The sequence below is a fragment of the Pseudomonas sp. GW823-FHT02F05 genome, from assembly GCF_058797315.1.
Map to the genome: position 1 here is coordinate 24,406 of NZ_JBXAJM010000019.1, position 57,671 is coordinate 82,076.

Below are 57,671 nucleotides of genomic sequence, written 5' to 3' on the forward strand. Positions count from 1 at the left end.
CCCGCAGGTGGTATTCCAGAAGGCGCCACCGGCACAGAACACCTCGCCGTTTGCGGGCTTTCAGTTTTTTGGTGAAGTGCAGATTGATGGGCAGACGGCGGAGTTGACGGTGACGCTGCGCGATCTCGATGGAATCTCGGTGTTCGAGCAAAAGCTGCAACCGGCCTGATCGTTCCCACGCTGTGTGGGAACGCATCCTGTGACGCTCCGCGTCACGCCGTCAAGAGCGGACGCGGAGCGTCCAGGGCGGCATTCCCACGCGGAGCGTGGGAACGATCAAATAACTGCTAGGGTTCCTGCATGAGCACAAGGTGCGCAACCACCTGTGGCTGACGGCCGATGTGCATTACTGTGCGGCGCATCACTATCACCCTGACGGCGCGGCGTTCCAGGATTTCGAGCCGTTCTGGGAGTTTGTGGCGGGGCCGTTGAATGCTGGGAGTTTCGGGCCCAACCCACTGGATAAAACCTTTGGCCCGCAGGTGGTATTCCAGAAGGCGCCACCGGCACAGAACACCTCGCCGTTTGCGGGCTTTCAGTTTTTTGGTGAAGTACAGATTGATGGGCAGACGGCGGAGTTGACGGTGATGCTGCGCGATCTCGATGGAGTCTCGGTGTTCGAGCAAAAGCTGCAACCGGCCTGATCGTTCCCACGCTCTGCGTGGGAACGCATCCTGTGACGCTCCGCGTCACGCCGTCAAGAGCGGACGCGGAGCGTCCAGGGCGGCATTCCTACGCGGAGCGTGGGAACGATCAAATATCAATAGACATCCCTGCGATAGCGACCCTGTTCGATCAGGCGCTCCAGCGCCTCATTGCCCAAGATGTCTTTCAGTGCCTGATCCACCCCCGTCGCCATCCCCTGCAAGCTGCCACACACATAAATCGCTGCGCCGTCCGCGAGCCATTTGCGCAGCACATCCGCTGACTCGCGCAGGCGATCCTGTACGTAGATCTTCTCCTCTTGATCGCGGGAAAATGCCAGGTCCAGCAGGGCCAGGTCTCCACTGGCGAGCCAGCCTTGCAGTTCGTCCTGGCACAGGTAGTCGTGGGCGATATTGCGCTCGCCGAACAGCAGCCAGTTTCGCTGCTGGCCGTCGGCAATGCGGGCTTTGAGCAAGCTGCGCAGGCCCGCAAGCCCGGTGCCGTTGCCCAGCAGAATCAGCGGCACAGGCGCGTCGGGCAAATGGAAGCCGCTGTTGCGCCGCAGACGCAGGCTGATGGCCGAGCCGAGGGCGGCGTGTTCAGTCAGCCAGCCGGAGCCAAGCCCCAGGCTGCCGTCGGGGTGGCGCTCCTGGCGCACAATCAGCTCCAGCACGCCGTCGCTGGCAATCGAGGCGATGGAGTATTCGCGCATGCCCAGGGGGACCAGCGCATCCACCAATGCCTGGGCGTGCAGGCCGACCAGGTGTGTGCGGTTTTCCGGCAGTTGGCGCGTGGCCAGGGCCTGATCAAGGGTGTGGGCGACGCCGTCGATCACCACACCGTCGCTGCCGACCAAGCCCAGGCCGGCCAGGAAGTGTTCGATGGCCCAGGGGCAATTGCGCGGCAGGACTTCCACCAGGTCGCCGGCCAGCCAGCTGTGCGCAGACGTGGATGTGAGGCCCAGCAGGTAGACGGGCGAGCCGACACTGTCGGGGTTGAGCAGGGTGCGTTGGCTCAGGGTCCAGTTTTCGTACTGGGCCGTCGGCCAGGCCGCTGCCGGCGCATGCCCGGTGAGCTGGCCCAGTTGCTGTTGCCAGGTCTGCAGCGCCAGTGTATCGCCGCTGTCGACTTCCACCGGGGCAAACAGCGGGGTGCCGCCCTGGTTGGTCAGCCAGAAATGCAGGCGCCGGGCAAAGCCGCAAAAATGTTCGTACTGCCGGTCACCCAGGGCCAGCACCGAGTAGTTCAAGCCTTTGAGGGATAGCGCCTGGCCGAGCACGCTACGCTCGAAACCTCGGGCGCTGTCGGGGGCTTCGCCGTCGCCAAAGGTACTGACCACGAACAGCGCGTTCTGCGATTGGCTGAGGTCGTCGCGGCTGACACTGCCCAGGGGCTGCACCTTCACCGCCAGGCCCGCAGCCTGCAGTTGCCCGGCCGTTTGCCAGGCCAGTTGTTCGGCAAAGCCGCTCTGGCTGGCGAAGCCGATCAGCCAGGCCGGGGCATCGCTGTGGTTATCTGTCAGGCCTTTGCGGGCATCGCGGACCTGGCGCTTTTTGCGGCGTCGGTCCAGGTACAGCAGCCAGCCCGTGATGAAAAACAGCGGCATAAGCAGTGAGCTGACGGTGAGGACGATGCGCCCGACCAGGCCGAAATAGCTGCCGGTGTGCAGCGCATACACACTGGTCAGCAACTGCGCCTTGAGGCTTTTGCTGGCGTAGCGCTCGTGGGATTTGACCTCGCCGGTGGCCGGGTCCAGGTTGATCTGGTTCAGCGCACGGTCATGGGGCGATGAAGTGAGCAGGTAATACACGGTGGCCGGTTGCCCGGCGACCGCGGGCATCCGAATGTTGTAGGCGCTCAAGTCGGGGCCGGCGTTGCTGTAGATGCTGCTCCAGATTGCGTCATAGTTGGCCACCGGAGCCGGGCCTGCGGGAGCCGGGCCGCGCTTGCGCATGCGTTCGTTCTGCGGCGCGTCGGACAGCAGTTTGGTCACGCCACGGTTGTACCAGTCGTAGGACCAATACAGCCCGGTCAACGCCGCCAAAAGATAAAACAACAGGCACCAGGTGCCGAATACCGAGTGCAGGTCCCAATTGAAGCTGCGGCCCTTTTTGCGCCAGTCCAGGGTCAGCCAGACGCGCCAGCTTTTCACCTGGCGCGGCCAGCGCAGGTACAGGCCGGAGAGGCAGAAGAACAGCAGGATCAGGGTGCAGGCGCCGGTGATGTTGCGCCCGGTGTCGCCGATGGCGAGGAAGCGGTGCAGTTGCAGGATAAAACCGAACAGGTCCTGGCCGACCGCGTCGCCCAGGTAGTCGCCGGTGTACGGGTCAAAGTAGCGCATCTGGCCACGGCGCTCGCCAGGCGGCGGGGTGAAGGACACGCGGCCGGCGTTGCCGCTCTCGCTTTCTACCCACAGCATGGCCACGGTCTTGCCTTCGGCCGCTTCCAATTTGCGTACCAGCTCGGCGGGCGGCAGTACACCGGCCTCGCGTTTCTGCACGCTCAACACGGTGGGGTTGAGCGCCCGCAGGATCTCGTCCTGGAACGAGTACGCGGCCCCGGTGACCCCCATCAAGGCCAGCACCAGCCCGGCCGTGATGCCGAAGAACCAATGCAACTGGAACAGGGTTTTCTTCAACACGTCGGAGCGCCTCGCTTAGCTGGATATCTGATCACGGCGCGCATTATGCCGTGAGTTGCCGGGAAACACGCAAAAGCCCCACGCATCCGATGTGTGGGGCTCCTGGCTGAACCTTGACCGCTGTTAGAAGTGGAAGCTGGTGGTCAACAATGCCGTACGACCGGCCGCCTGATTGGCGAAATGCGTGGAGAAGGCCTTGTCGTAGTAGGTCTTGTCGGTCAGGTTCTGCACGTTCAGTTGCAGGTCGACGTTCTTGGTCAGCTTGTAGCTGGCCATGGCGTCATAGCGGGTGTAGGAGGGTACATACACCGTGTTGCCGACATCACCGTAAACCTCATCGACGTAGAAGGCGCCGCCGCCGACGGTCAGCTTGGGCGTGATGTCGTAGGTGGTCCACAGGCTGAAGGAGTTCTTCGGCGTGTTGGGCATTTGGTTGCCTTTGTTGGAGCCGGCACTGACTACGCCGTTACGCCCGTTGAGGCCGGATTTGACCAGTTCGCTGTCCAGATAGCTGTATCCTGCAAACACCTGCCATTGTTCGGTAATTTTGCCGCTGGCGGACAATTCGATGCCGTCGACCTGAGATTCCCCGGCGTTCTGGTAGGTGAGCGCATCCACCAGGATGCGGGTGTTTTTCTTCTCGGTGCGGAACACGGCTGCGGTCAGGGACAGGCGGTCGTGGAACAGGTCCCACTTGGTGCCCAGTTCGTAGTTGACGGTTTCTTCTGGCTGCAAGTCGCTGGTGGCGGCACCGGCAGACAGCGGGTTGCCGTCGGATCCTTCGCCTACCAGGCCACCGGCTGGCGTGGCCGATGTGGCGTAAGAGGCGTAGATGCTGGCGTTCTCCACCGGCTTCCACACCAGGCCGGCCTGCCAGTTGAAGAACTGGCTGTCGTCCTTGATCTTGGTGCGCCCGGCGACGGCGTTGGTGTTGGCTTCGGTGTCAAAGGTGTCGTAGCGCAACCCCACGTTCAGCAGCCATTTAGGATCGAGCTCGATGGTGTCGAACACGTACGCGGCGCGGCTGGTGGCCTTGGTGTTGGTACCGTTGTAGTTGCGCGCGATGCTGCCGTTCCAGGCGTCGTCGGGGTTCGGGTTGCTCAGTGAGGTGCACTGGCCGCCCAGGCTGCCCTTGGCCGTTGTGCACACCGGGTTTGCGTTAGGGCTGACGGTGTAGCCGCTGACACGGGTTTCTTCGCCGGTAAATTCCAGGCCGGTGGAGTAAGTGTGCTTGAAGCCCAAGGCCTGAAAGCTGCCAAACAGATCGGTCTGGTTGGTGGTTGTGGTCGTGGTGGAGACACGGCTGTTGGCGCGACGCCAGACAGTGCCGTAGCGGTTGACGTTGAACTTGCTGTCATCCGGCTGAGTGAGCACATAGTCCTGGCCGGTGCTGCCGTGGCGCAGGGTGTTCTTGAGCGTCATGTTGTCGTTCAAGTCGTGTTCGATGGAGAACGTGCTGATGTCCGCACGGGTCTTGCGGAAGTCACGGCTTTTCAAACCGTAGAAGTTGTTGCTGTCGCCGCCGTCGTTGGGTTTGTCATGCACGTGGGCTGTGGCGGTCGACGAACCGTAGCCGTAGGGAATCCCCGAATCCGGCAGGTCATCACTTTCCATATGGTAGTAGCTGAGGTTGACACGGGTCGGTGTGCCCAAGCCAAAAGTCAGCGACGGCGCAACGCCCCAACGGTCGTAATTCACCGCGTCGCGGCCGGCCACGTTTTGTTCATGGCTCATCAGGTTCAGGCGGAATGCCGCGCTGTCGTCCAGGAACTGGCGGTTCACGTCGAGCACGTAGCGGCGGGTCTGGTCGGAGCCGTAGGTAAAGCCGCCGTTGGTGAAGTCCCGCGCTTGCGGGGTCTTGCTCACCAGGTTGAGGCTGCCACCGGCTGAGCCACGGCCGCCGAACGAAGAGTTCGGGCCTTTGCTGACTTCGATGGACTCGATGTCGAAGATCTCGCGGCTCTGGCCACCGGTATCGCGTACGCCATCGAGGTAGGTATCGCCCTGGGCGTCGAAACCACGGATGAACGGGCGGTCGCCCTGAGGGTTGCCACCTTCACCGGCGCCGAAGGTGATACCCGGTACGGTGCGCAAGGCGTCCTGCAGCGAGGTGGCGGCGGTGTCCTTGAGTACTTGTTGCGGCACCACAGTGACCGAGCGCGGCGTGTCCACCAGCGGCGCGGTGTACTTCTGCGACGAGGCTTTCTCCACCTGGTAGGAGGTGTTGTCCTGCTCCTGGCCGGTGATGTTGGTGGCGCCGAGGGAGATAGGGTTGCGCTCGCCTGTTGGCTCGGTATTTTCAGCGGCCTGTGCCAGGTGGGCGGCGGAGCCGGCACTCAGGGCAACGCCAATGGCGGAGGCCAGCATGCGTGGCGAACTGGCCGGTATTTTTAGAATAGTGCGCGACATGACGTGTCCCTTCCCCAAGGATGTGAGGCCGCGGAATATAGGGCCAACAAGACTTTGTATCAATTGCGAGATATTGCTATTCGCATCAAATTTACATTCTTTACACTTTTTTGTTACGGATTTTGCGCTCTCGTTCGTCCCTGTATTTTACAGAGAGGATAAGAATCAATACCATTGACACCTCTCTGATCGCAGGTATTGCCCCATGTTGCTGCACGTTCCCGGCCTGTTCTCTCGCGAGGAGGTGCTGCGCATTCGCCAGGCCCTGGAAGAGACCGAATGGGCTGACGGCAAAATCACCGCCGGTCACCAGTCGGCCAAGGCCAAGCACAACCTGCAATTGCCTGAAGGTCACCCGTTGGCCAAGGAAATTGGCGCAGCCATGCTGGAGCGGTTGTGGAGCAACCCGCTGTTCATGTCGGCCGCGCTGCCGCATAAAGTCTTCCCGCCACTGCTCAACTGCTACACCGCTGGCGGCAGTTTTGACTTTCATATCGACAATGCGGTGCGCCAGCCCAAAGGCAGCCACGAGCGCGTGCGCACCGACCTGTCGTCCACGCTGTTCTTCAGCGACCCCGACGACTATGACGGTGGGGAACTGGAGATTCAGGATACGTTCGGCCTGCAGCGGGTCAAGCTACCCGCCGGCGACATGGTGCTGTACCCCGGCTCCAGCCTGCACAAAGTCAACGCGGTGACCCGTGGCGCGCGTTATGCCTCGTTCTTCTGGACCCAAAGCCTGGTGCGCGAAGACAGCCAGCGCACCCTGCTGTTCGAGATGGACGGCGCGATCCAGCAACTGACCCGCGACGTCCCCGACCACCCTGCGCTGATCCAGCTCACCGGCACCTACCACAACCTGTTGCGCCGCTGGGTCGAGGTCTGAGCATGGGTTTTTTATTGCGCCGCGAAGAAGTGCTCAATGTCGAACAATTGCAGAGCATGCTCGATGACTCCCCGGTGCGCGCCGCCCAGGCCATCCTGATCGCCGCCAAGGCAGGTGTGGTCGAGGCCCAGGCCCTGCTCGGTCAAATCCTGCTGGAAGGGCGCGGCATTGCCCGCGATGAGGCCCTGGCGCTGCGCTGGTTCCAGATTGCCGCGCAGGGCGGGCACCTGATGGCGCGCAATATGATCGGGCGTTGCCGGGAGCATGGCTGGGGCTGCGCTGTCGATGAAGCCGCCGCAGCACGGGAATATCGCCTGGCGGCACACGCCGGGTTGGATTGGGGGCAGTACAACTACGCCAACCTCTTGGCTACCGGCCGTGGCGTTGTTGAAGACCAGGCGCAAGCACTGGCGCTGTATCGCCAGGCTGCCGAACAGGGCCATGCCAAGTCGATGAACCTGCTCGGGCGTTACCTGGAAGACGGGCAGCATTGCCCCAAGGATGTTGAGGCGGCCGTTGAGTGGTACCGCCGCTCAGCCGAGGCAGGTGATTTTCGTGGGCAGTTCAGCCATGCGGCGGTGCTGGCCGACAGCGGCCAGATCGACGCGGCGCTGGAATGGTTGCGCAAGGCGCTGGCAGGCGGGAATCTCAAGTTTCTGCAAACGGCACACAAGGCGCTGGCACGGGCGGATGACCCGCGAATTCGCGCCATGGCCAAGTTGTACCGGCAACGAGCTACGAGCTGATCGTACCCCCACGCTCCGCGTGGGAATGCCGCCCTGGACGCTCCGCGTCCGCACTTGAGCGCGTAACGCAGAGCGTCACAGGAGGCGTTCCCCCGCGGAGCGTGGGAACGAGCGGGGGAGGGGTTAAACGTAGAAGGATTTCAGCGGCGGAAACCCATTGAACTCAACCGCGCTGTAGCTGGTGGTGTAGGCACCGGTCGACAACCAGTACAGACGATCACCAATGGCCAGGTTCAATGGCAGGCCGTACTTGTAGTTTTCGTACATGATGTCGGCGCTGTCGCAGGTCGGGCCGGCGATGACCACTTCTTCCATCTCGCCTTTCTTCTCGGTCCAGATCGGGAACTTGATGGCTTCGTCCATGGTTTCGATCAGGCCGGAGAACTTGCCCACATCCGTGTACACCCAGCGCTCGACGGCGGTACGGGACTTGCGCGCCACCAGCACCACTTCGCTGACCAGGATACCGGCGTTGGCGATCAACGAACGGCCTGGTTCCAGGATGATTTCCGGCAGGTCGTCCCCGAAGTCTTCCTTGAGGAAGCGGATGATTTCTTCAGCGTAGGTTTCCAGGCTGTTGGTGCGGGTGATGTAGTTGGCCGGGAAGCCGCCGCCCATGTTGATCAGCTTCAGGTGGATGCCGTCTTCTTCTTTGAGGCGTTCGAAGATCACCTTGACCTTGGCGATGGCCGCGTCCCACACGCTGATGTCGCGCTGTTGCGAGCCGACGTGGAACGAGATGCCGTAAGGCACCAGGCCCAGGTCGCGGGCGAGGATGAGCAGGTCCATGGCCATGTCGGTCTGGCAGCCGAATTTGCGCGACAACGGCCAGTCAGCAGTGGTCGAGCCTTCGGTGAGGATACGCACATACACTTTCGAACCCGGCGCGGCCTTGGCGATGTTGCGCAGGTCGGCTTCGGAGTCGGTAGAGAACAGGCGCACGCCCTTCTCATAGAAGTAGCGGATGTCCTTGGATTTCTTGATGGTGTTGCCGTAGCTGATACGGTCGGCGCTGACGCCACGGTCCATGACCTTGTCCAGCTCGTAGATCGAAGCGATGTCGAAGCTCGAACCCTTGTCTTTCAACAGGTCGATGATCTCGACGGCCGGGTTGGCCTTGACCGCGTAATACACCTTGGCGAATTCGAAACCGGCGCGCAGGTCATCGTAGGCCTGGCTGATCATCGCGGTGTCGATCACCACGAACGGGGTTTCTTGCTTGTCGGCGAACGCCTTCATTTTGTCAAAAGTGGCGCGCGCGAAATAATCTTCGACGTTGATCGACATGCTGGGGACTCCTAGGGGCAAACAGTAGTAATCAATGGGTGCAAATGAACGTCCTCCGTATCCCCACTTTGGTTCGCCTACTTCCCAAGGCATGTCGCCGAAAGCAAAAAGGCCATGGGATCAACCGCTTCCCTTGGCCTTGCTGTCTCGTCGTCAGTACTTGAGCCGGATGGATCGTTTCCAGCATGGACGTTCGGCGCGAACTTTAGGGCTTGGCGGGCGTGGGATCAACTAAAAATGTCGCGTTTTTGCACGCGTTCGTCGCGCGGCCGCGTGCAGCTACTTATGTAACCGACCGGTGTGACGGATTGATGTTCCCCGGATGGGGCCAATCAGATGGATTTGCGGTGTATTCATCGCAGGCAAGCCAGCTCCCACAGGGGAATGCATTCCAACATAAGAATGCAGTTCAAATGTGGGAGCTGGCTTGCCTGCGATAGCGGCGGATCAGACCAGCGCGGTCTCGGCTGGAGACACGATACTGGTCTTGCCCCCACGCGATTTGCCAGAGCTCAGGTACTCGGCAATCGACTCCTGGGTCACTTCCCCGAGGAACACCCTCTCCGCATCCATCACCGGCAGCCACGAACGGTTGAACTCGTACATGCGCGACAGCAGGATGCGCAAATGCTCGTCATACGCTGCCGTGGCGTTGAACTCGCGCAGGTACTGGCCGCAGGTGCCGGCCTGGCGGTGCAGGTCGCGACGGCGTACGTAGCCCAGCGCCTTGTTCTCCGAACAGGTGACCACTACATAGCGGCGGTCGTGCTCGTCCATCAATTCCAGCGCATCGGCCACGGGTGTTTCCGGGCTCACCGACGGGGCGTTGTCCGCCGCGTCTTCGGCTTTTACCAGCAGCAGGCGCTTGAGGGTGCTGTCCTGGCCCACGAAATTGCTGACGAACTCGTCGGCCGGGTGCGCCAGCAGCGTGTCCGGGTGGTCGATCTGCAGCAGCTTGCCGGCGCGGAAGATGGCGATCTTGTCACCCAGCTTGATGGCTTCGTCGATGTCGTGGCTGACCATGATCACGGTCTTGTTCAGCGCGCGCTGCATCTCGAAGAATTCGTTCTGGATCATCTCGCGGTTGATCGGGTCGACCGCGCCGAACGGCTCGTCCATCAGTAGCAGCGGCGCATCCGCCGCCAGGGCGCGGATCACTCCGATGCGCTGTTGCTGACCACCCGACAATTCACGCGGATAGCGATGCAGGTACTGCTTGGGCTCCAGCTTGATCATGCTCATCAACTCGCGGGCGCGGTCGTGGCATTTCTGCTTGTCCCACCCGAGCAGCTTGGGCACCACCACGATGTTCTCTTCGATGGTCATGTTGGGGAACAGGCCGATCTGCTGGATCACGTAGCCGATGTTGCGACGCAGGGTCACCTCGTCGAGGTCGGTGGTGTCTTCGCCGTTGATCAAAATCTTGCCCGAGGAGGGCTTGATCAGTCGGTTGATCATTTTCAGCGTAGTGCTCTTACCGCAGCCCGAGGGCCCCAGGAACACGCAAATCTCGCCTTCGTTGACGGTCAGGCTCACATCGTTGACGGCGGTGACAGTCTTGCCGTTGCTTTGGAAAGTCTTGGACAGGTTTTGAAGTTCGATCATTTGAGCAATCCTTTTGGAGTCAGCGAGCGTTGCAGCCATTGCAGAAGCAGGTCGGCGAAGATGGCCAGGAGACTGACCAGCACGGCGCCGACGATCAGCATCGACATATCGCTGCGGCTGATGGAAGCCAGAATAAGTACACCCAGGCCACCGGCACCGATGGTGGCGGCGATGGTCATCACACCGATATTCATCACCACGGCGGTACGCACGCCAGCGAGAATCACCGGCACCGCAATCGGCAGTTCGACCATGCGCAGGCGCTGGCCGAAGGTCATGCCGATGCCGCGTGCGGCTTCGCGAATGCCTGGCTCAACGCCGGTGAGGGCCAGGTAGGTGTTACGCATGATTGGCAGCAGGGAGTAAAGGAACACGGCGGTGATCGCCGGCATTGGCCCCAGGCCCTGGCCGAACTTGGAGTAGAACGGCAGCAGCAGGCCGAACAGCGCGATGGATGGCACGGTCAGCAACACTGTGGCGCTGGCTTGCAACGGGCCGGCCAGGGTCGGGAAGCGCGTCATCAGAATGCCCAAGGGCACGCCGATGAAGATCGCGAGGATCACGGCGATGCCGACCAGGGTAATGTGCTGCCAGGTCAGGTGCAGGACCTGGGCCCAATCAAGATGGGAAAAGGCGTTCAAAAATTCCATGTCTTCTCCTTTTTAGTTGATTGGATGTTGGCGCAGGAAATCGGCGGCAACGGCGGACGGGCTTTCATGGTCGACGTCGACCCGTGCATTGAGCTGACGCATGGTTTCATCGTCGAACAGGTTGGCCAAAGGCTTGAGTTCGGCGGCCAGTTGCGGGTGTTTGTCGAGGTATTCCTGGCGGATCACCGGGGCTGCGGTGTAATCCGGGAAGTAGTGCTTGTCGTCTTCGAGCAGCTTCAACTTAAAGGCGTTGAGGCGCCCGTCGGTGGTGTAGACCAGTCCGGCAAACACCTGGCCATTACGCAGGGCGGTGTAGACCAGGCCCGCGTCCATCTGCCGGGTGTTTTTGCGCGTCAGGTTCATGTCGTACAGCTTGACCATGCCCGCCAGGCCGTCGGAGCGGTTGGCGAACTCGGTGTCCAGTGCGACCAGGCGGTGCTCTTTGGTGTCTTCGGCCATGGCTTTGGTGAGATCGCTGATGCTGTTGATCTCGGGATGTTCCTCGGCAACTTTCTCCGGCAGCGCCAGTGCGTAGGTGTTGCTGAAACGCGACGGCGACAGCCAGACCAAGCCTTTTTTCGCATCGAGTTCTTTGACCCGAGCGTAGGACTGTTCGCTGTCGAGTTTCTCGTCGATATGGTTGTAGGCCACCAGCGACACGCCGGTGTATTCCCAGATCAGGTCCAGTTGCCCGCTTTCCTGGGCACTGCGCGCCAGGTTGCTGCCCAGGCCGCCGGTCACACGGGCGTCGTAGCCCTTGGTGCGCAGGTACTGGGAGGTGATTTCGGCGAGCAGGGTCTGCTCGGTGAACACCCGGGCGCCAATGCGGATCACGGGTTTTTCAGCGGCTTGCGCAATACCTGCAAACAGCAGGGCGCAGCCTAATATCAAGCTCAGTTTTTTCATGTGATTTCCTTTACCGGGCCTTAAGACGGGCGCAACCCGCGTTCCAGCCAGAGGCGGCTGGCCATGGTCACCAGGCCATCAAGCAGCAATGCCAGCAGCGCGGTACACGCGGCGCCGAGCAACAGTTGCGGCTGGTTGTTCAGGGCGATGCCAGGGAAAATCAGGCTGCCCAGGCTGTTGGCGCCAATCAGGAACGCCAGCGGTGCGGTACCGACGTTGATCGCCAGGGCCACGCGTACACCGCCGATGATGATCGGCACGGCGTTGGGCAGCTCCACGCGAAACAGTACCTGGCGCGGGGTCATGCCGATGCCGGTGGCGGCTTCCTTGAGGGAGCCCTGAACGTTTTTCAGGCCTTCGTAGGTGTTGCGCACGATGGGCAGGAGCGAGGCAAGGAACAGCGCGAAGATGGCCGGGCCGCTGCCGATGCCGAGGACGCCGAGGGCGATGGCCAGTACGGCCAGGGGAGGGACGGTGTTGCCGATGTTGAAGATCTGCATGAAACGTTCTGCGCGCCCGACCATGTTGGGTCGGCTGAGCAGGATACCGGCGGGGATGCCCACAATCAGGGCCGCCAGCATGGAGACTAAAACCAGAATCAGATGAGCTTGCAGGTAAAACAACAAATCGTCGCGGTACAGTTCGATCGTGTTGATGCCGATCCAGTGGACCAGCAGGGCCAGGAGAGCGACGACAACCACTGCTCCTATCAGCCCTTTGCCATAGCGAATAGCCACAGGCGGACTCCTTTTTTTCTTTTGTCGGCGAACACATTTCCGAGCGGCAATGCCATTCCTGGCTGCCTCTGATGAGTTCGCGAAAAGCAGCTCGCCGATACTGGCTATGCAGTATGCGATCGAGCCATAAGCGCAGCCTCGTCAGGCTAACTTGCTGATTTTTCAGCCCCTGTTCCGAGTGCGGTAGCAGGGGAGTGGACGTCTCGACCTTTTAAAAGGTTCCACACTTGGGCGCATTTAGCCACCCCCAATGGGCTCAACGGTGGTCCGTACCCTCGCGTTTGCGCTATACTCGCCGCCCTTTTTTGACTCACCTGCCAGGCGATTTCCCATGACCCACCAGGCCGCCGAAGTCGCGAAACGCCGCACTTTCGCCATTATTTCCCACCCCGATGCCGGTAAAACCACCATCACCGAAAAGCTGTTGCTGATGGGCAAGGCGATCGCGGTAGCCGGCACGGTGAAATCGCGCAAATCCGACCGCCATGCCACCTCCGACTGGATGGAAATGGAAAAACAACGGGGTATTTCCATTACCACGTCGGTCATGCAGTTCCCCTATCGCGAGCACATGATCAACCTGCTCGACACCCCAGGGCACGAAGACTTCTCCGAAGACACCTACCGCACCCTCACCGCGGTGGACTCGGCGCTGATGGTCCTCGACGGCGGTAAAGGCGTCGAGCCACGTACCATCGCGCTGATGGACGTGTGCCGTCTGCGTGACACGCCGATTGTCAGTTTCATCAACAAACTCGACCGCGATATCCGCGACCCCATCGAGCTGCTGGATGAAATCGAAGCCGTCCTGAAGATCAAGGCCGCGCCGATTACCTGGCCGATTGGTTGCTATCGCGACTTCAAGGGCGTGTACCACCTGGCCGACGACTACATCATCGTCTACACCGCCGGCCACGGCCATGAACGCACCGAAACCAAGATCATTGAAAAGCTCGACTCGGACGAAGCCCGTGCCCACCTGGGCGACGAGTACGATCGTTTCGTCGACCAGCTGGAACTGGTGCAGGGCGCCTGCCATGAGTTCAACCAGCAAGAGTTCCTCGACGGCCAGTTGACCCCGGTGTTCTTCGGGACCGCCCTGGGCAACTTCGGCGTTGACCACGTACTGGACGCCGTCGTGGACTGGGCGCCGCGCCCGCTGGCCCGCGTCGCCAACGAGCGCACCGTGGAGCCGGTGGAAGAGAAGTTCACCGGCTTCGTGTTCAAGATCCAGGCGAACATGGACCCCAAGCACCGCGACCGTATCGCCTTCATGCGTATCTGCTCCGGCCGCTACGAAAAAGGCATGAAGATGCGCCATGTGCGCACCGGCAAGGACGTACGCATTGGCGATGCCCTGACGTTCTTCTCCTCCGAGCGTGAACAGCTCGAAGAAGCCTACGCCGGCGACATCATCGGTTTGCATAACCACGGCACCATCCAGATCGGCGACACCTTCACCGAAGGCGAAGCGCTGGGCTTCACCGGTATCCCGCACTTCGCCCCGGAACTGTTCCGCCGCGTGCGCCTGCGTGATCCGCTCAAATCCAAGCAACTGCGCCAGGGCTTGCAGCAATTGGCCGAAGAGGGCGCCACCCAGGTGTTCTTCCCCGAGCGCAGCAACGACATCATCCTCGGCGCCGTGGGTGTGCTGCAGTTCGACGTGGTCGCCAGCCGCTTGAAAGAGGAATACAAGGTGGAGTGCTCCTACGAGCCGATCACCGTGTATTCGGCGCGCTGGATTGATTGCAGCGATAAGAAGAAGTTGGAAGAGTTCTCCAACAAGGCCGTGGAAAACCTGGCGATCGACGGCGGTGGTCACCTGACCTACCTGGCCCCGACCCGGGTCAACCTGGCGCTGATGGAAGAGCGTTGGCCGGATGTGAAATTCCGCGCGACCCGCGAACACCACTAAGGTCTGGGCGGGTGAAAGAGGGGCGAAGCCGTGATGGCTTCGCCCCTTTTTATTGGCTTCAACTACCCTGGGTCTGGTCTCTATAAGGTTGGAAATTGGCGATAACCCTGCATTGGGTCTAGCTTTCACACAGTGACTGTGAAGGAGAGCACCGTGCGAAATGTTCGATTCGCCATCCATCTGGTGTTGCTGGCAAGCTTGGGAGCGACGACCTTTCCGACTTTTGCCGATACCGGCACGCCCCAATGGAAAGACACCGGTCCGGTCAGCAAAAAAAAGGCCAACGAGGTCAACTCCGGCAGTTGGCAGCCCCAGGTCCAACCGGCGCCCAAGGAGGATCAGGAGAACCCCTATAACGAAGGGGAAGCCAGCGATACCTATGACGACGGCGAGACCTGAAGCCTGGCGTAAATCCAGAATCGCGACTAGCGTCAACGCGGGTGGCGGCAAGTTATTGCCGGCAGAATTCATCTATTGACTGGACGGAATCGACCATGGGTATTGTTCAACGCGTAGTGCTATTGATGAAGGTGCTGGTGCTGTTGTGGTTGGGGATGTCGACGGCCTGGGCGCACGCCCCGGTGCATGGCCCAGAGATGGTGGCGAGTAGCCAGATTTCGGACTTGCAGTTGGCCAAGTCCGAAGCGGAGCCAGGCGATAAAGGCCAGGGTGGCAGCGAAGACGATGACGACTCGACCACCGACGAGCCTGACAGCGACGACGCAGACGAAGGCGATAGCCAGACGTAGGCTCACCAAGGGGGAGCGTTTCAAACAATCAATGCCTTGGAAGGGACCCCCAAGGCATTTTTATTGGCCGCCCTTTTCTTCAGAACGAAGTGGTCACCGACGCAAAGTAAGCACGGCCCGGCTCGTTATAAGTCTGCGCGCCCGCATCCTCGGCGTTGCCTTTGCGCGACAGGCGCTTGTCCAGCAGGTTGTTGATGCCCACCCGCACGCTCAGGTTTTTGCTGAACTCATAGCCGCTGCTCAGGCCCATCAACCCGTACGGGTCGACGTCCTGCTGGGCGCTGCGATCGTAACGGCTGGCGCTGCGTGAGTTGAGCGTCGGTGCTTCTTGTTTGCCGTAATAGGTGCCGCTGACCTGGAATGACAGCTTGTCAGTGGCTTGCCAGTCCAGCGTGGTGTTGATGGTGTACTTGGGGATGATGCTCAAGGGCTCGCCGGTGTCTTTGTCCTTGGAGTCGATCATATAGGTCAGGTTGGTGTTCAAGTCCAAATCATCGCGCAGGCTGACGAACAGGTTGCCTTCAACGCCCTGTACCAAGGCTGGGCCGCTGTTTTCCCACTCCAATACACGTCGGCCGTTGCCCAGACGGAACGCCGCCTCGTTACTGGCGTTGATCTTGTTCTTGTAGTCATTACGGAAATACGTCGCACTGGTGCGCCAGGTGCCCTTGTCGAAAGCCAGGCCGATTTCCTTGTTGACACTGATTTCCGGCTTCAGGTCCCGGTTGCCCACCAGATAGCAACCGCCCATGTTGGCTTCGCTGGCGTTGCAGCCATTACCACGGCTGTAGAGCAAATAGTTCGGGTTGGACTGGTACAGGTTGGGGGTTTTGTAGGCGCGGGCAATGCCGCCCTTGATGCTCAGTTCGTCGGTCAACTGGTGCGAGGCATTGAAGCTGGGGCTCCAGTTGCCGCCGTATTCCTCATGATCGTCGAAGCGCATGCCAGGCGTGATGACGGTTTTGCTGCCCAACTCGATGTTGTTCTCGGCAAACAAGGCGTAGCTCGAGGCGGTGGTCTTGGTGCTGTTGCGGCTGACGCCCGGGATGGCGGGTACGCCGCCGGTGCCCGGGTCATAGCTTTGCGGGCGCAACGAGCCTGGGTCGTTCATCGACTCGTAGAGGTATTCGCTGCCCAGGGTCAGCACCTGTTCGGCACCGACGCTCAGGGGCAGGTTGACCTGCGCAGTGGCCCGGGTATTACGCAAGCGCGATTCGAAACGACCAGCGCTGGCGGAGGGCGCGCCTTCGCCGGAACCGGCCAGGCCTTCGTTTAGACGTTCGTTGCGAGTCAGGTCGTGGGTCAACGAGGCCAGGGTCGAACCCCAATCGAATTCGCCGCGGTGCGTGGCTGAAAAGCTGCTGCGCTGAATCACACTGGTTTCCTTGCCCACCAGGCTTTCCACGAATGCGCCACCGCCATTGAGCATGGTGTCACCGGCGAAAATATTGCCCTGGCGGCTGTAGCTGGCCTCCAGGTCGAGGGTTTGCTCAGGAGTGAACTGCCAGCTCAGCAAGCCATTCACGTCTTTGTTGCGCACGCCTTCGCGGCCGGCCACCAGCGAGTCCGGGGTCGCCTGCGCTGCGCGGTTGATGTCGGCGTCATCGGCATCGGTCTTGTTCAGGCCGCCATAGACGCGGAACGCCAGGGTGTCGGTCAACGGGCCGCTGAGGTTGAAGTTGGTGCGTTTGCTCGCGCCTTCGGCATCGTTTTCGGGGAAGGCGGTGTAGGCGGTCAGCGAGCCGTGCAGTTGGTCGGTGGGGCGTTTGGTGATGATGTTGATCACCCCGCCCATGGCGCCGGAGCCATAACGGGCAGCAGCCGGGCCGCGCAGGATTTCAATGCGTTCGACTTCTTCAGCCGGTACCCAGTTGGTTTCGCCACGGGTATCACGGTCGCCACTCCAGCCATAACGCACGGCGTTGCGCGAGGTCGACGGTTTGCCATCGATCAGAATCAGGGTGTTTTCCGGGCCCATGCCCCGCAGGTCGATCTGACGGTTATTGCCACGGCTGCCGCTGGAACTGTTGCCGGTCAGGTTCACGCCCGGCTCGCGACGGATGATCTCCGACAGGTCGTTGGTGGGCGGGCGCTTCTTGATGTCTTCGGCAGTGATAATCGACACGCCGGGCGCTTGCTTGAGTTCTTCGGCGGCGGTGCCCAGCACGCGCGTCTCGCCCAGCACCAGGGCTTGGGGCGTGCCGTCCACAGGCAGGTCTGTCGCTTCGATCGGCACCTTGTCGCGTTCTTTTTCCACACTCTGCGCCAGCAGCGCGGGGGACGAAAGGGTGGCGATAAACGCCAACGATAGATGGCTGAGCCTGAATTGAGACGACATGTCCACAAAGTCCTTTAGAAGGGGCGATTGAACGAGAGTCGTCTGAATTTTTTCGTGCATCCAGCGCTCTCCATGCGCCGTAATGGTATTGATTCTCAAACAGAAGTAAATTGCATTTACAATCTATACACTTTCCTTAAGGCTCAGGCTCAATGTTTTCAAGGCTGTCGGCTGTGAAGGGCGAGGTTTAATCGGTATGTTCTTTGTTACAAACGCGCAAAAAAAAGCCCCTCCGGCCAGACTGATGCGCAATCTGGCGGGAAGGGCGATGGAACTCATTGAAACCGCGGCCGCTGTAGGAGCGAGCTTGCTCGCGAAGAACGTATGAACACCGCGTTAAACCAGACTACCCGCGTTATCGTTGACGTCTTTCGCGAGCAAGCTCGCTCCTACAGGAGGAGGTTGTGTTGCTTCAGGCCACGAATTGCTCCGCGTAGTGGCAAGCCACCTGCCGGTTATCCAAAGGACGCAACAGCGGCTCTTCACTGCTGCAACGCGCCGTCGCATACGGGCAACGCTTGTGGAACGCGCAGCCAGGCGGCGGGTTCAGTGGGTTGGGCAGTTCGCCGACGATCTTGATCTTCGGCTTGCTCGGGTCTGGGTGAATGGTCGGCGTGGCCGACAGCAGCGCCTGGGTGTAAGGGTGCAGCGGGCGTGCGTAGATGTCTTCCTTGGGACCCACTTCCACTGGGCGGCCGAGGTACATCACCATCACATCGTCAGCCACGTGCTGCACCACCGCCAGGTTGTGGGAGATGAACACGTAGGCGGTGTTGAATTCCTGCTGCAAATCCATGAACAGGTTGAGCACCTGCGCCTGGATCGACACGTCCAGTGCCGATGTCGGTTCGTCCGCCACCAGCACTTTGGGTTGCAGCATCATGGCGCGGGCCAACGCGATGCGCTGGCGCTGGCCGCCGGAGAACATGTGCGGGTAGCGCTGATAATGCTCAGGGCGCAGGCCCACTTGCTTCATCATCGCCTGCACTTTCTCGCGGCGTTCGGCGGCGGACAGGTTGGTGTTGATCAGCAGCGGTTCGGCCAGTTGATCACCGACTTTCTGGCGTGGGTTCAGCGAGGCATAGGGGCTCTGGAACACCATCTGCACGTCTTTGCGCAATTGCTTGCGCTGGGCCTTGTCGGCGCCGGCCACTTCTTGCCCGGCGATTTTCAACGAGCCCGACGAGGGCTCTTCAATCAGCGTGAGGGCGCGGGCCAGGGTGGATTTGCCACAGCCCGACTCGCCTACCACGGCGAGGGTTTTGCCGGCTTCCAGCTCAAAAGACACACCATTGAGGGCACGCACGGTGGCATGACCCTTGAACAGGCCGCGGGACACTTCGTAGTGACGGGTGAGGTCGCGGGCGGTAAGTACGACGGCCATTACGCCACCTCCTGGTTCAGCGGGTAGAAGCAGCGGGCAAGGCTGTGGCTTTTCGGATCAAGGCCCGGCCGCTGGGCGCGGCAGGAGTCCTGCACGTACGGGCAGCGTGGCGACAGCAGGCAACCCTGCGGACGGTCGTAGCGGCCGGGCACGATGCCCGGCAACGTGGCCAGGCGCGTTGCGCCGAGGCTGTGCTCGGGAATGGCCTTGAGCAACGCTTCGCTGTACGGGTGTGCCGGAATGTCGAACAGCTGCGGCACCTGACCGACTTCCACCGCCTGGCCTGCGTACATCACGCACACGCGCTGGGCGGTTTCGGCAACCACCGCGAGGTCGTGAGTGATCAGCACCAGACCCATGTTCTGCTCTTTTTGCAGGGCCAGCAGCAGTTCCATGATCTGCGCCTGGATGGTCACGTCCAACGCAGTGGTCGGCTCATCGGCGATCAGCAACTTGGGCTCGCCGGCAATCGCCATGGCGATTGCCACGCGTTGGCTCATACCACCGGACAATTGATGCGGGTAGGCATCCATACGGCTGGCAGCGCCTGGGATCTCGACCTTTTCCAGCAGCTCGATGGCGCGTTTGCGTGCTTGTTTGCCGGACATTTTCAAATGCAGGCGCAGCACTTCCTCGATCTGGAAACCCACGGTGTAGCTGGGGTTCAACGCGGTCATCGGGTCCTGGAACACCATCGCCAGGTCTTTGCCGACAATCTGGCGGCGCTGGCGGTTGCTCAACTTGAGCATGTCCTTGCCGTCGAAGTTCAGCGCATCGGCGGTAACGATGCCGGGATGCTCGATCAGGCCCATCAGCGCCATCATGGTCACGGATTTACCCGAACCCGACTCGCCAACGATCGCCAGGACTTCGCCTTTGTCGACGGAAATGTCGAGGCCATCGACCACCGGCACGGCGGTCTTGTCGCCGAAGCGCACGTTGAGATTCTTGATTTCTAATAGTGACATGGGAATCTCCTCAGGCGGCGTTCTTGAGTTTCGGGTCCAGCGCATCGCGCAGGCCGTCACCCATCAAGTTGATTGCCAGCACGCTGAGCAAAATGGTCAAGCCAGGCAGGCTCACGACCCACCAGGCGCGTTCGATGTAATCTCGGGCCGAAGCCAGCATGGTGCCCCACTCAGGGGTTGGCGGTTGTACGCCAAGGCCGAGGAAGCCCAGGGCCGCGGCATCGAGAATCGCCGAGGAAAAGCTCAAGGTCGCTTGTACGATCAGCGGCGCCATGCAGTTAGGCAGCACGGTGATGAACATCAGGCGTGGCAGGCCGGCGCCAGCGAGGCGGGCGGCAGTCACGTAGTCGCGGTTCAGTTCGCCCATCACGGCGGCGCGGGTCAGGCGCACATAGGATGGCAACGACACGATGGCGATGGCGATCACGGTGTTGATCAGGCCAGGGCCGAGGATGGCGACAATCGCCACGGCCAGCAGCAGCGATGGCAGGGCCAGCATGATGTCCATCAGACGCATGATGGTTGGGCCGAGCAAGCGCGGGAAGAACCCGGCGAACAGGCCCAGCAGGATACCCGGGATCAGCGACATCACCACCGACGACAAACCGATCAGCAACGATAGACGCGAGCCCTGGATCAGGCGCGAGAGCAAGTCACGGCCCAGTTCGTCGGTGCCCAGCAGAAATTGCATTTGCCCGCCCTCCAACCACGCCGGTGGTGTGAGCAGGAAGTCACGGTATTGCTCGCTGGGGTTATGCGGTGCAACCCACGGGGCGAAGATCGCGCAGAACACGATCAGCAACATGAACAGCAGGCCGGCGACCGCGCCTTTGTTCTTGGAGAAGGCTTGCCAGAATTCTTTGTACGGGGACGGGTACAGCAGGCTCTGATCGACTGCTGACACTTGAGTAGGTGTGGTCATGGTCATGATCTCAGCGCTGGTGACGGATGCGTGGGTTGGCGAAGCCGTAGAGGATATCCACCACGAAGTTCACCAGGATCACCAGGCAGGCGATCAGCAGAATGCCGTTCTGCACCACCGGGTAGTCCCGCGCGCCAATGGCTTCGATCAGCCATTTGCCGATGCCGGGCCACGAGAAGATGGTTTCGGTCAGTACCGCACCGGCCAGCAGCGTGCCGACTTGCAGGCCGACCACGGTGAGCACCGGGATCAGTGCGTTACGCAGGCCGTGCACGAACACCACGCGGGCTGGCGACAGGCCCTTGGCCTTGGCGGTACGGATGTAGTCCTCACGCAGCACTTCGAGCATCGACGAACGGGTCATGCGCGCGATCACCGCCAGCGGGATGGTGCCGAGCACGATGGCCGGCAGGATCAGGTGGTGCAATGCATCCCAGAACGCGTCCGGCTCGTCGGCCAGCAGGGTGTCGATCAGCATGAAGCCGGTGCGCGGCTCGATGTCATAGAGCAGGTCGATACGCCCGGATACCGGGGTCCAGCCCAGGCTTACCGAGAAGAACATGATCAGGATCAGGCCCCACCAGAAGATCGGCATCGAATACCCCGCCAGGGAGATGCCCATCACCCCATGGTCGAACAGGGATCCTCGCTTGAGTGCCGCGATCACCCCGGCTAACAGGCCCAGGATACCGGCGAACAACAGCGCGGCCATGGACAGCTCCAGGGTCGCGGGGAAGAGAGCGGTGAATTCGGTCCACACGCTGGTGCGGGTGCGCAGCGATTCGCCAAGGTCGCCCTGGGCGAGCTTGCCGACATAGTCCAGGTATTGCGCATACAGCGGCTTGTTAAGGCCAAGGCGCTCCATTGCCTGTGCGTGCATTTCGGGGTCAACCCGTCGCTCGCCCATCATGACTTCTACGGGGTCGCCTGGAATCATGCGAATCAACGCAAAGGTCAGCAACGTGATGCCGAAGAACGTGGGGATCAATAACCCCAGTCGGCGGGCAATAAAACTAAACATCTTGGTGTGTACCTCAATCAGCCGGTTAGGCAGGTCCGGCACCGTCAGCGTCGACGGTGCCGAGCGTTTTTCTTATTACTTCACCTGGGTGGTGGCGAAGTTATTCGTACCCAGAGGGCTTTGGATGAAGCCTTCTACGTTCTTGCGCATGGCGGTGAACAGTTTCGGGTAAGCCATGGGAAGCCATGGTTGGTCTTTTTCGAAGACATCCTGTGCTTGTTCATAGAGCGCGGCCCGTAAGGCCGGTTCCTTTTCCGCACGAGCTTTGTCGATCAAGTCCTGAAACTCTTTGTTACACCAGCGCGCGTAGTTTTCGCCGTTTTTCGCCGCATCGCAACTCAGGTTCGGGGTGAGGAAGTTATCCGGGTCGCCGTTATCACCGACCCAGCCTGCCGACACCATGTCGTGCTCCCCGTTTTTAGCGCGTTTGAGCATTTCGCCCCATTCCATGACTTTGATATTGACCTTCAGGCCAACCTGCGCCAGATCCGCCTGCATACGCTGGGCGCCGAGCATCGGGTTAGGGTTTGTCGGGCCGCCGCCGTTACGGGTGAACAGCGTGAACTCGGTGCCTTCCGGCACGCCGGCTTCCTTGAGCAGGGCGCGCGCCTTATCCAGGTCGCGCGGTGGGTTTTTCAGCTTTTCACTGAAACCCAGCAAGGTCGGCGGATACGGGCCGGTGCCCACGACTGCATTGCCCTTGCCGAACAGCGCTTCGGTATAACCGGCCTTGTCGAACGCGATGTTGATCGCGTGACGTACTCGGGCATCGCTCATGTATTTGCGAGTGGTGTTCAATGCGGTGTAGCTGGTGGTCATCGCCGCCAGTTCATCGACCTTCAGGTTCGGGTCTTTCTTGATGCTTGGAATGTCATCCGGCTTGGGGAACAACGCGATCTGACATTCGTTGGCCTTGAGCTTTTGCAGGCGCACGTTGTTATCGGTGGTGATCGCCAGAATCAGCGGGTCGACCGCCGGCTTGCCGCGGAAGTAGTCCGGGTTGGCCTTGAAGCGCGCCTGGGCATCTTTCTGATAACGATTGAAGACGAATGGGCCAGTGCCGATAGGCTTGGCGTTGAGGTCTTCAGTTTTACCGGACTTGAGCAACTGGTCGGCGTATTCCTTCGAGTGGATTGAAGAGAATGCCATACCCAGGTCGGCCAGAAACGGAGCTTCCGGACGGGTCAAGGTAAAGACGACGGTGTGATCGTCGGTCTTTTCTACGCTCTTGAGCAGTTCCTTGAACCCCATGCTTTCGAAGTACGGGTAGCCCACGAGGGACTTGTTATGCCACGGGTGATTCGGGTCCAGCTGGCGCTGGAAGCTCCAAAGCACATCATCGGCATTCAGGTTGCGCGTGGGTTTGAAATAGTCGGTGGTGTGGAACTTGATGTCGTCACGCAGATGGAAGGTGTAGGTCAGGCCATCGGCGCTGATTTCCGGCAGGTCTTTGGCCAGGGCAGGGACCACTTCAGTGGTGCCGGGCTTGAAGTCCACCAGGCGGTTGAACATGGTTTCAGCGGCGGCGTCAGCAGTCACAGCAGTGGTGTACAGGACCGGGTCGAAACCTTCCGGGCTGGCTTCGGTGCAGACCACCAGCGGTTTGGCCGAAACGCCGATCGCCACGCTCAACAGCGCAGCGGCCATGGCGGCTTGTAGTGGGAGCATTTTCATTCAGAGCCCTCTGCAATCGATGGAGCCAGAAAAGCGTAGGCGGCGGGCTCGTCCTGAGCTCGCCGCCTGCCTGGCGCTAATTAAAGGATGTTGAACGGGATGGTGGTGACCAGACGGAACTCTTTGATGCTGCCGTCGGACTGGAACTCGCTGCCACGGTGCTCAACATAGGTCGCGCGCACGGTGGTGGCTTTGAGCGGGCCGCTCTGCAGCGCGTAAGAGGCGCCTACACCGTATTCCTGGTGCTTCTCGCCGTCCTGGGACTGGATGCCGTCATAAGCAAACTTGGCCCGGCCATTGTTGCCGGTGTAGTGGGTACCGTCGATGTCCCAGCCGCGTGCCGAGTAAGCGTTGAACTTCAGGCCGGGTACGCCGTATTCAGCCATGTTGATGGCATAGGCGATCTGGAAGGATTTCTCGTTCGGGCCGTTGAAGTCAGACGTCAGGGAGTTGGCCAGGTAGATACCGTTGGTTTCGTGCAGGTAGTCGAAGTACTCGTTACCGTTCACTTGCTGGTAGCCGAAGGTCAGGCTGTGTGCCTGGTGAGTCAGGCCCAGGGAGAGGGAGAAGGTATCGTTGTCGATTTCCCCCATCTCTTTTTTGCCTTCATCGACAGTCTTGTAGTAGTTGAAGCCGGTGGTCAGGCCCAACTGCTGCGCGTCGCCCAGCTCGTGGGTGGCGCCGAAGTAGTACTGGTTCCAGAAGTCCTTCACGTTGGCGGCGAAGAAGCTGGTTTTCAGGCTTTTCAGCGGCTGGTAGTTCACACCCAGGGTCGACACTTTGTCGGTTTCTGCGCCATTGCCGTATTCGCTACGGAATTTCGACAGGCTCTGCTCGCTACGTGGCGAAACGCGGTCGAACACGCCGCCCTGGAACGACAGGTTGCTGAATTCTTCGCTGTTGAAGCTCACACCCTGGAAGCTCGAAGGCAGAGCACGGTTGCCGATGGTGTCGACGATGCCGCTGCTGAAGTTCTGGCGACCGGCGGTCAGTGTGGTGTTGGACACGCGGAATTGCACGTTGGCCAGGCCCAGTTTGCTCCACTGGTCTACTGCGTCACCGTTGGAGTCGGCCAGGGTACGGTTGGAGCCGCCTTTGATATCACGCTTGCTGCGATCCAGCACCAGGGCGTTGTACACCGCCACTTCAGTCTTGACCCCTACGGTGCCCTGGGTGAAACCCGAGCTGGCGTTGAGGATGGTGCCCTGCACCCAGTTGGTACGGTTGCGATCGGTCAGGGTCTGGCCGTGCTTCTGGTACGAGAAGGTGCCCCCACGGTATTTGCTTTCATGGGAGTACCAGTTACGCGTGGTGCCGCCCAGGCTGAAATCTTCGATAAAGCCTTTGGCCTCGCTTTGGGCGCTGGTGCCGGCCAGGGTGGTAGGAACGAAGTCCTGGCTTTGCGTTTCAGCGTAGGCGGTGGCCGTGATGCTGCTGATGGCCAAGGCCAGAAGCGCTTTGCTGCTCAGTTTCATGGGTGAAGCTCCTTTGGTTCTCTTTTTTAATGCCGGTCTTTTTGGGTGATCCGGCTATTGGGTGTGGAACTCGTTCAAGCTATTGCAAACGTTTGGCGTAGGAAATTTCCCAACAAAAGCCTGCACGTTTGCCGGGGAGCGTATTTCGCTCCCCGCCATCCGGTTATTTTCTTATGGGTTGATGCTGACGCCCGAGAACACGTTGCGGCCGAAGGGGCTTACCTTGAAGCCTTCGACTTTGGCGCTTAACGGCTGGTTGACCGTCGAGTGGGCGATGGGCGTGATCGGCACCTGCTGCTTGAGCAATTGCTGCGCCTGTTTGTACAGAACAGTCCTTTGTTCGCGGTCGGTCACGACCTTGGCTTGCTTGATCAGCTTGTCGTACGCCGGGTCGCACCACATGGAGTAGTTGTTCCCGCCGATGGCGTCGCAGCTGTAGAGGGTGCCGAGCCAGTTGTCCGGGTCACCGTTGTCGCCGGTCCAACCGATCAGGCTGACATCGTGCTCACCGTTCTTGGTGCGCTTGATGTACTCACCCCATTCATAGCTGACGATCTTGACCTTGAGGCCGATCTTGGCCCAGTCGTTCTGCAGCATTTCCGCCATCAGCTTGGCGTTGGGGTTGTACGGGCGTTGCACTGGCATGGCCCACAGGGTGATCTCGGTGCCTTCCTTGACCCCGGCGGCCTTGAGCAACTGCTTGGCTTTTTCCGGGTCGTAAGCGGCGTCCTTGATGCTGTCGTCGTAGGACCACTGCGTCGGCGGCATGGCGTTGACCGCCAGTTGCCCGGCGCCCTGGTACACAGCATTGAGGATGCTCTGCTTGTTCACCGCCATGTCCAGCGCCTGGCGTACTTCAAGCTGATCGAATGGCTTGTGGCGCACGTTGTAGGAGATATAGCCCAGGTTAAAGCCCGGCTTGGTCAGCAGTTGCAGGTTCGGGTCGGCCTTGAGGGCCTCGACATCGGCAGGGCGTGGATGCAAGGTCACCTGGCATTCGCCGGCCTTGAGCTTCTGTACGCGTACCGAGGCGTCGGTGTTGATGGCGAAGATCAGTTGGTCCAGCTTGACGCGGCTCGGGTCCCAGTACTGCTTGTTGCCCACGTAGCGGATCTGCGAGTCTTTCTGATAGCGCTGGAACACGAACGGGCCAGTGCCGATCGGCTTCTGGTTGATGTCGCTGGGCCGGCCTTGCTTGAGCAACTGCTCGGCGTATTCCGCCGAAAGGATCGCGGCAAAGCTCATGGCGATGTTCTGCACGAACGCGGCGTCGACCGTGTTCAGCGTCATCACCACGGTGTACGGGTCGGTTTTCTCGACCTTGGCGATGTTCTTGTTCAGGCTCATCCCGTTGAAGTACGGAAACTCGGTGGGGTAGGCCTTGCGGAACGGGTGCTCGGGGTCAAGCATGCGGTTGAAGGTGAACAGCACGTCGTCGGCGTTGAAGTCCCGTGTCGGCTTGAATTCCTTGTTGCTGTGGAACTTCACCCCTTCACGTAGGTGGAAGGTGTAGGTCAGGCCATCCGGGGAAATATCCCACTTGGTTGCAAGCCCAGGGACGACGTCGGTCGCGCCTTTTTCGAACTCCACCAAACGGTTATACAAAGGTTCCGCCGCATCGTTGTCGGTAGCAGTGGTGTATTGCGCAGTGTCAAACCCTGCCGGGCTGCCTTCGGAGCAAAACACCAGGCTCTTTTTCTCGGCGGCTTGGCCCATGGTGGCCATGGCCAGCAGGCTGGTGGCAAACAGAGCGGATACAACGGTGGTATGGCGCATGACGATCCCGGTCCTTGTTTGTAGTTATCAACAGCGAGCCTACCTGCTGGCGTGCAGCCAGGCAGACCTCACTGATCCCACACACAGCAAGTGCCCTTCCCAGAGTGATGCCTCTGCTGTCCTACGACCTTATGGGGCGCTGACCTTGCAGTAAATGCGTCAATTCTGACTGACCTTGTAGGCAACGGAGGCACGGGTCGCAGTTCATTGCTGTAAGACGGCAACGCTTGCAAACGTAGTCTGTTTCCGAAGGTCCAGGCGGATGGAATAACGGCGACGTTATGAAACGTCGCCGTTATTGATCCTTACTTGCCGCTGACGCTAACGCCGTAGAAGGAGTTCAAGCCAAACGGGCTGATCTTGAAATCCTGCACGGTATTACGCATGGGTTGATACACCGTCGAGTGCGCGATAGGTGTCATCGGGACTGCATCTTTGAGGATATGTTGCGCCTGCTTATACAGCTCGGTGCGTTTGGCGACATCCGATGTGGCCTTGGCTTCTTTAACGATGCCGTCGAATTTCTTGTCGCACCATTTGGAGAAGTTGTTGCCCGACAGCGAGTCGCAGCCGAACAGCACGTTCAGCCAGTTGTCCGGGTCACCATTGTCGCCGCTCCAGCCAATGATCATGGCCTGGTTCTCGCCGCCTTTGGAGCGCTTAATGTACTCGCCCCACTCGTAGCTGACGATGTTGACCTTCAGGCCGATCTGTTTCCAGTCGTTCTGCAGCATCTCGGCCATCAATTTGGCGTTGGGGTTGTAGGGGCGCTGGACCGGCATGGCCCACAGGGTGATCTCGGTGCCTTCCTTGACGCCAGCGGCCTTGAGCAATTCCTTGGCCTTGGCAGGATCGTACTTGGCATCCTTGATGGTGGTGTCATAGGACCACTGGGTCGGCGGCATGGCGTTGACCGCCAGTTGGCCGGCACCCTGGTACACGGAGTCGATGATCTGCTGCTTGTTCACCGACATGTCCAGGGCTTCACGGACGCGCAGGTCAGCCAGCGGGTTCGCGGCGGTCTGGCCCTTGAGTACAGGCATGACGTTATAGGCGATGTAGCCCAGGTTGAAACCGGCCTGGTGCGGCAGTTTCAGGTCCTTGTCCTCACCCAGCGCCTTGAGGTCGGCCGGACGTGGGAACAGGGTGATCTGGCATTCGTTTTTCTTGAGTTTCTGGATACGCACCGACGGGTCGGTGGTGATAGCGAAGATCAGGTTATCGATCTTCACGTCTTCAGGTTTCCAGTAGTCCTTGTTGCCGGTGTAGCGAATGTTCGAGTCTTTCTGGTAGCTCTTGAACACGAACGGGCCAGTGCCGACCGGCTTCTGGTTGATGTCGGCAGGCTTGCCTTCCTTCAACAACTGCGCAGCGTATTCGGCGGACTGGATCGAGGCGAAGCTCATGGCCAGGTTCTGGATGAACGCGGCGTCCACGGTGCCAAGGGTGAACTTGACGGTGTGGTCATCGATTTTTTCGATGTTCTTGATGTTGGTGTCCATCCCCATGTCCGTGAAGTACGGGAACTCGGTGGGGTAGGCCTTACGGAATGGATCGTCTTTATTGATCATCCGGTTGAAGGTAAACAGTACGTCGTCAGCCGAAAATTCACGAGTTGGCTTGAAGTACGGGGTGGTATGGAACTTGACGCCTTCGCGAAGGTGGAAGGTGTACGTCAGGCCATCCGGGGACACGTCCCAGCTAGTGGCCAGGCCAGGAACGACGGCGGTGCCGCCACGTTCGAACTGGCTCAGGCGGTTGAACATGGTTTCGGCCGAGGCATCGAAGTCTGTTCCGGTGGTGTACTGGCCTGGATCAAAACCGGCCGGGCTCCCTTCGGAGCAGAACACCAGGTTAGTTGCCGCAAGGGCTACGGGGGCTGCGGCCATAAGGCCAGCGCTCACTAATAACGGAAGGACTGCGTGTTTAAGCATGTTGGCCTCATGATTTTTTGTCATTTTTGGTGGTGAGGGCGACCTCGTGAGTCGGCCTGCGGATACTTATGCAGGCGCCATACCCAATGCAAGATGCAGAGCGGTTGCAAAGGGAAAACTGTGGTACGAACGTACAGGAATGTCGCAATTATGAAAGTTTCGACACAAAAGTGCCTGTTTGGAGGGTTTTTTCGGTGCAAATGGCGCACCAAAAAAGCCCAGCCGAGGCGTCTAGCGCACTCGGTTGGGGCGCGGCTGTTACTTATCTAGACCCACACCGTAGAACGGCGTTAGCCCAAACGGGCTGATCTTGAAGTCACGCACTTGCTTGCGCATAGGCTGGAAAACCGTCGAGTTCGCAATAGGCGTTATAGGTACTTGTTCCTTAAGGATTTTCTGTGCCTGTTGATACCACTTGATGCGCTGCTCGCGGTCGCTGCTGACCTTGGCTTGCTGCACCAGCTTGTCATACGCCGGGTTACACCATTTGGCGTAGTTGCTGCCCTTGACCGCAGCACAACTGTAGAGCACGCCCAGCCAGTTATCGGGGTCGCCGTTGTCGCCGGTCCAGCCATAAATCATTGCATCGTGTTCGCCATTTTTGGCGCGCTTGATGTATTCGCCCCACTCATAGCTGACGATGTTGGCCTTGATGCCGACCTTGGCCCAATCCTGTTGAATCATTTGTGCAGACATCCGCGCATTCGGATTTGAGGCGCGTTGTACGGTCATTGCCCACAGGTTGATGGTGGTACCTGGTGCAACCCCTGCTTCTTTTAGTAGCAACCTTGCCTTGGTCGGGTCGTAGGGGGCGTCCTGGATTTTCGGGTCATAAGACCACTGCGCGGGAGGTAGTGCGTTCTGCGCCAATTGCCCGGCGCCCTGGTACACGGCCTTGATGATTGCGGGCTTGTCGATGGCCATGTCCAGTGCCTGGCGAACCTTGAGTTGATCCAGCGGCGGGTGAGTCACGTTATAGGCCAGGAAGCCCAGGTTGAAGCCCGCTTGTTGCAGTACGCGCAGGTTGGGGTCTTGCTTCATCACCTCGATATCGGCGGGGCGCGGGTAACCGCTGACCTGGCATTCGCCCGCCTTGAGTTTCTGCAGGCGCGCGGCGGCGTCCGGGGTGATGGCGAACACCAGGTTATCGAGCTTCACATCCTCGGGCTTCCAATACTGTTTATTGGCCACATAACGGATCTGCGAGTCTTTCTGGTAGCGCTTGAACACAAACGGCCCGGTGCCGACCGGTTGCTGGTTGATCTGCTCCGCCTTGCCTTGTTTCAACAACTGGGTGGCGTATTCGGCCGATTGCACAGAGGCGAAGCTCATGGCCAGGTTTTGCACGAACGAAGCATCGACCGTGTTCAGGTTGAACCGCACGCTGCGCTCGTCGAGTTTTTCGACGTTCTTGATCGTGGTGTTCAAGCCCATGTCGGTGAAGTAGGGCGACTCTGAGGGGTAGGCCTTGCGAAACGGGCTGTCGGCATCGAGCAGGCGATTAAAAGTGAACAGCACGTCATCGGCGTTGAAGTCACGAGTCGGGGTGAAGAAGTCGGTGGTATGGAACTTGACGCCTTCACGCAGGTGAAAGGTGTAGGTCAGGCCATCCTTGGAAACATCCCAACTGGTGGCCAGGCCAGGTTCGACTTCGGTACCGCCGCGCTTGAACTGGGTCAGGCGGTTGAACACGGTTTCGGCGGACGCATCGAAATCGGTGCCGCTGGTGTACTGGCTGGGGTCGAAGCCGGCGGGGCTGGCTTCGGAGCAGTAGACCAGGGTGGTGGCTGCCTGGGTCATTGGTATAAAGGCCAGAAGGCTTGCGGCGAGGAGCAGTGGCTTGACGGCGATTTTTTCCATGGAGACCCCTGAGGCGGCGGGCATCTTAAAGCAGCCCAAACAAAAACGGCGGTCACCGAGGTTACCGCCGTTCAGCTGGCTTAGGTAGGGGATACCTTTATGCGGGGGATACCTCTATACGGGTGGGAGCCGATTTATCGATTGTAACGGGCGGGCCGTCTATTTCATTACTTTCACGAAGGGTGAAAGTCCGAGTGGCTGTTATGTTCACGTCATCGACGAGGGTGGACTCACCTCTAACATCATATTTCAGGTGCCATTGGGTGACTATTGTGACCTCGGTCTCATTTTTTAGAGGGTTGTAGTCGATGAAGTACTGCCGGTCGCCAACGCTGCTGCTATAGCCGTCTTTCACTCGCGGAGGTTGCAATTCAAACCACGCAGGAGCGGAAGAACCTTGATGAGCAACCTCTGAAATTGCCGCTCGCATGTCAGGATTGGGCACGGTGCGCTCAAATGTATCGATCCCGTCCCTTACCAGACCCTCACGAATTGACCCTTCTAAGTTATCTGGGATGGTCATTCCTGCTAGCTGCCGGGGTATGTTGATCTCAACGTTCTCCAGGCCAGGGCGTCTTATTGTGTAAGGGTCTCGGTCGATGTCTTTGATAAAGTATTCGGAGTAATTGCTGCTACCAAACGAGGAGGGGGAGGCTGTTTCCGATGCAAGTACGGTGAAATCCGCGCTGTCTGCTGTCCAGGAAAAGACAGGACGATTTTCTAAAATACCGTTATTTTCCCTGAAAGTGACGCCATATTTATAGTTCGCTTGCTCTTCAACGTTGAAATACTTGTCGAATAGGTCAGCGCCTTTCATTTTGGTGCCGTCTAACTCAATAAAATTATCCGATACATGTGCGGGCGTTTTTAAATCGTTACTGGGTGTCGGGGACTCAGGACGTTGCCACGGCCACGGCCATTTTATCCCGCCATCACCCGGTGCCCGCGCCCACTCTCCGTTACGCCCGGGTGTGATGACCATCAGCCCCGCGCCGTTATCGGGGTTGATGACTCTGGCAAATGCATCACCGGTCCGGTAACGCCCCGATATCTCAAATACCTTGCTCGCCCCCGTCTCGTCGGTAAGGCGCACTAACTGGCGCAGCACTCCCTGGCTGTCGGTTACTCGATAAACACCCAACGCGTCGCGAGGCGCGTTCTTTATCAGCTGTTCACCCTCCGGGACGGCATATTGCGCCATTGGAATGAGTGAACGTGATCTGGGGAGTGGGGCGTTAACGGAGTCGCTAACCACAGGGATGCCTGTGGACGTCCCAGGTTGTGGTTCGCGAGCGTTTGCCCTGGGGAGAGGCTGGGGCTTAAGGCGCGGCAGTTCTTTTTCTGCGGGCAGTGCAAAAGGGTCTTCCGGCACAGCACTGGCACCGTAGGAAAACACTGTATTGAGTAAGCCATCGAACGCTTTGGAGGCGCCCTCATCCCGCTCTGTCACGGTGTCGCCAGACGAGGTTTTTTCTGCCCCTAGCGCCACCTCGGTCAACCCGGCCGCCACCGCTGCGGCGGCTACGGGCGCGGCGATGGGCGCGAGTTTGACCAGCAGGCCGGCGGCTACGGTGATGTCGTTCAGCCAAGTATCGCGAATCACCTCGCTGTTGGACTTGATGACTACATCGGCGTCACTGTTCATCCGTTCTTTGGCGGCCGTCGCCAATGTGGAAAAAACGTCGTCTTTAATGGCAGCGTGGCTGCGGTCAATCGCTGACCCCTTCAACTCACCACTGGCCATTTTCGCCAAGAGGGTGTCCAGGCCATCCTTCTTTTCGCCCACATGGGTGAACCACAGAATGGGCATCAGTACTTTTGCCGCGCGTTCAGCAAAGCTCTTGGTCTGGTCCTGGCGATAGATCATCGGGAAGTGAGCCGCCAGTGCTTCGCGTTTTGCAGGGTCCTTGGCTTGCTCGAGCAGCCACTGATCCAGCTTCTCAATAGAATCAAAGCGCAAGAATGCGGGTTCGGCGCCCGGTATATAGAGCACTTGCCGGCCACCGTCCGCAGCGCTGAATCTCACTATATCGCTGGACGTAACCCCGTGGAGGCTCAGGGCATGCGCTTGAACGTTGCCGTTTGCCGGTGCTTTGGCCTTGAGTTGTTCCACGGTGATCGGGGCGTTTTCATCGAGCGTAAGGTTGGACACAGCGCCCATCACCAAACGGTAGTCGTCACGGGTGAACTGGTGCTCGGGCGCTTGCAAGGAACGTTCAAGAGGGGGGCTGCTCTCGGCGCTTTTCAATTGCTTGCGGGCCTGGAAGATGAATTCACCTTTGATCGTCGTCTCATACTCGTCGTTATGCGTGCTCCAGAAGTGGTCAATCTTCTGGGTCATTTGGGTCTGAAAGTCGGTTTTCCAGCTTTCATGCATCACTTGGGACGGCTTGAGGTCGATTTGATTGTGTTTGCCGTAGCCGCCTTTTTCGCTTTGCCCAGCAGGCTGGGTATACAGCCCCGCTTCCAGGTCCAGGTTGCCGGGCACCCAGTCGTGCTCGGAGAAGTTCTTCAGCAAGGCGTCGGGCAAGCGCAGCGAAGACCAGGGTTCTTGAAAGGTGTGTTCCCAGCCGGTCGCCGTGTCTGCGCTTTCGCCACCTTTGAAACGGTTCAAGTACACGGTGTCGGAGTCGATAGGTTTGCCCGTGAGTTTGAGCAGCAGGTCATCCGCCCACTTTTTGGCCTCTGCCCGCGTATTGGGCAGGTTGTCGGCGACGTCAACTGCCATGCGCTTGTAAGCCAAGGCTTGTGGTGCGGTGCTGTAGTAGTTGGCGGCGTTGTGTTTTTGCACCTGCAGCGCCTGTGGCGAGCGGCTGCTGGCAGGGCGCAGGCGGTCATCGGCGGGGATAGGATCGAAGGTGTCTTTGTGTTCCAGGTGCCTTATTTGTGTTCGAGCCTGTGACAGCTTTTGGGGAAGGGGCACACCTTCAAAGTTGGCCACCACTTTTGCGCTGACCTTGATGGAGTCCTTGCCCAGCCTCACACGTAAATCACCGTTATTTCCAGAGGCGATAATCTTTGCGGCGTCCAGCAATGGTCCTGAAATTTGTCCCCAGCCTGATGAATCCGAGAGATGGAAGGTTTTAGTTTTGCCCTCGACCTTGGCGGACAAGGTACCTGTAGACGGGTTGATTGAAAGCAAGGTGTCCGGGGCGAAGTGTTGTTCCTGCAGCCAGCCTTGTACCACGGCGTTTTCCAAATGCATGCGATACAGCCCAAGCCACTGGCCCAGAGTGCTCTGGGGCGGCACGGTTATAAGCCCGGCATTGCCGTGTAACACCTTACGTTGTGCGGCCTCGAGATAGGCCTTGAGCAGTGCTGTTTCGTCGGGTTGGGCGGTTTTTGCAGTGGGCGGTGTCGCCTGCGCTTGAATGGCCGACGTCGGTTTGGCGACTACGAGTGGCAGCGATAACCTGTGGGTTGAGTTGAGTGACAGGGACATATATTCGGCTCTCATTGTATGAATAAATGCCAGCACATCCCTCCCTGGTAGCTATGGCAGTAATGAGTCGTGGAAGCCGGGCACTTGATTCCTGCGAGATGTACTGCTGGATATGACGTGGCGCTAACGCGCAAAAAAAAGGCGCAAGCCCCGTGGGGTTGCGCCGTGGTCCTGTCTAAAAAAGTTACTGTAAAACTTCGATCACGCCGTCGGCGCTCATGTTGACCTGGCTGGTGCCGGCTTCCACTTCAGGCGTCGGTGCTGAATCGGCCATGGCGGCTTTCATCATCATGCCGCCATTGCGGGCGTAGGGCATCGGGTAGCCATTAGTGTTGAAGTTCAGGTTGACGATCTTGTAGCCCTTGCCACCGAGTGCATCGGTAGCCAGTTGCGCACGCGCCTTGAATGCAGCCACGGCATCTTTGAGCAGCGCATCTTCGCTGGCCTTGCGCGTGGCATCGGCGATGGCGAAGTCCATGCTGTCCATCTTCAGAGTGTTGAGCAGCTCGCCGGTAAGTTTGGACAGTGCCGGGAAGTCCGCGCTTTCCATACGCAGTTCTGCACGTTCACGCCAGCCAGTGATCTTCTGGTTCTTGCTGTCGTAGATCGGGTAGCTGTTGCGGCTGCCCTGGCGCAAGGTCACGCCTTTGACTTCGCGAGCCTGGCCCAGCGCCTGGTTCAGGGTGGTGGTGATTTCGGCCGCGAGCTTGGCCGGGTCGGCGTTTTGCGATTCGGTGTAAAGGGTGACGATCATCTTGTCGCGGGCCACTTCCTGGCTGACTTCGGCGCGCAGGGAGATCTGGTTGTAATTCAGTGCATCGGCGGCCATAGCCGGCAGGCTGGCCAGGGCGCTGGCGCTGAGGGTGAGAACAACTGCACTGCGAGTGAAACGAGACATGGAAGCTCCTGGGGATATTCGTGTTCGGTAAGACTGTAGACGTAGCCTTGGGGTTCGTCGGGTTTACCCAATACAAATAAATTTCAGCGTGGCGTGCGCTACCCTCACGCCACGCGAGGACCCTGTTACAGGGTGGCCCCTTTTGGAGTAAACGTCACAGGCTTGTAGCTGAAATTCCACCATTTGAACGGGTGATCGAAAATCGAATACGGGTTGGTCTTCACCGGCTTGAATTCTTTACCCGAAACGCCATCGTCGGGACTGGGATGATCGAAGGTTACAGGGGGTTTGCCACTTTCGTAGATTGTCTGGTTATCTCCCAGGATCTCTTCGGGCGAGTACCTGGCAGTCAGTTCACCTACATAGCCTTTCACTGGGCGTCCGGTGAGTCGCTGAAATTGAGCGGCGAAGGAGTTCTCGCCCTGCGCCCCGGAGTAACAGCTCAGAATGCGAATATTGTCATAGCTCTCCGGGAAGATGCCATTGCGCTTGAGCGTGTTGTACAACCCCTGCGGGGTGTGTTTGCCGCCTTTGTAATAAATATGGGTGCCATCGCCGTGGCCAATGATGTTGAGGCGATGCTCCAGGCCATTTTTATTTATGTCGGTGAAAATGTGCAGGTTGTCTTCGACTTTGACCAGGTTATCCTTGGTGCCCGTGAGGGTGACCAACTTACCGTCCGTCGACAGTGTTTCGGAGACCGGCGCCACAGGTTCCGATTCGGGGAGTAAGGAGGCAAAGTTATTGTCGACGTTAAGGTCGACCGAGGGCTTGCCCGGATGGGCATCAGTCACTGGCTGCCCAACAGGGCGTTGCGAACTGGCCGAGGCCCCTTCTTCCACCACTGTACCGACCTGGGACACCAGGCGTGTGGCTACAGGCAGCGCGGCATTGAGCACTCCAAAAATCAAATGACCGACGCCGCCGGGTTTGCCTTTGGCCAAATCGTCGGCGCCAATGCCTGCTTCGGTGATACCCGAGGCGATGTACAGCCCATCCAACGCCAAAGCCACTTCGGGCACGGCGATGGCCACCGGGGCAAAGAGCATCGCGATCATGGCTGCCTTGCTGAGGCCCGACAGGATATTGGCTTTGGTGACGTCGGCATCGGAGGTGATCTGCGACTTGGCGTCGTCGAACGACCGATCGTATTGGCGTTGGCCGATCTGTTGAAAGACATCGGCGGTGGCGTCGATATCAGGGCCGGTGTTTGAACGCCCGGTGGCGTTGAAGCGCTGGAGGCTCAAGGTCGTTGCAGGAGGCCAGGTACGGTGGTGCGCATGTTTGGGCCACACGGCCATCCCTTTGAGCATTTCACGCACGCCGCTTTTGAACGGGCCGCTGTTCAAGTCCTTGAAGGTGAAGTGTCCTTCCAGTGCCTTGAGTTTTTCCGGGTCTGCGGCTTGGCTCGCCAACCACTGCTTCATTTGCTCTACGCTGTCAAAAGCGTGGATTGGCGAAGAGTTGCCCGGGATGACCAGCAGTGTGCGGTTGATCGGTTTGCCATCGGCACCCTGGCGGGTGTTTTTGTCGGTGATCACCATCAGGTCGGTGGATTTGTATTGCCCTACGCTCAACAGGCCTACGTCTAGTCCAGGATCGGGCCGCGTCGGGCGTGTGAGGTCGTTGAACAGCGTATCGGCCCAGGCCAGGGTGTTGCCAGGCAGCCCCGCTGCGCGCAGGACCAGTTGTTTGTCTTCCTGCGTCAGGCTGCCCTCCTGATGTTGCGAGTGTGCAGCTTTGACGAGTGCCGCCTTGGCCACAATAGGGTATTGACGGTCGTGCTTGTCCCAGAAGTCGTTAAGGAACTCGATGTAGGGGCGCTGGAAGTCGGTGGCCCAGACTTGCTCCTTGAAGTCCTTTGGCGACACTGACAGCTGGGTTGAAGGCGCATAGACCTGCGGGGTGCCGGGCGTGGAGGCGGTATAAATGCCTTGGTAGGTGTGGGTAATGTGGGCCGACTCGCGATTGGGGTTGAATCGGTCGGCGACGTCGAATACGCCTGGTGCAATATGGGGCAGGTGATCGACCAGCCTCACTGCTGGGCCGCCGGCATAATGAGGAACCAGCGCCCCCCTTCCTTCGGGCGTAGTCTGGCTGTTTTTTACCAGGGCGTCCGTCAGTGTAATCTGTTCGACCAGCTTGGCCGGGTAGGGCGGCTTGCCGGTAGTGTTGTAGTTGAACGTCGTCAGATACGTTCTGTCCGGGTCGATGTCCAGGTTCCACTTGTCCTTGAACAGTTGCTTGACCGTCTGCGCGGCATCTTGCGTTACCGACTTGAAGGCCAAGGCCAGGTTCTCGGCATTGCTGGCGCTGTCGATATTGATCCCCACATCCACGGGTACAATTGTTTTGTCATGGGCTCCCACCGTCTTGCCGGGATCGTGGTTCACGCTGACGAGTTCGTAACCGTCACCACCGTTATTGGATAAATCCCTGCGCACGCTTTCCACGAGGTATTGCTCGTTGTTTGGGCTCTGGTCTATCGCACGTCGCTGGCGGCTAAGAGTGGCACCTGATGGCGGTTCAGCGGTGTAGGGCCTTTGAGTGGGGAGTGCGTTATTCATCTGCATGAAAGCGTTCCTGAGTGGCGAGGCATGATGATGCCCATCGGTGGGCGGTAGGCCTCTGGGTGGCCCGATGCTCACCTTGGTTCCTGTAAGTAATGCGCCAAATTATGTGGGCAGGAGAAGGCCGCGCTGTGGCGGTTTGCCGCATAAGCCCTGCCGTCCTCGTGTCTTGGTTATACTCGGTGCGATATACCTGCAGCGCTCATCAGGAGAGCTCATGCTCGCCGCCGTAAAACTGACTTCCGCCACCCGCCAGAACCTTTGGCGCCTGACGTTCATTCGCACCCTGGTATTGGCCGCACAGGCCGGTTCCGTCGGGCTTGCCTATTGGTTCGACCTGCTGCCGCTGCCCTGGCTGCAATTGGCCGTGACCCTGGGCTTCTCCACCGTATTGTGTGTGTTCACCGCCATTCGACTGCGCACCACTTGGCCTGTGACCGAGCTGGAATACGCCCTGCAACTGGCCTGCGACCTGTTTATCCACAGCGTGTTGCTGTACTTCTCCGGTGGTTCTACCAACCCCTTCGTCTCCTACTACCTGGTGCCTTTGACCATCGCTGCCGTCACCCTGCCGTGGCGCTATTCGGTGGTGCTGTCGGGCATTGCGCTGACGCTGTACACCCTGCTGTTGGCGCAGTTCTACCCCTTGCAGACATTCCCCATCGCCCGGGAAAACCTGCAGATCTACGGGATGTGGTTGAGCTTCGCCCTGTCTGCGGCAGTCATTACCTTCTTTGCCGCGCGCATGGCCGAAGAATTGCGCCGCCAGGAAGAACTGCGCGCCATTCGCCGTGAAGAGGGCCTGCGTGACCAGCAACTGCTGGCCGTTGCCACCCAGGCCGCTGGCGCCGCCCATGAGTTGGGCACGCCGCTGGCGACCATGAGCGTGCTGCTCAAGGAAATGACCCAGGACCATCACGACCCGGCCCTGCAAGATGATTTGAGTGTGCTGCAGGAACAGGTCAAGCAGTGCAAGTTGACACTCCAGCAACTGGTGCGCGCCGCCGAAGCCAACCGCCGTCTGGCGGTCGAAATGCAAGACGTCACCCAGTGGCTCGATGAGGCACTCAACCGCTGGCACCTGATGCGTCCCGAAGCCAGTTACCGTTTCAACCTGCTGGGCCAAGGCAGCGTACCGCGCATGGCGCCACCGCCGGACCTGACCCAGGCGCTGCTCAACTTGCTGAACAATGCAGCCGATGCCTGCCCTGAAGGCCTCGGGGTGCAGTTGGACTGGGACGCGGAAAACGTCACTATCAGCATTCGTGACCACGGCGCGGGCGTGCCGCTGGCCATTGCCGAGCAAATCGGCAAACCCTTCTTTACCACCAAGGGCAAAGGCTTCGGCCTGGGCCTGTTTTTGAGCAAGGCCAGCGTGACCCGCGCGGGCGGCTCAGTGAAGCTCTATAGTCATGAGGAAGGTGGCACGCTCACCGAGCTGCGCCTGCCCCGTGTCGCACGAGGAGATATCGATGAGTGACGAGATCCAAGTCGAAGGCGAAGAACTGCCGCACCTGTTGCTGGTAGATGACGACGCGACCTTTACCCGCGTGATGGCGCGCGCCATGAGCCGGCGCGGTTTTCGCGTCAGCACCGCAGGTTCTGCCGAAGAAGGCTTGACCATCGCCCAGGCCGACCTGCCGGACTACGCCGCCCTCGACCTTAAAATGGACGGCGACTCGGGCCTGGTGCTGCTGCCCAAGCTGCTGGAACTCGACCCGGAAATGCGCGTGGTGATCCTCACCGGTTACTCCAGCATCGCCACCGCCGTCGAGGCGATCAAGCGCGGCGCCTGCAATTACCTGTGCAAGCCAGCGGATGCCGACGATGTGCTGGCCGCCTTGCTGTCCGAGCATGCCGACCTCGACACCCTGGTGCCGGAAAATCCGATGTCGGTGGACCGCCTGCAGTGGGAACACATCCAGCGCGTGTTGACCGAACACGAAGGCAACATCTCCGCCACCGCCCGCGCCCTGGGCATGCACCGCCGCACGCTGCAACGCAAGTTGCAGAAGCGCCCGGTACGACGCTGAACGGCGACTGAACAACTCGCTTCAGGCTGCACGGACGCACGAACCGATCACCTATGATCGGTTCAAACGCCTGTGACTTTTTCCTACCGAGCCTGAACGATGAATCAGAATGCTGAATATCGCGCGGTCAACGACGCGGTGCGTGGGCAATTCTTCCGCCGAACCTGGGCGATGATCACACCCTATTGGTGCAGTGAAGAGAAGGGCAGGGCCTGGCTGCTGCTGGCCGCAGTGATTGGCCTGTCGCTGTTCAGCGTGGCGATTTCCGTGTGGATCAACCACTGGTACAAAGACTTCTACAACGCCCTGGAGAAGAAAGACACCGCGGCCTTCTGGCAACTGATCGGCTATTTTGGCGGGATCGCGGCGGTGGCGATACTCGGCGCGGTGTACCGCCTTTACCTGACCCAGATGCTGACAATCCGCTGGCGCGCCTGGCTCACCGAAAAACACTTCAGCCGATGGCTGGCCCACAAGAATTATTACCAGCTGGAGCAGGGCGGCTACACCGATAACCCGGACCAGCGGATTTCCGAAGACCTTAACAACTTCACCTCCGGTACCTTGAGCCTGGGCCTTGGGTTGCTGCGTAACGTGGTCAGCCTGGTGTCATTCTCGATCATCCTGTGGGGCGTCTCGGGTAGCATCGAAGTGTTCGGCGTCACCATCCCCGGTTACATGTTCTGGTGTGCACTGCTGTACGCCGCTGTGGGCAGTTGGCTGACGCACTTGATCGGCCGGCGCTTGATCGGCCTGAGCAACCAACAGCAACGCTTCGAAGCGGACCTGCGTTTTTCCATGGTGCGGGTGCGTGAGAATGCCGAAAGTATTGCCCTGTACGACGGCGAGCCGAATGAAAGGCAACGCCTGAGTTCGCGCTTCGGCAAGGTCTGGCAGAACTTCTGGGACATCATGAAAGTGTCCAAGCGCCTGACCTTTTTCACCGCTGGCTACAGCCAGATCGCGATCATCTTCCCCTTTATCGTCGCCGCGCCGCGCTACTTCACCGGCAAGATCGAGCTGGGGGAGCTGATGCAAATCAACTCGGCGTTCGGCAACGTGCAAGAGAACTTCAGTTGGTTTATCAACGCCTATTCGGAACTGGCGACATGGCGCGCCACCAGCGACCGTCTGCTGAGTTTCCAGCAGGCCATGAGCGACAACGAGCAACGCACGCCGGCGATCGACGTGCGCCCTGAAGGCGAGCGCCTGGTGATCAAGGACCTGGGCATGGACCTGGCCGACGGCCGCCATTTGCTCACCGACGCCGACATGACCGTGGAGCCTGGCCAGCGCGTCATGCTCAGCGGGCGTTCCGGCAGCGGCAAGAGCACTTTGCTGCGGGCGATGGGGCATCTGTGGCCCGCCGGTCATGGCAGCATTCGCCTGCCGGCGACGCGCTACCTGTTCCTGCCGCAAAAGCCTTACCTGCCGATTGGTACACTCAAGGCCGTGTTGAGTTATCCACAGGACGACAGCGTCTATTCACCAGAACGTTATGCACAGGTGCTGGAAACCTGTCGCCTGCCCCATTTGGTCAGCCGCCTGGATGAAGCCAACCACTGGCAACGCATGCTCTCGCCCGGCGAGCAACAGCGCCTGGCCTTTGCCCGTGCGCTGTTGTTTGCACCGCGATGGCTGTACATGGATGAGGCAACCTCGGCCATGGATGAAGAAGACGAAGCAACCTTGTACCAGGCGTTGATCGATGAGTTGCCGGGGTTGAGCATCGTCAGCGTCGGCCACCGCAGCAGCCTCAAGCGTTTCCATGGGCGGCATGTGCGCATCGACGGTGGGCGGTTGCAGGAACAACAACTCACTTGAGTGCCTGCTCGCTCAATGTGGGAGCCGGGCTTGCCCGCGATGGCGGAGTGCCTGAGGCAGGTGTGTCAACGGGCACACCGCTATCGCAGGCAAGCCAGCTCCCACAGGGGCATGGTGTTGTCTGATGGTTCAGGCACCCAACAAAAAGCCCGGCAGATCATCGATCAGCCGGGCTTTTTGTTGCTCGAAGATGACTTACTTCTTCAAGCCGTAATGCTCATCCAACATGCCTGGAGCGTTCGGCGTCTTTGGCGCGTAGTCCCGTGGTGGCTCCTGGTTTTCCCGAGGCGGGGTCAGGCGTTCCCGTGGGGTTTGCGGTGCATCGGAATGCAGCGCGGCCAGCAGGCGCTGGCGGGTGATGTCGTCGAGGGCCAGGCGGTTAGCGCCATCGGCGAGGTGATCCTGTACTTCCTGGTAGCTCTGGGTGAGCCTCTTGACCAGGGTCGCGGTGCTGTTGAAGTGGGTAACAACCTCGTTCTGATAACTGTCAAAACGTTCCTGAATGTCATCCAGCTGACGCTGCGTGCGGTTAGGCGCGGCATTCGGCAGCAGGCGGGCAACCAGGAAACCAATGGCGACACCGGCAACCAGGGCAAGAGTCGGCAACAACCAAACTAAGAGCGAGTGTTCCACGAGTCCTTCCTCTATAAACGGCTTTGCTTTACGTTAACGGCTCAAACCTGCGCTGTATACCGCGATTAAGCTCGCAATGATGCCATGCACAGACTTTTAGCTAGACGAGTCGACCCCTTGAGAGGTCACGGAGTTCATCCTTGCTCATGCGTGAAACCCCCGTTTTGATCGATGGCCCGGTGGGCCAATTGGAAGCCTTGTACCTGGATCACCCCGAACCACGTGGCCTGGCGCTGGTTTGCCACCCTAACCCGGTGCAGGGGGGGACCATGCTCAATAAAGTCGTCTCGACCCTGCAACGCACTGCCCGCGATGCGGGTTTGATTACTTTGCGCTTCAATTACCGTGGCGTAGGTGCCAGTGCCGGTACTCACGATATGTCCACCGGTGAGGTCGACGATGCTGAAGCGGCCGCCACCTGGCTGCGGGAAAAGCACCCGGACCTGCCAATCACCTTGCTCGGTTTTTCTTTCGGTGGGTATGTGGCCGCCAGCCTCGGCGGCCGCCTGGAAGCCAAAGGTGAAAAGCTCGCACACCTGTTCATGATTGCCGCTGCGGTGATGCGCCTGCGCGATACCGACGCGTTACCGCTGGGCTGCCCGTTGACCCTGATCCAACCGGAAAGCGACGAAGTGGTTGACCCGCAGCTGGTCTACGACTGGTCCGCCGCCCTCAAACGCCCCCATGAGTTGCTGAAAGTGGCAGAATGCGGACACTTTTTTCACGGCAAGCTGACCGATCTCAAGGATCTGGTGCTGCCACGCCTTTCGAATTGATGACAAGCGATCACCCATGACGACCCGTACCCGTATCCTCACCGGCATCACCACCACCGGCACGCCGCACCTGGGCAACTACGCCGGTGCGATTCGCCCGGCGATCCTCGCCAGCGAAGACGCGAATGCCGATTCCTTCTACTTCCTGGCCGACTACCATGCCCTGATCAAATGCGATGACCCGCAGCGCATCCAGCGCTCGCGTATGGAAATCGCCGCGACCTGGCTGGCCGGTGGTCTGGATGTGAACCGGGTGACGTTCTACCGCCAGTCGGACATCCCGGAAATCCCCGAGCTGACCTGGCTGCTGACCTGCGTTGCCGCCAAGGGCCTGCTCAACCGCGCCCATGCCTACAAGGCCTCGGTGGACAAGAACGTGGAAAACGGTGAAGACCCGGATGCGGGCATCAGCATGGGCCTGTACAGCTACCCGGTGCTGATGGCAGCGGACATCCTGATGTTCAACGCGCACAAGGTGCCGGTGGGCCGCGACCAGATCCAGCACGTGGAAATGGCCCGCGACATCGGCCAGCGCTTCAACCACCTGTTCGGCAACGGTAAAGAATTCTTCACCATGCCCGAGGCGTTGATCGAAGAAAGCGTGGCCACCTTGCCGGGCCTGGATGGCCGCAAGATGTCCAAGAGCTACGACAACACCATCCCATTGTTCACCAGCGCCAAGGACATGAAGGACGCGATCTCGCGGATCGTCACCGACTCCCGCGCGCCAGGCGAAGCCAAGGATCCGGACAATTCGCACCTGTTCACCCTGTACCAGGCGTTTGCGACCAAGGCCCAGGAAGCCCAATTCCGTGGCGAGCTGCTAGAAGGCCTAAGCTGGGGCGAGGCGAAGAACCGTCTGTTCCAACTGCTCGACGGCCAGCTCGGCGAAGCGCGCGAGCGTTACCATCAACTGATGGCGCGCCCATCGGACATGGAGGACCTGCTGCAGGTCGGCGCCAAGAAGGCCCGCGCTGTGGCGGCACCGTTCCTGGCCGAGCTGCGTGAAGCGGTGGGCCTGCGTTCGTTCGTCAACCAAGACAACTTCACCATTAGTAACAGCAAGAAAAAAGCTGCAAAGTCTTCACGTATCCTCAGTTTCCGCGAAGGCGATAGCTTCCGCTTTCGTGTGCTTGCAGCCGATGGCTCGCCATTGTTGCTGTCGAGCGAATTTGCTGATGGTAAAAAGGCCGGCGCGGTGATTAAGCAATTGCAATCCGGTCAAACTTTGGACATTCGCACCGAAGCGTATGGCTTCAATGTTTGGCTCGACGGTGAGTGTGTGGCAGAAAGCTCGGCTTTCTACGTGGATGCTGCGCAACGAGATGCCGGTATCGAAGCCTTGCGCGCTGCGTTAGCCCCAATCGAGGATTAACCCGACCAAGGGTTGATTGCCATTATCCAGGGCCGTCGTTACAGTGTCGGCCCGTTTTTGTTGCCTTGCTAACGAAATTATGACGCCCCTAGAACGATATCAAGCTGATCTGAAACGCCCCGAGTTCTTCCACGACGCGGCCCAGGAAAATGCCGTGCGTCATTTGCAGCGCCTGTACGAGGACCTCGTGGCCGCGTCGCAAAGCAAGCCAGGGATGTTCAGCAAGCTGTTTGGCAAGAAAGACCACACGCCGGTCAAGGGCCTGTATTTCTGGGGCGGCGTGGGCCGGGGCAAGACTTACCTGGTAGACACCTTCTTTGAAGCGCTGCCGTTCAAGGAAAAGGTGCGTACGCACTTCCACCGCTTCATGAAGCGCGTGCACGAAGAGATGAAGACCCTGCCGGGCGAGAAAAACCCGCTGACCATCATCGCCAAGCGTTTCTCCCAAGAGGCCCGGGTGATCTGCTTCGATGAATTCTTCGTCTCTGACATCACCGACGCCATGATCCTTGGCACGCTGATGGAAGAACTGTTCAAGAACGGTGTGACCCTGGTGGCCACGTCGAACATCGTGCCCGATGGCCTGTACAAGGACGGCCTGCAACGTGCGCGCTTCCTGCCGGCCATTGCGCTGATCAAGCAGAACACCGATATCGTCAACGTCGACAGCGGCGTCGACTACCGCTTGCGTCACCTGGAGCAAGCCGAGCTGTTCCACTTCCCGCTCAACGAAGCGGCGCACGAAAGCCTGAAGAAAAGCTTCCGTGCGCTGACGCCGGAATGCACGCAAGCGGTGGAAAACGACAGGCTGATGATCGAGAACCGCGAAATCATCGCGTTGCGCACCTGCGATGACGTGGCCTGGTTCGAGTTCCGCCAACTGTGCGATGGGCCGCGCAGCCAGAACGATTACATCGAGCTGGGCAAGATCTTCCACGCCGTGATCTTGAGTGGTGTGGAACAGATGGGCGTGACCACCGACGATATCGCCCGACGGTTCATCAACATGGTCGATGAGTTCTACGACCGTAACGTCAAGCTGATCATCTCGGCGGAAGTCGAACTCAAGGACCTCTATACCGGCGGCCGCTTGAATTTCGAATTCCAGCGCACCCTGAGCCGTTTGCTGGAAATGCAGTCCCACGAGTTCCTGTCGCGCGGGCACAAGCCTTAATCAATCTCCGGCTCAATGGAGATCTAATGTGGGAGCCGGGCTTGCCCGCGATGGGGGTGTATCAGTCAACTATAGGCTGGCTGATACACCGTCATCGCAGGCAAGCCAGCTCCCACAATGGTTTGTGTTGGCCTGGAGTCAGGCGGCCTGCTGAAATTGCTGGCGATACTGGTTGGGCGACAACTCCGTGTGCTGCCTGAACAACCGCGCAAAGAAACTCGCATCGTCGTAACCCACCTCGTAGCTGATGGTCTTGATGCTCTTGCGGCTGCCCGAGAGCAGGCCCTTGGCGGTCTCGATGCGCAGGCGTTGCAGGTAATGCAGCGGCTTGTCACCGGTCGCGGTCTGGAAGCGGCGCATGAAGTTGCGGATGCTCATGCCGTGTTCCCGGGCGACGTCTTCAAAGCGGAATTTGTCGGCAAAGTGCTCTTCAAGCCAATGCTGGATCTGCAGGATGATCACGTCCTGATGCAGCTTCTGCCCGCCAAACCCGATCCGCCCCGGTGAATAGTTGCGCTGCACCTCGTAGAGAATGTCGCGGGCCACCGCCTGGGCGATGTTGGCGCCGCAGAAGCGTTCGATCAGGTAGATATAAAGGTCGCAGGCCGACGTGGTGCCACCGGCGCAATACAGGTTATCGGCATCCGTGAGGTGCTTGTCCTGATTGAGCTGCACCTTGGGGAAACGCTCGCTGAAGGCATTGAAGAAGCGCCAGTAGGTGGTCGCCTCCTTGCCATCGAGCAGCCCGGCTTCGGCCAGCCAGAACACCCCGGTGGCCTCGCCGCAGAGTACGGCGCCGCGGGCGTGCTGTTCGCGCAGCCACGGCAGCACTTGCGGGTAGCGCGAGCACAGGGCATCGAAGTCGTCCCAGAAAGCTGGCAGCACAATGATGTCGGCGTCTTCGAGGCCGCCGTCCACTGGCATGATCACATCGCTGAAGCTGCGCACGGACTGGCCGTCGGGGCTGACCAGGCGCGTTTCGAACCCTGGGGTCAGGCCCAGGCCTTGCTGTTTGCCATGGCGCAGGCTGGCGAGATGGAAGAAATCCTTGGCTTGCATGAGGGTTGAAGCGAATACCCGATCAATGGCCAAAATGCTGACGCGCCGCAACGGCGTGGAGATTTGGTTAGACATAATTTCATTTATTCTTATAGGGGAAAGTGGTCACCAGACGGCTGGATCGTCTTATTTTTTGTCGCATGTGTCCAGTGTCCCGTGACGCCCTCGGGGCATAGGCTCTGTGGGCTCGTCCTTGTCCGACAATCCACGCAGGTGACCCATGATCCCCAGAACCTTGTTCAGCTCGGAGCACGAACTCTTCCGTGAGAGCGTGCGCACCTTTCTCGAAAAGCACGCCGTGCCCTTCCATGGGCAATGGGAAAAGCAGGGCTATATCGAACGTAACCTGTGGAACCAGGCGGGGGAGGCGGGCATGTTGTGTTCCCACCTGCCAGAGGAATATGGCGGGCTGGGCGCGGATTTTCTCTACAGCGCGGTGGTGATCGAAGAAGTCAGCCGCCTGGGTTTGACCGGCATCGGCTTTTCCCTGCACTCGGATATCGTCGCGCCTTACATCCTGCATTACGGCAGTGAAGCACTGAAGCACAAGTACCTGCCCAAGTTGATCTCCGGGGAGATGGTCACGGCCATTGCCATGACCGAGCCGGGCGCTGGTTCCGACCTGCAGGGCGTCAAGACCACAGCGGTTTTGGAGGGTGATGAGTACGTGATCAACGGCTCCAAGACCTTTATCACCAACGGCTACCTGGCCGATCTGGTGATTGTCGTCGCCAAGACCGACCCCAAGGCTGGCGCCAAGGGCACCAGTCTGTTCCTGGTGGAAGCCGACACGCCGGGCTTCGACAAGGGCAAGCGCCTGGAGAAAGTCGGCATGAAGGCGCAGGACACCTCGGAGCTGTTCTTCCAGGATGTGCGCGTGCCCAAGGAAAATCTGCTGGGCCAGGCGGGCATGGGCTTTGCCTACCTGATGCAGGAACTGCCACAAGAACGCCTGACCGTGGCGATTGGCGCGCTGTCTTCAGCCGAAGCGGCGTTGCAATGGACCCTCGAGTACACGCGAGAGCGCAAGGCGTTCGGCAAGGCGATTGCCGATTTCCAGAACACCCGGTTCAAGCTGGCGGAGATGGCCACCGAGATTCAGATTGGCCGCGTGTTTGTCGATCAGTGCATGGCCTTGCATCTGGAAGGCAAGCTGGACGTGCCCACGGCGGCGATGGCCAAGTACTGGGCCACGGACCTGCAATGCAAGGTGCTCGATGAGTGCGTGCAGTTGCATGGCGGCTACGGCTTCATGTGGGAATACCCGATTGCCCGGGCCTGGGCGGATGCGCGGGTGCAGCGCATTTATGCGGGGACCAATGAGATCATGAAGGAGATCATTGCGCGGGCACTTTGATTGTTAGGTGCTCTTGATTGACCGTTCCCACGCTCCGCGTGGGAACGCCTCATGTGACGCTCCGCGTCACGACTCTGAAAGCGGACGCAGAGCGTCCAAGGCGGCATTCCCACGCAGAGCGTGGGAACGATCAGTGCGGATCAATCAAGGTGCTGGATTCGGATGATCCTTCTGAATCGCCTCAATCCCTTCCAGCACCTCTTTCGACAATTTCAGTTCGGCACTGGCGATGTTGCTGTCCAGTTGTTCCAGTGATGTGGCCCCAATGATATTGCTGGTCACAAACGGCTGCTGTGTCACAAACGCCAGCGCCATCTGCGCCGGGTCCAGGCCATGCTCGCGCGCCAACGCCACATAGCGGCTGCATGCCGCTTCCGATTGCGGGTTGAAGTAGCGGCTGAAACGGCTGTACTCGGTCAGGCGCGCCTTGGCCGGACGTGCGCCGTCTTCATACTTGCCACTGAGCATGCCGAACGCCAAAGGCGAATAGGCCAGCAAGCCGCACTGCTCACGAATGGCAACTTCCGCCAGGCCCACTTCAAAGCTGCGGTTGAGCAGGTTGTAGGGGTTCTGGATCGACACTGCACGCGGCCAGCCGCGGGCTTCGGCCAGGGCGAGGAACTTCATGGTGCCCCACGGCGTTTCGTTGGACAGGCCAATGTGGCGGATCTTGCCGGCCTTCACCTGTTCATCCAGGGCTTCGAGCGTTTCCTCCAGTGGCGTGAGGTCGTCTTCGTCCTTGTGCTTGTAGCTCAACTGGCCGAAGAAGTTGGTGCTGCGCTCCGGCCAATGCAGTTGGTAGAGGTCGATCCAGTCGGTCTGCAGGCGCTTGAGGCTGGCGTCGAGGGCTGCGCCGATGTGCTTGCGGTTGTGGCGCAGGTGGCCATCGCGGATGTAGTCGATGGTGTTGCCGGGGCCGGCGATTTTGCTGGCAAGGATCCAGTCGGCGCGGTCACCACGGCTTTTGAAGTAGTTGCCGATGTAGCGCTCGGTGGTGGCGTAGGTGTCGGCCTTGGGCGGCACCGGGTACATTTCTGCAGTGTCGAGGAAGTTGATCCCCGCGGCCTTGGCCCGTTCGATCTGCGCGAAGGCCTCTGCCTCGCTGTTCTGCTCGCCCCAGGTCATGGTGCCCAACGCGATCGCGCTGACATTCAGATCGGTGCGGCCCAGCTGTCGGTAATCCATCGGGTACTCCTTCGGGGGGAAAACAATCATAAAAGCAGGTTGAATTTTTTTTCGCAATCTGCATAATTGCCCACCTCTTTCTGCAGTGGAAGTGATGCGCCGCCTGCCGAAGAATCTTGCCGTTGAACGGACGCGCCGACCCGAGCCCCCGATAGCGTCTGTATCCGGCTGCCTTTGACCTTGTCAAAGTACGCACTATTCAGTAAGATCCGCCGTCTAAATTTACAGGCGGCCCCTGAGGCTATTAAAGAATGACAACTTTTACTGCAAAACCGGAAACAGTTCAGCGCGACTGGTTTGTCGTCGACGCCGCTGGTCAGACCCTGGGTCGTCTGGCCACTGAAGTCGCCAGCCGTCTGCGTGGCAAGCACAAGCCTGAATACACCCCGCACGTTGATACCGGCGACTACATCGTCATCATCAATGCTGAGCAGGTTCGTGTAACCGGCAACAAAGCAAGCGACAAAATGTACTACCGTCACTCCGGTTTCCCAGGCGGTATCAAGTCTTCCAACTTCGAAGGCCTGATTGCCAAGAAGCCTGAAGCCCCGATCGAAATCGCGGTCAAAGGCATGCTGCCTAAGGGCCCACTGGGTCGCGATATGTTTCGCAAGCTGAAAGTCTATGCGGGCGCTGTACACCCTCATGCTGCTCAGCAGCCCCAAGAACTGAAGTTTTAACGGAATAGTTCATTATGTCGGCGACTCAAAATTACGGCACTGGCCGTCGCAAAACCGCAACCGCACGCGTTTTCCTGCGTCCGGGCACTGGTAACATCTCGATCAACAACCGCTCCCTGGACAACTTCTTCGGCCGCGAAACTGCCCGCATGGTAGTTCGTCAGCCGCTGGAATTGACCGAGACCGTTGAAAAGTTCGACATCTACGTCACCGTTATCGGTGGCGGTGTAAGTGGTCAAGCTGGCGCAATCCGCCACGGTATCACTCGCGCTCTGATGCAGTACGACGAAACCCTGCGTGGCGCTCTGCGCAAAGCTGGCTTCGTGACTCGCGATGCTCGTGAAGTTGAACGTAAGAAAGTCGGTCTGCGTAAAGCGCGTAAGCGTCCGCAGTACTCGAAGCGTTAATTCGCTTTACGTTCCACAAAAACGCCCAGCTCCTCACGGAGCTGGGCGTTTTTTATTGCCTGTGATTTATGCACATTTTTCGCCGTGACAACTTGCCACATCCGTAGACCCCCTATACTACAAGGCCTGGAGACGGAGCCCCGGGCAATTCCCTTGTCATACGTGGGGCTTTTCATTACCATCCGTCAAAATTTTTATAAGTAAAGATTCAACACTTAGTAGACGCCTGATTTAACAGGCCAAAAAGCTGATGGGAGAGGACTGAATGAGCAATGACGGCGTGAATGCAGGCCGGCGTCGCTTCTTGGTAGCAGCCACATCCGTGGTGGGTGCTGCAGGAGCGGTGGGGGCTGCGGTCCCGTTCGTGGGGTCATGGTTTCCCAGTGCCAAGGCGAAAGCCGCAGGTGCACCGGTGAAGGTGAATGTCAGCAAGATCGAGCCAGGCCAGCAGATGATTGCTGAGTGGCGCGGCCAGCCGGTTTTCATTGTTCGTCGTACCGAGGAAATCCTGGGGAATCTGAAGAAGATCGAAGGCCAGCTGTCTGACCCGACATCCGAAAAGTCCGACCAGCCCGCCTACGCCAAGAACGAAGCACGTTCGATCAAGCCAGAGATTCTGCTGCTGGTTGGTCTTTGTACCCATCTGGGTTGCTCACCTACCTTCCGCCCGGAAGTGGCGCCTGTCGACTTGGGTAAAGACTGGGTCGGCGGTTATTTCTGCCCGTGCCACGGTTCCCACTATGACCTCGCCGGCCGCGTCTACAAATCCCAGCCCGCGCCCCTGAACCTGCCGGTTCCTCCTCACAATTACGAATCTGACGACATCATTGTCATTGGCCTCGACAAGGAGAACGCGTGATGAGCAAGTTCATGGATTGGGTGGATGCGCGCTTCCCCGCCACTAAAATGTGGGAAGACCATCTCAGCAAATATTACGCGCCGAAAAACTTCAACTTCTTCTACTTCTTCGGCTCCCTGGCGCTGTTGGTGCTGGTCAACCAGATCGTCACTGGCGTGTGGTTGACGATGAGCTACACGCCGTCGGCGGAAGAGGCGTTTGCCTCTGTCGAATACATCATGCGTGATGTCGAGTACGGCTCGATCCTGCGCCTGTTGCACTCCACCGGTGCGTCGGCGTTCTTTATCGTCGTCTACCTGCACATGTTCCGCGGCCTGCTCTACGGCTCGTACCAGAAGCCCCGTGAGCTGGTGTGGGTCTTCGGCATGTTGATCTATCTGGCACTGATGGCCGAAGCCTTTATGGGCTACCTGCTACCTTGGGGCCAGATGTCGTACTGGGGCGCCCAGGTGATCATCTCGCTGTTCGGCGCAATCCCGGTGATCGGCAACGACCTGACCCAGTGGATTCGTGGTGACTACCTGATCTCCGGCATTACCCTGAACCGCTTCTTCGCCCTGCACGTGGTTGCCTTGCCGATCGTGATCCTGGGCCTGGTGGTCTTGCATATCCTGGCGCTGCACGAAGTGGGTTCCAACAACCCGGATGGCGTGGACATCAAGAAGCACAAGGACGAGAACGGCATCCCGCTGGATGGCATTCCGTTCCACCCGTACTACACCGTAAAAGACATTGTCGGCGTGGTCGTGTTCCTGTTTGTGTTCTGCTCGATCGTGTTCTTTTTCCCGGAGATGGGTGGTTATTTCCTGGAGAAGCCTAACTTCGAACAAGCTAACGCCTTCAAGACACCTGAGCACATTGCCCCGGTCTGGTACTTCACGCCGTTCTACGCGATCTTGCGCGCGATCCCCGACAAACTCATGGGCGTGATCGCCATGGGCGCGGCCATCGCGGTGCTGTTCGTGCTGCCGTGGCTCGATCGTAGCCCGGTCAAGTCAATGCGCTACAAAGGCTGGCTGAGCAAGATCTGGCTGTGGGTGTTCTGCATTTCGTTCGTGATCCTGGGTGTGTTGGGTGTATTGGCGCCCACCCCTGAACGGACCTTGCTGTCGCAGGTCTGCACCTTCCTGTACTTCGCCTACTTCATTCTGATGCCGTTCTATACCCGGCTCGAGAAGACCAAACCGGTTCCGGAAAGGGTGACTGGCTGATGAAAAAATTACTCGTTGCATTCGTGCTTGCGGCACTGCCGCTACTGTCCTTCGCTGCCGAACATGGTGCGCAGCTGGAAAAAGTCGATATCGATGTGTCTGACAAAGCCGCCATGCAGGATGGGCTGCGTACATTCACCAACTACTGCATGGGTTGCCACAGCGCCAAGTTCCAACGGTACGAGCGCGTTGCCGATGACCTGGGCATTCCCCATGAAGTAATGCTCAGCCACGCGGTGTTCACAGGCGCCAAGATCGGCGACCACATGAACATCGGCATGCAACCGGCCGACGCCAAGACCTGGTTCGGCGCCGCACCGCCCGACCTTACCCTGGTGGCCCGTGTACGCGGTACCGACTGGCTCTACGGTTACCTCAAGTCCTTCTACGAAGACCCTGCACGCCCCTATGGCGTGAACAACAAAGTCTTCCCGAACGTCGGCATGCCGAACGTTCTGGTCGGCCTGCAGGGGCGCCAAGTGGTAGGATGCAAGCAGGTTCAGGTCGTTGAAGACGGCAAGAAGCAATATGATCCGTTGACCGGCACGCCGCTGACCCATGAAGCGTGCGATCAACTGACCATCGTGCCCAAGACCGGTACGCTGAACGAAGAGCAGTTCGACGAGAAGGTCAAGAACCTGGTGACCTTCCTGGCCTACTCGGCCAACCCGGTCAAACTGCAGCATCAGCGCATCGGTACCTACGTCTTGCTGTACCTGGCTTTCTTCTTCGTATTCGCTTATTTGCTCAAGCGTGAATACTGGAAGGATGTGCATTGATCCAACCGTAAGCAATTGCTGTTAATCTTGCGCGCCCAGCGGCATCTCTGAACACGTAGCGTCGGTTTGAACCGGACGTTACAGGGATGCTTTCTGGGCGCGCTCGTTTTTGAGCTTTCGATAATTTCAACAAGCGAGGAGGACCGCCATGGGCGTGACCAACCGGTTGGCCTGTTACTCCGACCCCGCCGACCACTATTCCCACCGAGTACGCATCGTGCTCGCAGAGAAGGGTGTCAGCGCCGAGATCATCAGTGTGGAGGCGGGCCGTCAGCCGCCGAAGCTGATCGAAGTGAACCCTTACGGCAGCTTGCCCACCCTGGTCGATCGTGACCTGGCGTTGTGGGAGTCGACCGTGGTGATGGAATACTTGGATGAGCGTTACCCTCATCCGCCTTTGCTGCCGGTGTACCCGGTGGCGCGTGCCAACAGCCGCCTGCTGATCCATCGGATCCAGCGTGACTGGTGCGGGTTGGTGGATGTGATCCTGGATTCGCGTTCCAAAGAAGCCGCTCGTGTGCAGGCGCGCAAGGAATTGCGCGAGAGCCTCACCGGCGTTTCGCCGTTGTTCGCCGATAAACCTTTTTTCCTCAGTGAGGAACAAAGCTTGGTGGATTGCTGCCTATTACCCATACTCTGGCGCTTGCCGATTCTGGGCATTGAACTGCCACGGCCGGCCAAGCCGTTGCTTGATTACATGGAGCGCCAGTTTGCGCGTGAGGCTTTCCAGGCAAGTCTGTCTGGTGCCGAACGTGATATGCGCTAAGGCTTAAGGAGCCGTTGATGAACTCCAGTCGACCTTACCTGGTCCGCGCGCTCTATGAGTGGATTGTGGACAACGATTGCACCCCGCACATGCTGGTCAATTCCGAATTTCCTGCGGTTCAGGTACCCCAGGGTTTTGCCAGTGACGGACAGATTGTGCTGAACGTATCGCCCAGTGCCGTGCGCCACCTGCACATGGACAACGAAGCGGTGAGCTTCGAAGGGCGTTTCGGCGGTGTGCCCCATACGCTGTTCGTGCCCATCGGTGCCATCCTCGGGATCTACGCCCGGGAAAATGGCCAGGGCATGGTGTTCGATCTGGAGTCGCCTTTGGAGGATGACGAAACGATCGAAGGCGAAGACGGTGATGATGTACCGCCACCGGATACCGAGCCGCCGCGCCCTAGCGGTCGGCCAAGCTTGAAAGTGGTGAAGTAGGCGGATTTCGCTTACAGATCCATCTGAAAAATGCCCCGACGTCGGTCGGGGCATTTTTTTTGCGTGAAGGATATGGATGAAAGTCGCGCCAGAACGGTGATCGTACAACCACCATGGGCTATGATGCGGTCTTTAGTTCGTCGAGAAAGATGGTTCATCATGGAAAACGCCAACGCCGCCCCACGTCTTCCCCGCAAGCGCCGCAGCCTTGCCCAGGAATTGGTCACGGTGTTGTCCGAGCAGATCCGCGATGGCCAGCTCAAACGCGGCGACAAGCTGCCGACCGAGTCGGCGATCATGGACGCCCATGGCGTCAGCCGGACGGTGGTCCGTGAAGCCATCTCGCGCCTGCAAGCGGCGGGGCAGGTCGAGACTCGCCACGGTATCGGCACCTTCGTGCTGGACACGCCAAGCCCCAGCGGTTTTCGCATAGACCCGGCCACCGTGGTGACCTTGCGCGATGTGCTGGCGATTCTGGAGCTGCGTATCAGCCTGGAAGTGGAGTCTGCGGGCCTCGCGGCGCTGCGTCGCAGCGAGGAGCAACTGGCGGCCATGCGTGCGGCCCTCGATGCCTTGAATGAGAGTGCGGCCCACGCCGGCGATGCGGTGGCGTCGGACTTTGCCTTCCACCTGGAAATTGCACTGTCTACCGGCAACCGCTACTTCACCGACATCATGACCCACCTGGGCACCAGCATCATTCCGCGTACCCGCCTGAATTCGGCGCGCCTGGCCCATGATGATCAACAGCACTACATGAGCCGCTTGAGCCGCGAACACGAAGAGATCTACGAGGCGATAGCCCGCCAGGATTCGGATGCGGCGCGGGCTGCGATGCGCTTGCATTTGACCAACAGTCGCGAACGACTGCGCCATGCCCATGAAGAGGCAGAGGCGCAGCGGGTCTGATCGTTCCCACGCTCTGCGTGGTAACGCCTCTATGGACGCTCCGCGTCCCGATGCGCGTGAATTTCTCAAGCCCTCGCAGGGTGACGCGGAGCGTCATAGGCTGTATTCCCACGCAGAGCGTGGGAACGATCATGCCAGCCGTTAGTTGGCGGGTTGGTTTGGCTTGTAGTCTTTAAGCAGCAAATACGTACTCCACCCCCACCAATCATTGGTCCAGTGCTTGTCGTTCAAATCGTTGACGTCCTTGCGTCGCAGCACCTTGTCTCCCTCCATCTTGAACAGCGGCGAGAAGTTATTCGCCGGGTTCTGCGCGGCGTTCAGGTCGGGCACATACAGCGGTGCCTTGAACTCAGCCGGGGAGGGCGCGATGCCGCTGATGAAGGTTTCGAAGATTTCATCTGCCGAGGCCTGTACCGCCCGTTTGACCTGCACGCGATTGTCGGCGTCGATGCTGTCGAAGTAGCGCTTGTCGCCGTAGGCATGCCACTGAGCGCCCATGGCATTGCGCACCTTGAGCCCGAATTTGCTGTCTTCATCGTGCATGAAGCGGCTGATCAGCGAGCCGAGTTCTCCAGGCGTCACCACCGCTGCCAGTTGTTTGCGCGGTACCCGCAGGTGGCCGGCGGAAAACAGGTCGGTCAAAAAATGATCGGCAAAGCTGTTCATGGCGTAGGCCAATTCCAGGGCCTGGTCGGTGCCGGTCTGATGGGCCACTACTGCCTGTTGCAAGGCTGCCGTATGGCCGGCCAAGTAGGCGGACAGGGCCCATTCACCGAAGTGGTCGGCGTTGTCCGCTGCCAGCTTCAGGTAGCGCCCCAGCGGCACGAGGGCCGAAACAGCACTGCCCCCACCGGTAATACGGTTCCACTCCTCCGACAACGTATCTCCCAAGGCGTCATAGGCTTCATGAGGCTGTTTGCCGTCCTTGATCGCCTGGTTGACGGCGTTGATCTCCTTTTGCATCACCGCCAGGATCTTCTGCGCTTCTTCCCGTGAAGCAGGCAACACGGCAAGAGAATTGAAGGCCGCGGTGAAGCGTTGCACGCGCTCGGCCGGAGAATTGCCCTCGCTGATCGGTTGGCCGGGGATGCCATAGAAGTCGCCGCCCAGGGCGATCACTTGGCCATAGGTCAGCGCAAGCCCGTTGGGCAGGTGCAGTTCGACTTGGCGCGCAGGAATGGCCGGGGCGTCCTTGACGAAGCGAAGCAGGGTGTCATCGCCGATGGCGGTGTGTTCACCGCCTTCGAAGCGCAGGGTAGGTGGTGTTTTTTCGGGTGCTGCGAGTTCAAGACCTGACATGTTAGCTCCTTGCTATGTCGTAGGAATCTTCCGTGATAACTGTATATGCATACAGCTTTTTGAATCATAGGTGAGAGATTTCCTACGTCAAGAGCCGCGTCTTAAGCCTTCGCGGGATTACGCCGGATGAATTGCAGTTGACGAATCTATTTATAGTTGTACGATGACGTACGACATCATCAAAACCAACAACAACCTTTCGTTAGAAAGTCTTCGCCCAGGGTGTTCGAATAATGAATCCACAAGAACTGAAGTCCATCCTCTCCCACGGTCTGCTGTCTTTCCCGGTGACCGATTTCAACGCCCAGGGTGATTTCCACCAGGCGGGTTACATCAAGCGCCTGGAATGGCTGGCCCCTTATGGCGCCAGCGCCTTGTTCGCCGCAGGTGGCACAGGTGAGTTTTTCTCCCTGGCGGCCAGCGAATATTCCCAAGTAGTGAAAACCGCCGTGGATACCTGTGCGTCCAGCGTGCCGATCCTGGCCGGTGTAGGCGGTGCCACCCGCCAGGCCATCGAGTATGCCCAAGAGGCCGAACGCCTCGGCGCCAAAGGTCTGTTGCTGCTGCCGCACTACCTCACCGAAGCCAGCCAGGACGGGGTTGCCGCCCACGTTGAAGCCGTGTGCAAGTCGGTCAAGATCGGCGTGGTGGTGTACAACCGCAATGTCTGCCGCCTGACCGCACCGCTGCTGGAGCGCCTGGCCGAGCGCTGCCCGAACCTGATCGGCTACAAGGATGGCCTGGGTGATATCGAGCTGATGGTGTCGATCCGCCGTCGCCTGGGCGACCGTTTCAGCTACCTCGGTGGCTTGCCGACCGCAGAGGTTTACGCCGCGGCCTACAAGGCCCTGGGCGTGCCGGTGTACTCCTCGGCGGTGTTCAACTTCATCCCCAAGACTGCGATGGATTTCTACCACGCCATTGCCCGCGAAGATCACGCCACCGTTGGCAAGATCATTGACGACTTCTTCCTGCCATACCTGGATATCCGTAACCGCAAGGCCGGTTACGCGGTGAGCATCGTCAAGGCCGGTGCGAAAATCGTCGGTTATGACGCAGGCCCGGTGCGCACGCCACTGACCGACCTGCTGCCGGAAGAGTACGAAGCCCTCGCCGCGCTGATCGACAAGCAAGGCGCGCAATAAATTATCCACAAGGCCGCTGAGCAATCAGCGGCCTTTTGCGTCAGGAGAAGATTCGTGTCCCAGGCAAAGCGTTTTGAGAACTACATCAATGGCGAATGGGTAACCGGCGCCGACTACTGCACCAACATCAACCCGTCGGATGTGTCCGACGCCATTGGCGAATACGCCAAAGCCGACGTGGCCCAAGTCAACGCGGCCATCGACGCTGCCCGCGCCGCGTTCCCGGCGTGGTCCACCTCCGGTATCCAGGCGCGTCACGATGCGCTGGATAAAGTCGGCAGCGAGATCCTCGCTCGTCGTGAAGAACTCGGCACCCTGCTGGCCC

At 59.4% G+C, this 57,671-nt stretch carries 46 protein-coding genes and 2 pseudogenes (1 of these 48 running past the window's edge); 24 read left to right on the forward strand and 24 right to left on the reverse strand.

Features of this window, described 5'->3' with window-relative positions; translation table 11 throughout:
* Positions 1-169: pseudogene (locus AC1RAC_RS21525) on the forward strand (alkaline phosphatase D family protein); the annotation flags it as partial.
* Positions 170-284: 115 nt separating this feature from the next.
* Positions 285-644: pseudogene (locus AC1RAC_RS21530) on the forward strand (alkaline phosphatase D family protein); the annotation flags it as partial.
* A gap of 116 nt (positions 645-760) precedes the next feature.
* Here AC1RAC_RS21530 and AC1RAC_RS21535 read toward each other — a convergent pair.
* Together AC1RAC_RS21535 and AC1RAC_RS21540 are read right to left on the reverse strand one after the other, a co-directional pair.
* Positions 761-3,286: a sulfite reductase flavoprotein subunit alpha gene (locus AC1RAC_RS21535; protein WP_259284947.1), complete on the reverse strand. Its 2,526-nt coding sequence runs from the start codon at positions 3,284-3,286 to the stop codon at positions 761-763.
* 123 nt (positions 3,287-3,409) lie between these two features.
* Positions 3,410-5,695 carry a TonB-dependent receptor gene (locus AC1RAC_RS21540; protein ID WP_492616974.1) on the reverse strand — a complete coding sequence of 762 codons (2,286 nt, stop codon included), beginning with the start codon at positions 5,693-5,695 and terminating at the stop codon, positions 3,410-3,412.
* Positions 5,696-5,900: 205 nt separating this feature from the next.
* Between AC1RAC_RS21540 and AC1RAC_RS21545 the strand changes: the two genes are divergently transcribed.
* Together AC1RAC_RS21545 and AC1RAC_RS21550 are read left to right on the forward strand one after the other, a co-directional pair.
* Entirely contained in the window at positions 5,901-6,581 is a 681-nt protein-coding gene (locus AC1RAC_RS21545) for a Fe2+-dependent dioxygenase (RefSeq protein ID WP_236452323.1), read from the forward strand.
* 2 nt (positions 6,582-6,583) lie between these two features.
* A complete protein-coding gene (locus AC1RAC_RS21550) occupies positions 6,584-7,327 on the forward strand; it encodes a tetratricopeptide repeat protein (RefSeq protein ID WP_314547641.1) in 744 nt (247 codons plus the stop codon).
* Between the two features lie 123 nt (positions 7,328-7,450).
* On the opposite strand, the gene AC1RAC_RS21555 is transcribed toward AC1RAC_RS21550, so the two are convergent.
* From AC1RAC_RS21555 to AC1RAC_RS21575, 5 genes are all read right to left on the reverse strand, one after another.
* Entirely contained in the window at positions 7,451-8,614 is a 1,164-nt protein-coding gene (locus AC1RAC_RS21555; protein WP_014716890.1) for a type III PLP-dependent enzyme, read from the reverse strand.
* 447 nt (positions 8,615-9,061) lie between these two features.
* Positions 9,062-10,219: an osmoprotectant ABC transporter ATP-binding protein OsmV gene (locus AC1RAC_RS21560; protein ID WP_034126272.1), complete on the reverse strand. Its 1,158-nt coding sequence runs from the start codon at positions 10,217-10,219 to the stop codon at positions 9,062-9,064.
* On the reverse strand, positions 10,216-10,869 hold the full coding sequence (locus tag AC1RAC_RS21565) for an ABC transporter permease (RefSeq protein ID WP_003188473.1): 654 nt from the start codon (positions 10,867-10,869) through the stop codon (positions 10,216-10,218). Before AC1RAC_RS21565 ends, AC1RAC_RS21560 begins: the two co-directional genes overlap by 4 nt.
* A 12-nt stretch (positions 10,870-10,881) precedes the next feature.
* Entirely contained in the window at positions 10,882-11,775 is an 894-nt protein-coding gene (locus tag AC1RAC_RS21570) for a glycine betaine ABC transporter substrate-binding protein (RefSeq protein WP_492616975.1), read from the reverse strand.
* Between the two features lie 20 nt (positions 11,776-11,795).
* Positions 11,796-12,512 (reverse strand): ABC transporter permease, encoded by a 717-nt coding sequence (locus AC1RAC_RS21575; RefSeq protein ID WP_003188475.1) that lies wholly within the window; start codon positions 12,510-12,512, stop codon positions 11,796-11,798.
* 331 nt (positions 12,513-12,843) lie between these two features.
* On the opposite strand from AC1RAC_RS21575, the gene AC1RAC_RS21580 reads away from it, so the two are divergent.
* The 3 genes from AC1RAC_RS21580 (at position 12,844) to AC1RAC_RS21590 (ending at position 15,176) form a co-directional block, all read left to right on the forward strand.
* Positions 12,844-14,427, forward strand: coding sequence for a peptide chain release factor 3 (locus tag AC1RAC_RS21580; protein ID WP_034126275.1), 1,584 nt, complete (start codon positions 12,844-12,846; stop codon positions 14,425-14,427).
* A gap of 153 nt (positions 14,428-14,580) precedes the next feature.
* Complete coding sequence (locus AC1RAC_RS21585) at positions 14,581-14,826, forward strand: hypothetical protein (RefSeq protein ID WP_034126276.1); 246 nt, start codon at positions 14,581-14,583, stop codon at positions 14,824-14,826.
* Positions 14,827-14,921: 95 nt separating this feature from the next.
* Entirely contained in the window at positions 14,922-15,176 is a 255-nt protein-coding gene (locus AC1RAC_RS21590; RefSeq protein WP_034126277.1) for a hypothetical protein, read from the forward strand.
* Positions 15,177-15,255: 79 nt separating this feature from the next.
* Here AC1RAC_RS21590 and AC1RAC_RS21595 read toward each other — a convergent pair whose 3' ends face one another.
* The 13 genes from AC1RAC_RS21595 to AC1RAC_RS21655 form a co-directional block, all read right to left on the reverse strand.
* The gene (locus tag AC1RAC_RS21595) at positions 15,256-17,514 is read right to left on the reverse strand and encodes a TonB-dependent siderophore receptor (protein WP_197900248.1); all 2,259 of its coding nucleotides are present in this window, start codon (positions 17,512-17,514) and stop codon (positions 15,256-15,258) included.
* Positions 17,515-17,926: 412 nt separating this feature from the next.
* Positions 17,927-18,898 carry a peptide ABC transporter ATP-binding protein gene (locus tag AC1RAC_RS21600; protein ID WP_003188483.1) on the reverse strand — a complete coding sequence of 324 codons (972 nt, stop codon included), beginning with the start codon at positions 18,896-18,898 and terminating at the stop codon, positions 17,927-17,929.
* Positions 18,898-19,866 carry an ABC transporter ATP-binding protein gene (locus tag AC1RAC_RS21605; RefSeq protein WP_034126279.1) on the reverse strand — a complete coding sequence of 323 codons (969 nt, stop codon included), beginning with the start codon at positions 19,864-19,866 and terminating at the stop codon, positions 18,898-18,900. The genes AC1RAC_RS21600 and AC1RAC_RS21605 overlap by 1 nt, the downstream gene beginning before the upstream one ends.
* 10 nt (positions 19,867-19,876) lie before the next feature.
* Positions 19,877-20,788, reverse strand: coding sequence for an ABC transporter permease subunit (locus tag AC1RAC_RS21610; protein ID WP_003188486.1), 912 nt, complete (start codon positions 20,786-20,788; stop codon positions 19,877-19,879).
* 10 nt (positions 20,789-20,798) lie between these two features.
* Positions 20,799-21,809 (reverse strand): ABC transporter permease subunit, encoded by a 1,011-nt coding sequence (locus tag AC1RAC_RS21615; RefSeq protein WP_003171721.1) that lies wholly within the window; start codon positions 21,807-21,809, stop codon positions 20,799-20,801.
* 75 nt (positions 21,810-21,884) lie between these two features.
* The gene (locus AC1RAC_RS21620) at positions 21,885-23,483 is read right to left on the reverse strand and encodes an ABC transporter substrate-binding protein (protein ID WP_034126280.1); all 1,599 of its coding nucleotides are present in this window, start codon (positions 23,481-23,483) and stop codon (positions 21,885-21,887) included.
* An 80-nt stretch (positions 23,484-23,563) separates the two neighbouring features.
* Complete coding sequence (locus tag AC1RAC_RS21625) at positions 23,564-24,958, reverse strand: OprD family outer membrane porin (protein ID WP_089041380.1); 1,395 nt, start codon at positions 24,956-24,958, stop codon at positions 23,564-23,566.
* A gap of 171 nt (positions 24,959-25,129) precedes the next feature.
* Positions 25,130-26,683 (reverse strand): ABC transporter substrate-binding protein, encoded by a 1,554-nt coding sequence (locus AC1RAC_RS21630; RefSeq protein ID WP_371920470.1) that lies wholly within the window; start codon positions 26,681-26,683, stop codon positions 25,130-25,132.
* Positions 26,684-27,039: 356 nt separating this feature from the next.
* Positions 27,040-28,668 (reverse strand): ABC transporter substrate-binding protein, encoded by a 1,629-nt coding sequence (locus AC1RAC_RS21635; RefSeq protein ID WP_034126282.1) that lies wholly within the window; start codon positions 28,666-28,668, stop codon positions 27,040-27,042.
* A gap of 258 nt (positions 28,669-28,926) precedes the next feature.
* Positions 28,927-30,528, reverse strand: coding sequence for an ABC transporter substrate-binding protein (locus tag AC1RAC_RS21640; RefSeq protein ID WP_054896908.1), 1,602 nt, complete (start codon positions 30,526-30,528; stop codon positions 28,927-28,929).
* Positions 30,529-30,625: 97 nt separating this feature from the next.
* Entirely contained in the window at positions 30,626-33,970 is a 3,345-nt protein-coding gene (locus AC1RAC_RS21645; RefSeq protein WP_492616976.1) for a dermonecrotic toxin domain-containing protein, read from the reverse strand.
* A gap of 184 nt (positions 33,971-34,154) precedes the next feature.
* On the reverse strand, positions 34,155-34,868 hold the full coding sequence (locus AC1RAC_RS21650; RefSeq protein ID WP_034126285.1) for an SIMPL domain-containing protein: 714 nt from the start codon (positions 34,866-34,868) through the stop codon (positions 34,155-34,157).
* 125 nt (positions 34,869-34,993) lie between these two features.
* Positions 34,994-37,441 (reverse strand): dermonecrotic toxin domain-containing protein, encoded by a 2,448-nt coding sequence (locus tag AC1RAC_RS21655; protein WP_492616977.1) that lies wholly within the window; start codon positions 37,439-37,441, stop codon positions 34,994-34,996.
* Between the two features lie 214 nt (positions 37,442-37,655).
* Here AC1RAC_RS21655 and AC1RAC_RS21660 point away from each other — a divergent pair, with 214 nt between their 5' ends.
* The 3 genes from AC1RAC_RS21660 to AC1RAC_RS21670 all read left to right on the forward strand — a co-directional run bounded on the left by AC1RAC_RS21660 (position 37,656) and on the right by AC1RAC_RS21670 (position 41,295).
* Complete coding sequence (locus tag AC1RAC_RS21660) at positions 37,656-38,918, forward strand: ATP-binding protein (RefSeq protein WP_003188495.1); 1,263 nt, start codon at positions 37,656-37,658, stop codon at positions 38,916-38,918.
* The gene (locus AC1RAC_RS21665; protein ID WP_003171731.1) at positions 38,911-39,471 is read left to right on the forward strand and encodes a response regulator transcription factor; all 561 of its coding nucleotides are present in this window, start codon (positions 38,911-38,913) and stop codon (positions 39,469-39,471) included. The genes AC1RAC_RS21660 and AC1RAC_RS21665 overlap by 8 nt, the downstream gene beginning before the upstream one ends.
* 99 nt (positions 39,472-39,570) lie before the next feature.
* The gene (locus tag AC1RAC_RS21670; protein ID WP_492616978.1) at positions 39,571-41,295 is read left to right on the forward strand and encodes an ABC transporter ATP-binding protein/permease; all 1,725 of its coding nucleotides are present in this window, start codon (positions 39,571-39,573) and stop codon (positions 41,293-41,295) included.
* 195 nt (positions 41,296-41,490) lie between these two features.
* Here the strand turns inward: AC1RAC_RS21670 and AC1RAC_RS21675 are convergent, their stop codons facing one another.
* Positions 41,491-41,928 carry a Z-ring associated ZapG family protein gene (locus AC1RAC_RS21675; protein WP_492616979.1) on the reverse strand — a complete coding sequence of 146 codons (438 nt, stop codon included), beginning with the start codon at positions 41,926-41,928 and terminating at the stop codon, positions 41,491-41,493.
* A gap of 146 nt (positions 41,929-42,074) precedes the next feature.
* Here AC1RAC_RS21675 and AC1RAC_RS21680 point away from each other — a divergent pair, with 146 nt between their 5' ends.
* The 3 genes from AC1RAC_RS21680 (at position 42,075) to zapE (ending at position 45,253) form a co-directional block, all read left to right on the forward strand.
* Positions 42,075-42,704 (forward strand): alpha/beta hydrolase, encoded by a 630-nt coding sequence (locus AC1RAC_RS21680; protein ID WP_054919343.1) that lies wholly within the window; start codon positions 42,075-42,077, stop codon positions 42,702-42,704.
* Between the two features lie 16 nt (positions 42,705-42,720).
* Positions 42,721-44,079 (forward strand): tryptophan--tRNA ligase, encoded by a 1,359-nt coding sequence (locus AC1RAC_RS21685; RefSeq protein ID WP_054919341.1) that lies wholly within the window; start codon positions 42,721-42,723, stop codon positions 44,077-44,079.
* A gap of 79 nt (positions 44,080-44,158) precedes the next feature.
* Complete coding sequence (gene zapE / locus AC1RAC_RS21690) at positions 44,159-45,253, forward strand: cell division protein ZapE (protein ID WP_463388487.1); 1,095 nt, start codon at positions 44,159-44,161, stop codon at positions 45,251-45,253.
* A gap of 138 nt (positions 45,254-45,391) precedes the next feature.
* Here the strand turns inward: zapE and AC1RAC_RS21695 are convergent, their stop codons facing one another.
* Entirely contained in the window at positions 45,392-46,312 is a 921-nt protein-coding gene (locus AC1RAC_RS21695; protein ID WP_169918830.1) for a GlxA family transcriptional regulator, read from the reverse strand.
* A gap of 220 nt (positions 46,313-46,532) precedes the next feature.
* Between AC1RAC_RS21695 and AC1RAC_RS21700 the strand changes: the two genes are divergently transcribed.
* Positions 46,533-47,669 carry an acyl-CoA dehydrogenase family protein gene (locus AC1RAC_RS21700; protein WP_057976851.1) on the forward strand — a complete coding sequence of 379 codons (1,137 nt, stop codon included), beginning with the start codon at positions 46,533-46,535 and terminating at the stop codon, positions 47,667-47,669.
* 144 nt (positions 47,670-47,813) lie between these two features.
* Here AC1RAC_RS21700 and AC1RAC_RS21705 read toward each other — a convergent pair whose 3' ends face one another.
* The gene (locus tag AC1RAC_RS21705; RefSeq protein ID WP_492616980.1) at positions 47,814-48,854 is read right to left on the reverse strand and encodes an NADP(H)-dependent aldo-keto reductase; all 1,041 of its coding nucleotides are present in this window, start codon (positions 48,852-48,854) and stop codon (positions 47,814-47,816) included.
* Positions 48,855-49,105: 251 nt separating this feature from the next.
* Between AC1RAC_RS21705 and rplM the strand changes: the two genes are divergently transcribed.
* The 8 genes from rplM to AC1RAC_RS21745 all read left to right on the forward strand — a co-directional run bounded on the left by rplM (position 49,106) and on the right by AC1RAC_RS21745 (position 54,902).
* The gene (gene rplM, locus AC1RAC_RS21710) at positions 49,106-49,534 is read left to right on the forward strand and encodes a 50S ribosomal protein L13 (RefSeq protein ID WP_003188508.1); all 429 of its coding nucleotides are present in this window, start codon (positions 49,106-49,108) and stop codon (positions 49,532-49,534) included.
* A gap of 14 nt (positions 49,535-49,548) precedes the next feature.
* Positions 49,549-49,941, forward strand: a complete 393-nt coding sequence (rpsI, locus tag AC1RAC_RS21715) for a 30S ribosomal protein S9 (RefSeq protein WP_002555064.1) — start codon at positions 49,549-49,551, stop codon at positions 49,939-49,941.
* Between the two features lie 265 nt (positions 49,942-50,206).
* Positions 50,207-50,800 (forward strand): ubiquinol-cytochrome c reductase iron-sulfur subunit, encoded by a 594-nt coding sequence (gene petA, locus AC1RAC_RS21720; RefSeq protein ID WP_003188524.1) that lies wholly within the window; start codon positions 50,207-50,209, stop codon positions 50,798-50,800.
* On the forward strand, positions 50,800-52,011 hold the full coding sequence (locus tag AC1RAC_RS21725) for a cytochrome b (RefSeq protein WP_003188526.1): 1,212 nt from the start codon (positions 50,800-50,802) through the stop codon (positions 52,009-52,011). Before petA ends, AC1RAC_RS21725 begins: the two co-directional genes overlap by 1 nt.
* Positions 52,011-52,790, forward strand: coding sequence for a cytochrome c1 (locus AC1RAC_RS21730; RefSeq protein ID WP_014716911.1), 780 nt, complete (start codon positions 52,011-52,013; stop codon positions 52,788-52,790). Before AC1RAC_RS21725 ends, AC1RAC_RS21730 begins: the two co-directional genes overlap by 1 nt.
* 148 nt (positions 52,791-52,938) lie before the next feature.
* Entirely contained in the window at positions 52,939-53,556 is a 618-nt protein-coding gene (locus AC1RAC_RS21735; RefSeq protein ID WP_003188529.1) for a glutathione S-transferase N-terminal domain-containing protein, read from the forward strand.
* Between the two features lie 17 nt (positions 53,557-53,573).
* A complete protein-coding gene (locus AC1RAC_RS21740; protein ID WP_014716912.1) occupies positions 53,574-53,993 on the forward strand; it encodes a ClpXP protease specificity-enhancing factor in 420 nt (139 codons plus the stop codon).
* A gap of 159 nt (positions 53,994-54,152) precedes the next feature.
* Positions 54,153-54,902, forward strand: coding sequence for a FadR/GntR family transcriptional regulator (locus tag AC1RAC_RS21745; RefSeq protein WP_054897029.1), 750 nt, complete (start codon positions 54,153-54,155; stop codon positions 54,900-54,902).
* A 141-nt stretch (positions 54,903-55,043) separates the two neighbouring features.
* On the opposite strand, the gene AC1RAC_RS21750 is transcribed toward AC1RAC_RS21745, so the two are convergent.
* Entirely contained in the window at positions 55,044-56,201 is a 1,158-nt protein-coding gene (locus AC1RAC_RS21750) for a phospholipase (protein ID WP_127880803.1), read from the reverse strand.
* A 233-nt stretch (positions 56,202-56,434) separates the two neighbouring features.
* Here AC1RAC_RS21750 and kdgD point away from each other — a divergent pair, with 233 nt between their 5' ends.
* Together kdgD and AC1RAC_RS21760 are read left to right on the forward strand one after the other, a co-directional pair.
* Positions 56,435-57,346 (forward strand): 5-dehydro-4-deoxyglucarate dehydratase, encoded by a 912-nt coding sequence (kdgD, locus tag AC1RAC_RS21755; protein WP_003188537.1) that lies wholly within the window; start codon positions 56,435-56,437, stop codon positions 57,344-57,346.
* Positions 57,347-57,400: 54 nt separating this feature from the next.
* On the forward strand, positions 57,401-57,671 hold the 5' end (the start) of the coding sequence (locus AC1RAC_RS21760; RefSeq protein ID WP_492616981.1) for an aldehyde dehydrogenase family protein. The gene runs 1,175 nt beyond the window's last position; only the first 271 of its 1,446 coding nucleotides appear in the window; the start codon lies at positions 57,401-57,403; the stop codon falls past the right edge of the window.

Bases quoted from the DNA above. Each gene is read 5' to 3' on its own strand.
- AC1RAC_RS21540 (WP_492616974.1), bottom strand. From the start codon at position 5,695: ATGTCGCGCACTATTCTAAAAATACCGGCCAGTTCGCCACGCATGCTG.
- AC1RAC_RS21545 (WP_236452323.1), top strand. From the start codon at position 5,901: ATGTTGCTGCACGTTCCCGGCCTGTTCTCTCGCGAGGAGGTGCTGCGC.
- AC1RAC_RS21550 (WP_314547641.1), top strand. From the start codon at position 6,584: ATGGGTTTTTTATTGCGCCGCGAAGAAGTGCTCAATGTCGAACAATTG.
- AC1RAC_RS21555 (WP_014716890.1), bottom strand. From the start codon at position 8,614: ATGTCGATCAACGTCGAAGATTATTTCGCGCGCGCCACTTTTGACAAA.
- AC1RAC_RS21560 (WP_034126272.1), bottom strand. From the start codon at position 10,219: ATGATCGAACTTCAAAACCTGTCCAAGACTTTCCAAAGCAACGGCAAG.
- AC1RAC_RS21565 (WP_003188473.1), bottom strand. From the start codon at position 10,869: ATGGAATTTTTGAACGCCTTTTCCCATCTTGATTGGGCCCAGGTCCTG.
- AC1RAC_RS21570 (WP_492616975.1), bottom strand. From the start codon at position 11,775: ATGAAAAAACTGAGCTTGATATTAGGCTGCGCCCTGCTGTTTGCAGGT.
- AC1RAC_RS21580 (WP_034126275.1), top strand. From the start codon at position 12,844: ATGACCCACCAGGCCGCCGAAGTCGCGAAACGCCGCACTTTCGCCATT.
- AC1RAC_RS21590 (WP_034126277.1), top strand. From the start codon at position 14,922: ATGGGTATTGTTCAACGCGTAGTGCTATTGATGAAGGTGCTGGTGCTG.
- AC1RAC_RS21595 (WP_197900248.1), bottom strand. From the start codon at position 17,514: ATGTCGTCTCAATTCAGGCTCAGCCATCTATCGTTGGCGTTTATCGCC.
- AC1RAC_RS21600 (WP_003188483.1), bottom strand. From the start codon at position 18,898: ATGGCCGTCGTACTTACCGCCCGCGACCTCACCCGTCACTACGAAGTG.
- AC1RAC_RS21605 (WP_034126279.1), bottom strand. From the start codon at position 19,866: ATGTCACTATTAGAAATCAAGAATCTCAACGTGCGCTTCGGCGACAAG.
- AC1RAC_RS21610 (WP_003188486.1), bottom strand. From the start codon at position 20,788: ATGACCACACCTACTCAAGTGTCAGCAGTCGATCAGAGCCTGCTGTAC.
- AC1RAC_RS21615 (WP_003171721.1), bottom strand. From the start codon at position 21,809: ATGTTTAGTTTTATTGCCCGCCGACTGGGGTTATTGATCCCCACGTTC.
- AC1RAC_RS21620 (WP_034126280.1), bottom strand. From the start codon at position 23,483: ATGAAAATGCTCCCACTACAAGCCGCCATGGCCGCTGCGCTGTTGAGC.
- AC1RAC_RS21625 (WP_089041380.1), bottom strand. From the start codon at position 24,958: ATGAAACTGAGCAGCAAAGCGCTTCTGGCCTTGGCCATCAGCAGCATC.
- AC1RAC_RS21630 (WP_371920470.1), bottom strand. From the start codon at position 26,683: ATGGCCACCATGGGCCAAGCCGCCGAGAAAAAGAGCCTGGTGTTTTGC.
- AC1RAC_RS21635 (WP_034126282.1), bottom strand. From the start codon at position 28,668: ATGCTTAAACACGCAGTCCTTCCGTTATTAGTGAGCGCTGGCCTTATG.
- AC1RAC_RS21640 (WP_054896908.1), bottom strand. From the start codon at position 30,528: ATGGAAAAAATCGCCGTCAAGCCACTGCTCCTCGCCGCAAGCCTTCTG.
- AC1RAC_RS21645 (WP_492616976.1), bottom strand. From the start codon at position 33,970: ATGTCCCTGTCACTCAACTCAACCCACAGGTTATCGCTGCCACTCGTA.
- AC1RAC_RS21650 (WP_034126285.1), bottom strand. From the start codon at position 34,868: ATGTCTCGTTTCACTCGCAGTGCAGTTGTTCTCACCCTCAGCGCCAGC.
- AC1RAC_RS21655 (WP_492616977.1), bottom strand. From the start codon at position 37,441: ATGCAGATGAATAACGCACTCCCCACTCAAAGGCCCTACACCGCTGAA.
- AC1RAC_RS21660 (WP_003188495.1), top strand. From the start codon at position 37,656: ATGCTCGCCGCCGTAAAACTGACTTCCGCCACCCGCCAGAACCTTTGG.
- AC1RAC_RS21665 (WP_003171731.1), top strand. From the start codon at position 38,911: ATGAGTGACGAGATCCAAGTCGAAGGCGAAGAACTGCCGCACCTGTTG.
- AC1RAC_RS21670 (WP_492616978.1), top strand. From the start codon at position 39,571: ATGAATCAGAATGCTGAATATCGCGCGGTCAACGACGCGGTGCGTGGG.
- AC1RAC_RS21680 (WP_054919343.1), top strand. From the start codon at position 42,075: ATGCGTGAAACCCCCGTTTTGATCGATGGCCCGGTGGGCCAATTGGAA.
- AC1RAC_RS21685 (WP_054919341.1), top strand. From the start codon at position 42,721: ATGACGACCCGTACCCGTATCCTCACCGGCATCACCACCACCGGCACG.
- zapE (WP_463388487.1), top strand. From the start codon at position 44,159: ATGACGCCCCTAGAACGATATCAAGCTGATCTGAAACGCCCCGAGTTC.
- AC1RAC_RS21695 (WP_169918830.1), bottom strand. From the start codon at position 46,312: ATGCAAGCCAAGGATTTCTTCCATCTCGCCAGCCTGCGCCATGGCAAA.
- AC1RAC_RS21700 (WP_057976851.1), top strand. From the start codon at position 46,533: ATGATCCCCAGAACCTTGTTCAGCTCGGAGCACGAACTCTTCCGTGAG.
- AC1RAC_RS21705 (WP_492616980.1), bottom strand. From the start codon at position 48,854: ATGGATTACCGACAGCTGGGCCGCACCGATCTGAATGTCAGCGCGATC.
- rplM (WP_003188508.1), top strand. From the start codon at position 49,106: ATGACAACTTTTACTGCAAAACCGGAAACAGTTCAGCGCGACTGGTTT.
- rpsI (WP_002555064.1), top strand. From the start codon at position 49,549: ATGTCGGCGACTCAAAATTACGGCACTGGCCGTCGCAAAACCGCAACC.
- petA (WP_003188524.1), top strand. From the start codon at position 50,207: ATGAGCAATGACGGCGTGAATGCAGGCCGGCGTCGCTTCTTGGTAGCA.
- AC1RAC_RS21725 (WP_003188526.1), top strand. From the start codon at position 50,800: ATGAGCAAGTTCATGGATTGGGTGGATGCGCGCTTCCCCGCCACTAAA.
- AC1RAC_RS21730 (WP_014716911.1), top strand. From the start codon at position 52,011: ATGAAAAAATTACTCGTTGCATTCGTGCTTGCGGCACTGCCGCTACTG.
- AC1RAC_RS21735 (WP_003188529.1), top strand. From the start codon at position 52,939: ATGGGCGTGACCAACCGGTTGGCCTGTTACTCCGACCCCGCCGACCAC.
- AC1RAC_RS21740 (WP_014716912.1), top strand. From the start codon at position 53,574: ATGAACTCCAGTCGACCTTACCTGGTCCGCGCGCTCTATGAGTGGATT.
- AC1RAC_RS21745 (WP_054897029.1), top strand. From the start codon at position 54,153: ATGGAAAACGCCAACGCCGCCCCACGTCTTCCCCGCAAGCGCCGCAGC.
- AC1RAC_RS21750 (WP_127880803.1), bottom strand. From the start codon at position 56,201: ATGTCAGGTCTTGAACTCGCAGCACCCGAAAAAACACCACCTACCCTG.
- kdgD (WP_003188537.1), top strand. From the start codon at position 56,435: ATGAATCCACAAGAACTGAAGTCCATCCTCTCCCACGGTCTGCTGTCT.